Genomic DNA, 57,671 nt, shown 5'->3' with positions numbered 1-57,671 from the left:
GGCGGATTAACCGGAGGTGGTGTCACGGGCGGATTAACCGGCGGTGGTGTCACGGGCGGATTAACCGGTGGTGGTGCCACGGGGGGATTTACCGGAGGAACAGGCGCGGGGTATTTTATTCTCCAGAGAGTGGCGTGAGTTTCTCCTGCATCAGTGTCAGCACTGCCTGCAATAAGGGTTCCATCGTGATTAACAACCCGCGCCACAGAACTGCCGCTGTTGTCCCGGCGTAAAGTCCCGAGTCCCGTCATCTTCGCGTTTCCCTGACGGTACAGGTATGCCTGGGAATCGCCTGAATCGGTATGCGCGCTACCGACAACAACCTGACCATCAGCAGAAATGGCATAAGCGTAGGAAGGACCGTTATTATCTGTTTGCAGCGATCCAAGATTGGTCATGCGCCGATCGCCTGCATTATACAAAAATGCTTGTATCCCGCCACTGTCGCTGGCGGCGTTCCCGACAATAACGTTACCATCGGCCGAAGTGGCCAGGGCCAGCGAAGAACCGCTATTATCAGCGCGCAGCGACCCTAATCCTGTCATCTGTAATTCATCGATAGAATAGCGGAATGCCTGGCTGACACCTCTGTCGGTTTGTGCGGAGCCGACGATGATTTTTCCATCGGCAGAAATGGCTGTCGCCTGTGAACTGCCCTTATTGTCACTGCGTAGCGTCCCTATCCCTGTCAGGTGAGTACTTCCATCACGATAGAAAAAGGCCTGACTGCTACCGTAGTCGGTATCTGAATTTCCAGTAAGAATGCTGCCATCATCTGAAACCGCGGTGGCCGAAGAATAACCCTGATTTTTAGCGCGAAGTGTGCCCAGATCGCTCAGGCTGCCACTGCTCACCAGATAACGAAAAGCGTGAGAATAACGAGCGTCGACATCAGCCTCTCCAACAACCACCTGACCGTCACCCGATAAGGCATGAGCGCTGGAATAACCGATATTATTCGCCCTGAAAGTACCGATTGGCGTCAGATGCGTATCGCCAATGCGGAAAACAAAGGCCTGGCTTCTGCTGGTATTGGTATCCGCCCAACCTGCAATAACGCTCCCGTCATTGGAAATGGAGGTTGCTTCTGAATACCCTTGGTTATCACTTTGCAACGTACCTAAATCATGCGCAATAAGATTATCCAGATTGATAATAAACGCCTGGCTGTTTTGCTTGATGGTGACCGTTCCCACCGCATGAGAACCATTTTTGGCAATGGCGGTAATTTTGGAGGTGGCGTTATCGGGAAAATTGCCAGCAATATCTTGGGGGTCAATAGTCAAAGGCTGCGCTGACGCGCCTGAGTTGATTAACAGCCAGGAATATAACAATGTTTTTACTTTCATAACTAACTATATACCGTGAAAATTTTTGTCTGTGTTATATGAATTCGGAGGGAGTTGATGAGATTTATCAACTAAATAATGATTGTGGTATTAATGGCTAAATAAAATTATCTTATTTTGTGATAATTGAGATAACAATTGGATATCCATTACTAAAAGTGCAGTTGTACGCTGAAAATAACAATCCCAGGTAATATCACCCCACCTTCAACACTGGCAGATTTATTAATGTTATATTGCAAAGCATGATAGATGTAAGGTGCAAATCCTATGCCGGTAACATCCTTAATGTTTTTATAGACTCCTTCATCGCCACAATGGCTAAAGGTGTTGAGGAAAAACTCCCCGGCATAGGCATATCCACCTTTAAAGATCCAGCGTCCCTCGGTAATCCAGTCTTTGCGTACGCCTAGCAGTAAACATCTGTCAGCAAAACTATTTTTCAGTGAACCGATGGCCAAACTATAGTCAGAATCCGGGCTAAGCCTTCTCTCAAAAGCAACATACTGATTCTGAAAATATTGGGTATAGCTTTTGGCTGGATTATAGGCATGATAAACGAATGCGGTCGGATTGATCGCATACAACGTTTTCTCGCTACACATCGCAAATGTTGAATAAGAAAGGATTAACACTGCTACTAAATACTTCATGGACAACCTTGTTCATTAGCTGGAAATTATACTGGATGGTGAGTCACCAGATTAGCGATCCTGATTTATAAATCAGGTTGTGTAAACTGGCAGGAGTATAATTAAATCTTAGGTGTAGCATAAACCTGCATGGTTTTAGGAAAATAATATTTAAATACGGTATGGCTTGCAGCAATCAAAAATAAACCGGAGACAGTCCATCGCTCCCTCCGGTTTCAGGATTATTTCAGCCGGGGCTCAAGCCAGACCAGCGCCAGTGTGGAGATCGCGCACATCAGCAGAATGCCGACAAACCAAAATAGATACCACATCGTACACTCCTCCCTAATAAAGTTCGTGGTTGTCGCGGCGGATCGTTTCTACATTTATGCGCCCCAGCATCTTGTAATAACTCCACACGGTATAAAGCAGAACGATCGGTAAAAAAATCAGCACAATAACCAGCATGATGCTGAGCGTCATCTGGCTGGAGGTACTGTCCCACACCGTCAGGCTGGAGAGCGGATACGCGCTTGAAGGCATCACAAATGGAAACAGGGTAATGCCGGCGGTGAAGATCACGCAGGCTTGAGTCAACGAAGCAAACAAAAATCCCCACACGGCCCGATGCTGGTCGCAGGTATAGAGTGTCAGCATCGGGAAAATCATGCCCAATAGCGGGATCAACAGCAGTGAAGGTGAGTTTTCAAAGTGCCCCATCCACGCGCCCGGTGCGATCGTTACGACTTTTAATAGCGGGTTGGAAGGACCATTAGGATCCTGGTTAAGCAGCACAAAGCCGTCAATCCCCGTCCACAGCCAGTATCCGGCTAGCAGGAAACAGAGCACTACCAGCATCGCGCTGCGGCGGGTGGCAGATAACGCACGCTGGCGAAGTATGCCGTCGGTTTTCAACTGTAACCACACGCCTCCCTGCAGAATAACCAGCATCAGGCTTAATGCGCCGCACAGCAGGGCAAAAGGAGAAAGTAGCTGCCAGAAGGTACCCAGATAGTGCACATGAAGCTGTGGCGTGAAGAGAAAAGGTACCCCTAAAAACAGATTACCGAACGCCACGCCGAAGATAACCGGCGGCACCAGACTGCCGATCACAAACCCTGTGTCCCACATGGCGCGCCAGCGTGCATTGGCTATTTTTCCACGGTAATCAAAGGCCAGCGGGCGAAAAAAGAGCGCGCACAACACCAGAATCATCGCCACATAAAACCCCGAAAATGCGGCGGCATAGACCCGCGGCCAGGCTGCGAATAATGCGCCGCCCGCCAGAATGAGCCACACCTGATTACCTTCCCAGTGCGCCCCGACGCTATTGATTAGTACCCGACGTTCCTCGTCGTTGCGCGCGATCAGCGGCAACAGGCAACCAACCCCCATATCAAACCCGTCGGTGACCATAAATGCCACCAGGATGATGCCAATCAGCAGCCACCAGATGAGCCGCAACGTTTCATAATCCAACATGATTATCTCCTTTATCCCTGTTGTTGCGCCGGTTGCTGACGTTGCATCGTATCCGGGCCCAGACGCGCGTATTTCTGCATCAGGTAGACCTCTGCAATTAAGAACAAAGTGTAAAGCGTCAGGATTAGCCCCATGGAGAAGGCCAACTGGCCTGCGGTCAGCGCGGAGTGGGCGTACCAGGTTGGCAAAATATCCTGAATCGCCCACGGCTGACGGCCAAACTCCGTCATAAACCAGCCAGCTTCAATGGCAATCCACGGTAGCGGCAAGCTCCACAGCGTCATGCGCAGCACCCAGCGATGCTGGTCGATGCGCCTGCGTAAGGTTTGTATTAGCGCAATCGCCATTACCAGCAACAGCAGCGAACCGCATGCAATCATGATGCGAAAGCTCCAGAATACCGGCGCAACTTGCGGGATTGCGCCGCGTTGCGCTGCCTGATATTGCTCAGGAGTGACATGGTTCATATCAGGCGCGTAGTTTGCCAGCAGAATGCCGTAACCCAGATCTTTTTCCACGTCGTAAAACGCCTTGAGCACCTGTGGCGTACGGTTACCTTTGGCGATTTCCTGCATCAGCAGCCACGCTTCCCGACCTCGTTGCAGGCGGGGGAGAGCATCCGCCATCAGGTTTTTCAGCCCGGGAACAGGCGTGTCTAAAGAGTGCGTCGCCAGGATGCCCAGCAGAGCCGGTATCTTCACGGCAAAGGCGTTACGTTCTTGTTCTTGCTGCGGCCAGGCGATCAGATGAAAGGGGGCTGGTGCTGGCTCGGTCTGCCATTCACCTTCCATTGCTGCCAGTTTTACCGGCTGGCGTTGTGCCACCTCATAGGCTGAGCTGTCACCCAGTTGCAGGGTGCCGAGAATCGCCAACGTGCCAAAGACGGAGCCCACTGCGAAGGAGCGTTGGGCGAACTCGCGATTGCGACCCCGCAATAGATACCAGGCGCTGATGGACATCACAAACATAGCGCCTGTGACATAACCGGACATCACGGTATGTACAAATTTCACCTGGCTGATGGGGTTAAAGACCAGCTCGCTAAAGCTGCTCATCTCCATACGCAAGGTATCAATATTAAAGTGAGCGCCGGTGGGATATTGCATCCAGCCGTTGGCGTTGAGGATCCACAGGGCCGAGATATTAGAACCAAACGCGACCAGCCAGGTGACCATCAGGTGTTGGTATTTGGTTAAGCGTTGCCAGCCGAAGAAGAACAGACCAACGAACGTCGATTCGAGGAAGAAGGCCAGCAGGGCTTCCATTGCCAGAGGCGCGCCGAAAATATCACCCACGTAGTTGGAATACAGCGACCAGTTAGTACCGAACTGAAACTCCATGGTCAGGCCGGTCGCCACGCCGAGCGCAAAGTTAATCCCAAATAACTTACCCCAGAAACGTGTCATGTCGCGGTAGACTGTTTTGCCGGTCACCACATAAATGGTTTCCATGATGGCCAGCATAAAAATCAGCCCCAACGTCAGGGGAACAAACAGAAAATGGTATAGCGCGGTCAGCGCAAACTGCCAACGCGATAAGTCAATGACGTCCCACATGCGAACTCCATCAGGCATTAGAGAGAGAATAGGTAAGGAAGAAAACGTCAGACCCGCTGCAAAAAATACGCGGGTCCGAAGAGAATGTTCAGGCCGGTGGGCCGGATGCCAGCCAGCCGCAGACTTCATCCAGGCGCTGGAGCGAGTCGCGAAGATCTTCCGGCGCAGCCTGCACCAGCTCTGGTAATGGGCAGATCTCATAACTTTCGAGCAGAAGCCCTTTCAGGGTATCCAGACAGCGCACATGCCAGACATGGCGCAGCGCCGTGGCATCGATTTGGCTCTCGCCGTAACCGATAGTGCGGATCTGGATGCGTCCTTCGCCACATAATCGAGCAAGAAACAGGCGATCCGCATCGCTAATCGGAAGTTGGGTGAGGTTAATGCTATGGGGTTGCAAGGCCGGATCGCGCACGTGCGCCAGCAGTTCCTGTGCCAGCGTCAGGCCATTCATTAGCCCGTCCACCGGCGGGGGCAACAAGCTGTCGTCCGGCAGTGTATTGAATGTTGCCGCCAGCCACAGCGCCCGCGGCGCGCTACCTGCTTCCAGATGCTCCTCCCACTGTCCCTTGTCATTCTGACTACGTACCCGCCAGATACCGCAGAAAATCGACTCCTGAATTTCGCTCGTTCTGCCGTCAGCATGCTGGATGCGCACTGAAACTTCGCCTTCGCCGAGTAGCGTATTTAAAAACGCGAGATCGTCTGCGTTGAGCGCGGATAATTCCCACCCCAGCACGTCCTGTTTGGCCGGAATACGCCTCCTGAGCTGGTGGCGCACATCGGCTAACAATCCCATTACCGCCGGACTGTGCGGGCAGTTTTCCAGGGACGCCATGCTGGGGTCGCTGTTAACCTGGCAGGTAAGGGGCAAAGGATTCATGCTGAAGCTGTCATCGTTTGGCTGCGTCCCCGGCCCCAGAAGATGAAAAAAAGTGTCGCTCATCGTACGGACTCCGGCGGCATGTGTGGTTCAACTAACGGGCGCATCAGGTTAAGCAGATCGGCCCACGGGTGGATACCGCTGAGAATGCCGCGCAGTTCGCCGTGGATAAACACCAGTGTGGCTGGAAAGCGGAATACGCCAAAACGATCGCCAATCGCCTCACTGTGCTCAAGATCCGTCATGGCGATATGCCAGTCAAACTGGGGAAACTCGCGGAGCAACTCAGCAATCATCACCGGGTTATCGCTGACTTCGGGGGTCCGGCGGGGATCGCTACTGAGCAGCACCACACCGTCGCGAACGTGGGTTACCCAGTCATCCAGTTCGGAGGCGTTTAGCGGCTGCCAGCCTCGCGCTATCATACGTTGCCATAGAGTAGAAAACGGGTTGTCATTCAACATCTTGCTTATCTCTCCAGCGTTACGCGATACTGGCGAATACGCACGCCTTCATAGTTTTCCATCGACAGACATTCATAGTTCAGGCAACGCGTGTCATCGTTGGTCTGTGGCACAATCCCCCACGCAGCCAGTTGCGTAAGTGCGGCCTGCTCCGCCGCCGGAAGCTGAGCGCGGGCGATGTCGGTCAGGCTGCCGCCATAGTCGTCCAGCTGTACCGGTTGAAGTCCTACAAGGGCGATGTGCGGGGGCAAATGACCGCGAATGTCCGCCAGCGCCAGCACTTCGGAGAAACTGTTCTGGTGCAGACTCATTTTTTTGGCGCTGAGGTAACTGGGGACTTTTTCACCGGCGTAGGTTTGCAGGGTACCCGGCATGAGTCCGTAGTCGATGGCGTCCAACAGTAGCAAATGACTGGCCTGCTCAACGTAGCCCAGCAGATTCAGTCCCTGCGTGCCGCCGTCGACGATTTCAACGTATTCCGGCCAGTGATAATGGGCGTACAGGCGCTCGGCGACGCGAATGCCAAATCCTTCGTCTGCCCACAGCAGGTTGCCTAGACCCATCACGATGACGTGTGGTTCACTCATAACGCCTCCTTGTCGTGCTGACGACGGTTAAATTTGTGGCTACGGTAGCCGTTGACCATGGTGGAGATGACGGTATCGTCAGACATGATGTCCTCGCGAATCGCCATGTAGACATGACCAACAATGAAGGCCGCAATGAACCACATCCCCAGCCGATGCCAGCTGTGGATGTCGAGAGAGTTGCCGCCGGTCCAGTAGAAAAACTCCGTCACATAGCGAAAAGGGGTAAAAATGGCGTACTGGCTGTGCTCGCTGTATAAGGCGAAGCCGGTGAGGATCATAAAAACGGAGAGCAGGAAATAGCCGAACATTGCCGCCTGTGCGACGGGGTTATGGCCGATATCATTTCCCGGTTTTTTCTCCAGAAACAGATACCAGCGCACCACCGAATACGCGCCCTGCCACCAGCTACGACGCCAGACCGGCACGATAAACAGCTCGCGCGAATAACGGTTCCCGACGAAGGCCCAGTAAATGCGACCCAGCAGGATCACCGTGAACACCATGGCGGCGGCGAAATGCACCAACCGGATGTCGCCCATATAGAACAGATATGTGGCCTCGCCGCTGACCGACGGCAGTGGTCGGCCAATGAAGTAGCCGGTCACCATCAACACCAACATGCAGCCGACCGTCAGCCAATGCCACAGGCGCACAGGTGCTTCAAACACATAGTGGCTGATAGCGGTATCACGCGCCTCCCCGGCGCGGGGGGATGTCTTTCCAGTCATCGTTCCTTTCCTCAGCGATTAGCGAACCTGGACGGCGATGAGTTCGCTGCCGTCGTCGCCGAGCACGTGTGTTGAACATGCCAGGCAGGGGTCGAAGCTGTGCAAAGTGCGCAGGATCTCTAATGGCTGATCGGGAATCGCCATTTGAGTACCCATCAATGCCGCCTCGTAAGCGCCAATTTGTCCTTTTGGATCGCGTGGGCTGGCATTCCAGGTGGTCGGCACCACGCACTGATAGAGATCGATTTTCCCGTCGCGAATCGATGCCCAGTGACCTAACGCGCCGCGCGGTGCTTCGGTAAAACCGATCCCGCGGCACTGCTGCGGCCAGCTCTCTGGCTCCCATTTTTCGGTGTTTGCGGTTGCCAGATTGCCGTTTTTCAGGTTAGTCATCAGCTTGTCGAAGAAATATTGCAGTTTGCTCACGGCCCACTGGGCTTCGTGTGCGCGACACAGAATACGCCCCAGCGTTGACTGCATACCTGACAGCGGCAGCTTGAGGGCAGACATCATGCGATCGACGGATTCAATCGTGGCGGCATCCCCTTTGTGATAGGCAATCAGCGTGCGCGCCAGTGGGCCAACTTCCATGGCATGTCCGCGCCAGCGCGGAGCTTTAATCCACGAATAGCGTTCCTGTTCGTTGAGCTGCTGAATATCAATATCGCTGCCTTTGACATCACCCGGGTTATACCAGGGTTCAGTGATCCCTTCGAACGGGTGACGGCCTAATTGATCGTCCGGATAACGGTACCAGGCATGATCGACAAACTCCTGAATTTGCTGTTGATCGGCCAGATCCACTGGCAGCACGTTTTTAAAATCACCGTTAATCACCGCACCGCCCGGCATTAGCAGACTCTTTTGGCTGAAGTCGTTAGCGATATCCGGGAACGCGCCATAGCTCAAAACGCACTTATCAGAAAGCCCGGTGCCAATCTGGCTCCAGGACTTATTGAACTGGCCAATAGCCAGTGCGTCCGGAACCATGACGTTGTTGATGAAGTCGGCGGTGCGGGTGATTATCGACTGCACCAGGTTCAGGCGTTCCATATCAACCGCACCTACCGCGCCGCGCTGATCGATATTAATCGCGCACGGCATACCGCCGACAATCCAGTTAGGATGCGGGTTCTTACCGCCGAACACCGTATGGATTTTTATGATCTCGCGCTGAAAATCGAGTGCCTCCAGATAATGGGCAAAACCCATCAGGTTAGCCTCAGGCGACAGTTTGTACTGCGGGTGACCCCAATAACCGTTGCGGAAAATCCCCAACTGACCGCCGTCGACAAATTTCTTCAGGCGATTTTGGACGTCAAAGAAGTAGCCTGGGGAGGACTTTGGCCAGGCGGAAAGGCTTTGGGCAAGTTGTGATGTGGCGCGCGGGTCTGCGTTCAGGGCATTCAGAACGTCAATCCAGTCCATTCCGGCTAACTGGTAAAAGTGTACCAGGTGATCGTGGCACCAGAGTGTGGCCAGCATAATATTGCGAATGATGTTGGCGTTGTCGGGTACCTTGATGCCAATAGCATCTTCAATGGCATACACCGATGCCAGGGCATGTACGCCGGTGCATACTCCGCAAATACGTTCGACAAACGCCCAGGCGTCACGTGGGTCGCGCCCCTGCAGAATGATTTCCAGTCCGCGGAACATGGTGCCGCAGGAAACCGCGTTGGTGATGATGTTCTGCTCATCAATGTTCACTTCACAACGCATGTGTCCTTCAATGCGGGTTATTGGGTCCACAACCAGACGGCGACCCGCATTGTTTAACGTGTATCCCTGGGTTTGATACGAATTGCTCATGCCTGGTTATCCTCTTTGTCCGGCTGCGGTTGTTCGGCTTCAGTTAATTGCTGTTTGTGGCGGTTATGTTGATTGACGGCGCTGGCAACCGCATGGACGCCGACGCTGGCCGCCACCACGCCGAGCGCGGTGAGGCCCACTGTGTCGGCGGTTGAATGGGTGCCCATCTGTGGAATATCGACCACACGGCTGTAGAACGAACCGCGATCCCAGAAGCCGTTCTCCGAACACCCCAGACAACCGTGACCGGACTGGATGGGGAAAGAAACACCGCCATTCCAGCGGGTAGTGGAGCAGGCGTTATAGGTGGTTGGCCCTTTGCAGCCCATTTTGTACAGGCAATAGCCTTTGCGGGCAGCGTCATCGTCCCAACTTTCAACGAACTCTCCAGCGTCAAAGTGGGCGCGGCGATAACATTTGTCGTGAATACGCTGACCGTAGAACATCAGCGGACGCCCCAGACGGTCGAGTTCAGGCAGTCTGTCAAACGTCACCATGTAGGTGATTATGGCGCTCATGACGTCCGGAATCGGCGGGCAGCCGGGCACTTTCACGATCGGCTTATCGGTAATCACTTTATCGATCGGAGTGGCCTGGGTTGGGTTAGGCCTCGCAGCCTGCACGCAGCCCCAGGAGGCGCAGGTGCCCCAGGCGATGATCGCGCTGGCTCCGGCGGCGGCTCTTTTCAGTTTTTCAATAAACGGTCGCCCGCCGCTAATGCAGAACATCCCTTGTTCTCCCAGAGGAGGATTACCTTCGACTGCCAGAATGTATCGGCCGTGGTAGCGGCTTAGAATGTCTTCAAAAACCTCTTCGGCCTGTGTTCCGGCGGCTGCCATCAGGGTGTCGTCGTAATCAAGGGAAATCAGAGAGAGGATGACGTCTTTGGCGAGTGGGTGAGAGGAGCGGATAAATGATTCGGTACAGCAGGTGCATTCCAGACCGTGGATCCAGACGACCGGGATCCGGGGTTTGTTTTCCAGCGCCCAGGCGATTCTGGGCGTCATTCCGGCTCCCAACCCTAGCGATGTTGCCGCGAGACTACAATATTTAAGAAAACTGCGTCTGCTCACGCCCTTGCGGCGCATCGCCTGATAAAAGGTCTCCTCGTTATTCGTATTCATAACACGCGTTTCTTCCCCCGTTGAGTTCTGGCGTACGCCGCCAGCGATAATCTAAAAAAGCCTATCCGATTAGCGGGGAGAAACAATGCAAAGCATGTGGTTATGTCCTATTGCGATATTTTCGTGCCTGTTATCTGTTTTTCGCTTTTTGGCAATAAAAAAACGCACAGGGGGGACCACCCTGTGCGTCGGGTTTATCGCGGAAGAACTTAAACCCCAAGGCGATCGCGTAAGCTGTAATATGCCGCTCCCATGGCGGTAAACGGAATGCGCAGGCTGCGGCCTCCCGGGAACGGGTAGTGCGGCAGTTTGGCGAACGCGTCAAAACGCTCGGCATCCCCGCGCAGTAGTTCGGAAATCAGGCGTCCGGCCAGGTGAGTACAGGTCACGCCGTGGCCGCTGTAGCCCTGCATATAGTAAATGTTGCTATCAAGACGACCGAACTGCGGCATGCGCGACAGGGTTAACAGAAAATTACCGGTCCAGCGGTAATCAATCTTTACCCCCTGCAATTGCGGGAAGGTCTTCAGCAGTTTCGGCATCACCAGACGCTCAATATCGTCCGGATCGCGGGCGCCGTAGACTACGCCACCGCCGTACAGCAGGCGGTTATCGCCGGTCAGACGGTAGTAATCCAGCAGGTAGTTACAATCTTCCACACAGTAGTTTTTCGGGATCAGCGAGCGCGCCATCTCCGCCGACAGCGGTTCGGTGGTTAACACCTGCGTGCCGCATGGCATGCTGCTTTTTGCCAGCGCAGGTTCCAGTTTGTCGCCGAGGTAGGCGTTGCCCGCGACAATCACAAAACGTGCCGTAACCTGACCTTTTTCGGTGCTAACTACCGCCGGGGTGGTGTGCTGAATACGCGTCACAGGCGATTGTTCGAAGACGCGCCCACCGTTCAGACGAATGGCGTTAGCCTCGCCAATCGCCAGGTTGAGCGGATGAATATGACCACCGCTGTGGTCGAGCAGTGCCCCGACATAACGATCGCTGCTGACTTCGCGGCGAATTTCGCTGCTGTCTAACAGTTCAAGCTGCGTATTGCCGTAGCGTTCCCAGTTCGATTTCTGCTCCTCCAGCGTTTCCATCTGCTTGTGGTTCAGAGCCACAAACAGCCCGCCAGGACGATAGTCGCAGTCGATCTGATAACGTTTGATACGTTCGCGAATGATATTGCCGCCTTCAAACATCATACTGCCAAGCATTTTAGCGGCGTCCGGGCTGTAGGTGCGTTCAATGACGTCGATATCGCGACTGTAGGAGTTTACCAACTGGCCGCCGTTGCGCCCGCTGGCCCCGAAGCCAATTCGTGCGGATTCCAGTAGCACTACGTCGTAACCCATCTCTGATAAATGTAGGGCAGAGGAGAGTCCGGTATAACCGCCGCCGACGACGCAAACATCACAGCTCACCGATTCGCTAAGGGTAGGAAACGGTTCGTACTGATTGGCGCTTGCGGCGTAATAACTGCTGGTATGTTCAGTCATGATTAAGACTCCAGGGAGATCCAGATGGTTTTTAATTCGCTAAATTTTTCCAGCGCATGCAGGGATTTATCGCGTCCGTTACCGCTTTGTTTATAGCCGCCGAATGGCACGGTCATATCACCGTCGTTATAGTTGTTCACGAAGACGGAACCGGCCTTCAGGCGCCGACTCATGCGGTGCGCGCGCGACAAATCACGGGTCCAGACTGCGGCGCCCAGACCGTAGTCGCTGTCGTTGGCCAGCGCCAGAGCTTCGGCTTCACTGCTAAAACGGGTGATGACCAGTACCGGCCCGAAGATCTCATCGCGACTGACGTGGGCTTGCGGCGCGGTGTCGACAAAAATAGTCGGGCCGATGGCCGCCGGGTGTACGTGGCTGCGGCCATCCAGCGCCAGCGTGCCTTGCGCTTCACCGTCGCGAATAAAACTGTGTACGGTGTCGGCATGCGTGTTGTCGATAAGCGTGCCCATCGTGGTTTCCGGATCCAGCGGGTTGCCCGGCTGCCAGTTTTTCGCCTGTTCTTTTAAAAGCGCGATGAACTCGTCGGCAATACTCTCTTCCAGCAGCAGACGCGTACCGGCAATACAAACCTGGCCCTGGTTATAGAAAATACCTGCCGCGGCATTGGCGGCGGCTTTCGGCAGATCCGGGCAGTCAGCGAACACGATGTTGGCGCTTTTACCGCCGGCTTCCAGCCAGACGCGTTTCATATTGCTGTCGCCAGCGTCCTTGAGTAGTTGTTTGCCGGTGCGAGTCGATCCGGTAAAAGTGATCACATCGACATCCGGGTGCTGAGACAGCGCCTGGCCTGCTTCATGACCGTATCCGCTCACAACGCTGAGCACGCCATCGGGCAAACCTGCTTTTTTAGCCAGTGCGGCCAGGCGAATCGCGGTCAGCGGTGATTTCTCCGAAGGCTTGAGGATCACGCTGTTGCCCGCAGCCAATGCCGGACCTAGCTTCCAGCAGGCCAGCAGCAGGGGAAAATTCCACGGCACGATAGCCGCAATTACGCCCACCGGCTCGCGCACAATCAGCGCCAGATCGTTTACCGAGGTGGTGGCTACTTCGCCATAGACTTTATCTATCGCTTCGGCGTACCAACGGATGGCGCGCGCTGCGCCTGGAATATCATCACGCAGGCTATGGCGGATAGGTTTACCGGTGTCGAGTGTTTCCAGTAGCGCCAGCTCCTCGTGATGCTGCTCCATTAAATCCGCGAGCGTGTGCAGTACTGCTTTGCGCTCTGCGGGTGATGCTTGCGACCAGTCCCCACGTTCAAAGACGCTGCGGGCTGCGGTGACCGCGCGGTCTACATCCGCTTTTTTGCCGCGGGCGACTTTCGCCAGTGGGCGCTGTCCTGCTGGATCCTGCGTAATAAAGGTTTCGTTATCGGCGGCTGCGCAATATTCGCCGTTGATAAATAAACGGGTTTCTGGCGAATAATGGCTGGCTTTCTCACGCCAATATTTAAGATTCTGAAAGTTCATAGCTACCCCTTTTATATCAATAAGATAAAGTTCGTTGCTGATCTATTCAGGCAAAATCAGGCTGCACGATGCCCCAGGGATGTACCCTGTTAATGCGCGTTATTTAAGAAGGCCTGAGAAACTCAGGCCGGTACTAATTAGAATGTGGTGGGAGTGTGGGCACTGATGATGCGGCAGATCCCTGCCGAGGTGTTGCTGAAGCTATGGGGTATGCCGGTGTTAATGGCATAACTTTGTCCTGCAACAAGATGATACGTTTGACCGTTGATGGTCAGTATCACTTCACCTTCCAGTATTGTGCCAATCTCTTCACCCTGATGTTTAATTCTCTCCCCGGTTGTCGTGCCTGGCTGATAGGTCTCAAACATCATTGCCAGCGTACGATTCGGATTGCCGTTGTGTACCAGCTTCATGGATACTCCCTGACTTCCGATCTCAATCAAATCCTCCTGATTGATAACCACCTGCGGTTCGTCAGGCTTTTCCGGTTCCGCGAAGAACTCGGAGAGCGACAGCCCATAGACTTTCAATAGCTTTTGCAGCGTACTGATGGCAGGACTAACTTTATCCTGCTCTATGGTGCTGATGGCGCTATGCGTTAACCCAGACAGTTCGGCGGCACGACGCTGCGAAAGACCCAATTGCTGGCGGATCTCTGACAAACGTTTACCCGGCGCCAGGCCGTCATCGCTCATAATTGCATTTCCTTAACTGTAGTAGTCAGAGTCGCTGTTTTTCAGCGAGGTGGTTCTGACAAGCGGTGATAAAACCTTCAAGTAACATACGCGACAGGGCGTATTCGCTACTGTTCCATTCCGGGTGCCACTGCACGCCGAGCGCGAAAGGATGGTCTTGAACGCTGGCTGCTTCCACTAATCCGTCCTGCGAGCGTGCTTCCACGCGCAACTGCGGGCCAAGGGTTTTTGCACCCTGACCATGCAAGGAGTTAACCCAAAACGTGCTGCAACCTGGTATTAGCTGAGATAGCAATCCTCCCTGTTGAACCTGAACTTCATGAGATGGCGCATATTGCTGCTCCACCGGGAGTTCCGCATCTTCACGATGTTCCAGAAACTGTGAGTGATCGCACAGGCGACGATACAGAGTCCCGCCAGTGGCGACAACTAATTCCTGTAAGCCCCGGCAGATGGCGAAAATGGGAATGCGCCTTTCGAGCCCGGCGGTAATTAGCGCCATGCTCAGAAGATCACGCCCGGGATCGGCGTCAGACTCATCGCCATTTTCACCATAGAGGTGCGGCTGCACGTTGCTTGGGCTTCCTGGCAGGAAGATACCATCCAGTTTTGGTAACAGTGCGTTCAGTAATTCGGGTTCCGCGAGTGCATGAGGCAGCGCTATCGGTAATCCACCGGCATGTAATACCGCATTCAGGTACTTTTCTTGCAGAGTCTGGGTCTCATGACCCTTAAGCCTGTTTCTACACATCACTACACCAATAACTGGCTTGTCAAATATATTGCCCATGATCGACCTCACGTTTTGGAATAAATTATTGCCAAACGGTTCCATGTTGTGCCATTCCGTTCATTATTTTCTCAATCTAGCAGTGTAATAACCTTCTAGCAAACTTAATTTAACATTTGACAAACAATTTATTTGCATCCAGAGTCGAAGGGTGGACATTATATTTAACAGTCAAATCACAGAACAGCTTACAGGCCAACGGCGGTGAATCATGGAAACCAATATCGTAGAAGTTGAGAATTTTGTGCAGCATTCTGAAGAGAGACGAAGTAGCGCGTTTGCGCGTGAGGTTAAGCAGTATCTGGAACGCTATCCCAATACGCAGTATGTGGATGTGCTGTTAACCGATCTTAATGGGTGTTTTCGCGGTAAGCGCCTTCCGGTTGCGGGATTACATAAGTTAGAGAAAGGCTGCTATTTTCCGGCATCCGTTTTCGCGATGGATATTCTCGGCAATGTGGTCGAAGAGGCGGGATTAGGTCAGGAGCTTGGCGAGCCGGATCGGACCTGTGTACCGGTACCAGGCACATTAACCCCTTCGGCTGCCGATCCGGAATTTATTGCGCAGATGATGCTGACGATGCTGGATGAAGATGGCGCTCCCTTTGACGTTGAGCCGCGGAACGTTCTGAACCGACTCTGGCAGAAACTTCGCCAGCGCGGTCTGTTCCCCGTCGTAGCGGTAGAGCTGGAGTTCTATTTACTCGATCGTAAGCGCGATCCTGAAGGTTATCTGCAGCCGCCGTGCGCGCCGGGTACGGACGATCGTAATACTCAAAGCCAGGTTTACTCCGTTGATAACCTGAACCACTTTGCAGATGTCCTGAACGATATTGATGAACTGGCCCGTTTACAATTGATCCCGGCTGACGGTGCAGTGGCTGAAGCCTCTCCCGGGCAGTTTGAAATCAACCTCTACCATACCGATAACGTGCTCGACGCCTGCGACGATGCGCTGGCACTGAAACGCCTGGTACGGCTGGTGGCGGAGAAACACAAGATGCATGCCACGTTTATGGCAAAACCTTATGAGGAGCATGCAGGGAGCGGGATGCATATCCACATCAGCATTATGAATAATAAAGGCGAGAACGTACTGGCCGATGCGAATGGCGATGATTCTGCGTTACTTAAGCGTGCGCTTGCCGGGATGATTGATCTGATGCCCGCGTCAATGGCGCTGTTGGCGCCGAATGTGAACTCTTATCGCCGCTTCCAGCCGGGGATGTATGTTCCAACTCAGGCTTCCTGGGGGCATAACAATCGTACGGTGGCGCTGCGCATTCCTTGCGGCGATCGTGATAACCATCGGGTTGAATATCGCGTGGCGGGGGCGGATGCCAATCCGTATCTGGTAATGTCGACCATTCTGGCCGGGATCCTTCACGGTCTGGATAACGATCTGCCGTTGCAGGAAGAGGTGGAAGGTAACGGCCTGGAACAGGAAGGGTTACCGTTTCCTATCCGTCAGAGCGATGCGCTGTGGGAGTTTATGCAAAACGATCGTTTGCGCGAATTACTTGGTGAACGTTTTAGCCACGTATACCACGCCTGTAAAAACGATGAGCTGATCCAGTTTGAACGCCTGATTACCGACACGGAAATTGAGTGGATGTTGAAAAACGCCTGACTACCCTGCAGGCCATTTAAAAAGAAGTCGCATCATGCGGGCTGAGCGGAGCCAGCCCGTCAAAATTGCAGGACTACCTGCCATTTCCCGGATGTCGCGTAATGGAGCGCGGGCGACAACGGGTCTTCAGATAACCGACAGAGTTTGTGACGAGGAAATGTGATGATGCCAATGTTTAAAAACCCGCCCCGCGTGAGCATCCATGGCTCCCGCAGTAATTACGGACCACTTTTGTACCGTATGACATTAACATCTTATTTTTGGCGGTTCGCCCCGACACGACCCCGATCTGCTGTACCCACGTTTCGAACGCAGATCTGGGCGCGTAGCGGGGAGGAAAGCTATGTCGACTAATTCTTCTGCGGATCTCGCAGCCCAGCCAGGCAAAGCACAGCTGCGCAAATCTCTCAAGCTGTGGCAGGTGGTGGTGATGGGGCTGGCTTACCTCACGCCGATGACGGTGTTTGATACCTTTGGCATTGTTTCAGGTATCAGTAATGGTCATGTTCCGGCGTCCTACCTGCTGGCTCTGGCGGGTGTACTGTTTACCGCCATCAGTTACGGCAAGCTGGTACGCCAGTTTCCACAAGCCGGTTCGGCTTACACCTATGCGCAAAAAGCGATCAACCCGCATGTAGGGTTTATGGTTGGCTGGTCGTCACTGCTTGATTATCTTTTCCTGCCGATGATTAACGTTCTGCTGGCGAAAATTTACCTTTCCGCGCTGTTCCCGGGGGTTGCGCCATGGATTTGGGTGGTGGTGTTCGTGGCGATCCTCACCGCGGCAAATTTGAAAAGCGTTAATTTGGTGGCGAACTTTAATGCACTGTTTGTACTGGTGCAGGTCGCGATAATAGTGGTATTCATTTTCCTTGTGGTGCAGGGGCTGCATAAAGGCGAAGGGGTCGGCACCGTCTGGTCGCTGCAACCGTTTGTCAGTCAGAATGCGCATCTGATCCCGATTATTACCGGGGCGACCATCGTCTGCTTTTCGTTTCTCGGTTTTGATGCGGTGACGACGCTTTCAGAAGAGACGCCAGATGCCGCACGTACTATCCCGAAAGCCATTTTTCTCACCGCGCTGTACGGCGGACTGATCTTCATTGCCGCCTCGTTCTTTATGCAGTTGTTCTTCCCGGACATTAGTCGATTTAAAGATCCGGATGCAGCGCTGCCGGAGATTGCGTTGTACGTCGGCGGCAAACTGTTCCAGTCTATTTTTCTGTGTACCACCTTTGTGAATACGCTGGCATCCGGTCTGGCGTCGCATGCCAGCGTTTCGCGTCTGCTGTACGTGATGGGCCGCGATAATGTCTTTCCGGAGAAGTACTTCGGTTATGTCCATCCGAAATGGCGCACGCCTGCGCTGAACGTCATTATGGTCGGGATTGTGGCACTCTCGGCGCTGTTTTTTGACCTGGTGACCGCCACGGCGTTGATTAACTTTGGCGCGCTGGTGGCCTTTACGTTCGTTAATCTTTCCGTGTTTAACCACTTCTGGCGTCGTGAAGGACGTAAGCATACCTGGCAGGAAAAGTTGCACTATCTGGTACTGCCGATGGTCGGCGCTGCTACCGTTGCCGTACTGTGGGTGAACCTGGAGGTGACATCGCTGACGCTTGGGCTGGTGTGGGCCGGGCTAGGGCTGATTTATCTCGCGTACCTGACCGGACGCTTTCGCAAACCGCCGCCGCAGTTTGACGCTGCGAAATCTGAGCGCGCCTGGGAGTGATAGAAATAACATTCAGCTAAATGTCCCTTCGGGCGTAAACCACAGGGCGTGCCGTCAGGGACGCCCTCAGCTGTAAAAAGAGTTCGGGCCTCGTAAATTCTTCGTAGAGAGATATGGCACCAGGTTGGATAAGCTTTTAATGCCACCCTTTTTCTCTTCGAGGTTCATATGCCAAAGCATATTGATTTAGCACAAGTCAAAGCGATGAAAGTGGTTAATTATGCCACGTTGCGTGAAACGCTAAAATCAGGTGACCTTTTTTTCGCCTCCGGAGACTACCTGGTATCAAAAGCAATTGAAAAGGTGACGGATTCGCCATGGAGCCATGTGGGGATTGTTTTTGTTTTACCGCAAATAGATCGCGTGTTGCTCCTGGAAAGCGTGGAAGATATGGGGGTACGACTCGCTCCATTATCAAAATATCTATCTGATTATGATGATATTGGAAAACCTTATAAAGGCCGGGTTGTTCTTGCTCGATATGATACGTTGGCTAAATCTGCCGTTGAGCAAATAGCCGCTTTTGGTCTTAATGAGCTAACCCGCCCATATGATAAAGAAGAAATAGCACGCATCCTTGCGAGGATCGCACTTGGGAAAGGAAAAGCGAAAAAGGACAGGGAGTACATTTGCTCTGAACTCGTCTACGCTTGCTTCAACAATGCCGGAGTTAACATTGCATATAATCCGAAAGGATTTATTAGCCCTGAGGATGTATGGCAGGATTCTCATATTTCTTTGATAAATAGAATATTGTAAAGGCCGCCATTATTCAGAATAGTATCTAATAGTGGTGCAATCACGGCATCATTACAGAGATTAAAATGGGTTCAGCCGGCGGTGAATCATCACATGCCTATATCGGAGGGACAAGGATAACTACTTTCAGACGTCGGGTGACGGTGTTTTCTGCTGTATTTATTAATGCCGTGAGACGTGTGGGCTATAGTAAAGGAGGCCGTTATTTCTCATCATTAATAACCGGGAGTAGGGGATACGAATGAAGAAGATACTGATGCTGGTCGGGGATTATGTCGAAGATTATGAAACGATGGTGCCTTTTCAGGCGTTGCAAATGCTGGGCCATCGTGTTGATGCCGTCTGTCCGGATAAAAGTCAGGGTGATTACGTTCAAACTGCTATTCATGATTTTGATGGGGCGCAGACCTACAGTGAAAAGCCCGGGCATCGTTTCACGTTGAACGCGAATTTCTCTGACGCGCGGGCGGTAGATTACGACGCGCTGCTAATCCCCGGTGGGCGAGCACCAGAATATCTCCGACTCAATCCGGATGTCATTAAACTGGTGCAAGATTTCAATGCTGCTGATAAACCCATCGCTGCAGTTTGTCATGGACCTCAGCTGTTAGCTGCTGCGGGGGTGTTAGAAAATCGGACCTGTAGCGCCTATCCGGCTTGTGCGCCAGAAGTTCGTTTGAGCGGCGGACATTACGCAGATATTGGCATTGATCAGGCCCACGTTGATGGCAATCTGATTACCGCGCCTGCATGGCCAGCGCATCCGCAATGGCTGGCTAAATTTGTGGAAGTATTAATGAAGTAAGCGATGAGAAAGTCGGTATAACCCGTCCGGCTATACCGACTGCGCATATTACCTCTGCATGAGGGCGAACACGCCCCAACCAATGTATTCCCGGGTGAAGGCAACGTGGCGTTCTGGTGAACTTCTCAGTTGCTCTGTAACTTCTGGGGCAAATTCATCGTCCGGGTTTGCCTCCAGCCACCGGCGCATCGTCAGCCACTTTGCCGCCTCGTATCTGTCCCAACCTTCCTGGTCAGCCAGTACCATTTCAACCATGTCGTAACCGAGCAGGCCGAAAGACGAAACGAGTTCAGGCAGAGAAAGAAAATCAGTCATCGCAGTAGCGCCGCAGGCCTGGGCAATCTTCTCCGTTGCGGGGATCTGACGCCAGTACGGTTCGCCGATGAGCATGATCCCGCCTGGTTTGAGGCTCTGCTTCAATTGTTGGACCGTTCCGGCGACGCCACCGCCAATCCAGGTCGCGCCAATGCAGGCGGCGATATCAAATTTTTCTTCGGCAATATACCCCGTTGCATCGGCATGAATAAAACGCACGTGCTCAGTGACGCCCAACTCCCTGGAGCGCAGGGTAGCTTGCTCACTGAACAGCAGACTCATGTCGATACCCAAGCCGGAAATACCGTGATCGCGTGCCCAGGTGCACAACATCTCACCCGAACCGCTACCGAGATCCAGAATGCGGGTGCCCGGGGGCATCCGTAAAACCCGACCTAACGTAGCGTATTTCTGCGCGGTGAACGGGTTATGGATGCGATGTGCGCTTTCGCTGATAGTAAAAATCTTCGGGATATCCATTTCTCTCTCCTTAGCGATTATCCAGTTGGGCGCGAACGTTGTTCAGCCCGGTAGTATTGATACGGTAGGGCTGACCATTGACGGATTTGATCAGTTTTTTGGTTCTGAGCTTTTTGAATACGTCAAGGGTACAGTCGCAGAGCAGCAGCCCTTCGCGGCTATAGCATTCGACAGAAGTTACGCGGCCTGAGGCATCACGGACGTGAACAATACGGCCCCCTTTGGCGAGAACGTGTAAAGTACGTTGTTCCTGACGGGATAAATTCATACTGGAAAACCTGTTTAATCATCATGTGCAAAACGTGCAAACACACAACGGTGTCCGCATTCGAATTCGGCGCATTGATAACCAGTCCGGCCTGAAAAGGTCGGGAAGCTGATTATCAGATGATTACATTCTCCAGCATCAAAGCCTCGGGTTGAGTTGAAAGGTATTTACCTGCTGAATCATACCAGCAAGGAACTTCAGGGGAAAACCCCTTTTGGAGTAAGTGTGATCTGTAACGAGAAATTGTATTTCTTTTATTTACTAACTTTTTAATTCTCGTTAAGTGAAAACGCATTGATTCATTAAAGTAATTTAATGTTCCATTATCACCAGTAACGTTATCGGTAGCCATGCAGCATTGTTGCTTTTATCCGTATTACATCATTGATTAGTTTGATTTAATCTTCTTGTTGGTTGTTTAAACACTTTGATAAATACTCCTGTATTATAATTGTAGCTTTAAATCAAATTTTCAATTTGATGGTTTTGGGAATTTTCTTAACGTGGCTAAGTGTGTATACTCGATCCTGCAAGAAGCTCTTCTGTTATCATTAAAACTATAAGTATGTCCTTGACACCCGTATTGCCTCTGCCCTGAATCTCTTCTCGGGGGAGAGGTTTTTTTTGCCTGGGTGTTATTTGGTTAATTACCATAAATAGAAACCTAAATATTAATGTTATTAATATTTAAGTTTTGTTTTCTTAATTATGACGATGCTGTTTTGTCGAAGTCTACGGCTGTGTTGTAATCGTATTACTCTGAAGCTATTTCGTACTGAAATAGTATAAATGTAACTATGTTTGTATGGGTATTATATAGTTTTTCTTATAACTGCCTTTTTTTCAGTGCGATAGAAGTTTTTTGCTTTTGAGGTAATTGTGATTTTGTTCACGGATTTTAGTGTGCTAAGTGGCTATTTGTAGAGAGGTGCAAACGGTTGCATGTAGCTGATACAGTATTTGTTCATTAAAAAAATATAGCGATAGTATGTCTTGTGCCAATACAGAACACAGGAATCTAAATGATTTCTATTATCTCTTAGGTTAGGCATACTGTTTATGACTTCTGTTAGCTTAACGCCATGGGAAATAGCAGTAAAAACAGACAGGGAATATGATTTTATCAATCAGAAAGGAGTTTTATAATCACAGGTATAATTACTGGCCTTTTTTATCTTCCTTTACATAAATCGTTGTCGTAATGCCCATAAAATCAGCGTTCCAGGATGAACGCTGATTTTATTTGGTTTCAGATAATTCAACCCGCGCTGCATGCCGAACACCTCTCGCAGTACCTCGTAAATGACAAATTAAAGGATCTCCAGGAATGGATATTGTTGAACGTTTTATTAACTACACGAAAATCAATACCACGACGTCACGGGAAAACGGCGCTAATGGGATAATGCCTTCTTCTCCCGGTCAAATGGAACTGGCAAAACTGCTTGCAGCAGAACTTGAAGCATTAGGAATGGAAAACATTAAGGTCAGGGATACCGCTATTGTGACGGCAACCCTACCAGCAAATACCGACGACACAATTCCGGTCGTCTCCTTTTTTGGTCATCTGGATACCAGTGCGGAACAAACCGCAGACACCAAAGCACAGCGCCTGCATTATCTCGGTGGGGATTTATGCCTGAACAAAGCGCTGAATATTTACCTGCGCGAAAGTGAATTCCCGGAACTGAAAAATTATATCGGTGATGACCTGCTGGTGACCGACGGGACCAGTCTGTTAGGTGCTGATGATAAAGCCGCCATCGCTGCGATCATGAATGCTCTTGCGTATCTGGTCGCTCACCCGGAGATTAAACATGGGCCGGTAAAAGTGGGGTTTGTCCCGGATGAGGAGCAGGGCTTGCGTGGCGCAAAAGCGTTTGATGTTGCCACGTTTGGCGCTGATTTTGGCTATACCCTGGACTGCTGCGGTATCGGTGAGTTTGTTTACGAGAACTGGAATGCGGGTGATGCGGAAATCATCTTTACCGGCCAGTCCGCACACCCAATGTCGGCCAAAGGTAAGCTGAAGAACTCGCTGCTGATGGCGCATAAGTTTATTTCCATGCTACCCGGGGGAGAAGCGCCTGAGTATACGGAAGGGCGCGAAGGTTATTACTGGGTAAAACAGCTGCAGGGGAACAGTGCCCGCACGGTACTTAAGCTGGATATCCGCGATTTCAGTGAAGAAGGTTATAAGGCACGGATGGCGTTTATCCGCCAGCTTGCCGTCAGCACCTGTGCGCTGTGGGGAGAAAACAGCGTGGTCTGTCATTTAGCCGATCGCTATCAGAATGTGTTTAATAGCCTACAAGGTGATGCGCGTTATCCGATTGATATTGCATTACGCGCTTATCAGAAATGCGGCATAACGCCAACCCCTGTCGCCATGCGTGGCGGATATGATGGTGCCGTGTTGTCGCAGAAAGGGTTGCCATGCCCAAATATTTTCACCGGTGCTCATAACTTCCATTCAATTTATGAGTATTTGCCGGTGCGTTCCCTTCGGGCTGCCAGTGATGTTGTGGTGGCTGTCATTGAGGAAACTTATGCTGAGTTCGCGCAGCGGGGAACCCAGCCATGATTCAGGTGTTAATAGCGCTACTGGTTATCGTGGTGGTCGCGCGTCTGATTCTGAAAGGTTATCGCGCTGAGCCCGTACTATTCATTGCAGGCTTAGTCCTGATGATTTGCACCGCGTTAACCGGATGGGGTTCCGTATTACCGAAGGGCGTTGCCAGTACGGGAATTTCATTTCTCGATCCTTTTGAGGTGATGCGCGATCTCTTCAGCACGCGCGCCGCCGATCTCGGTCTGATGATCATGGCGTTAATGGGATTTGCGCATTACATGGATCATATCGGCGCAAATGAAGCGGTCGTGCGTGTCGTCACGAAACCCTTACGGGCGCTGCGTTCACCCTATGTGCTGCTCTTTTTCTCCTACCTGCTCGCCAGCCTTCTGCAACTGGCCATTCCTTCAGCAACCGGGCTTGCCGTATTGCTGATGGGGACGATGTTCCCCATTATGCTGGGATTAGGCCTCTCAGCAGCCTCAGCTGCCGGGGTCATTGCGACTTCGCTTGGCGTGGCATACACCCCGACGGCAATCGATGCTATCAGGGGGTCTAAAGCGGTGAACATGGATGTGGTGGAATATGTTGTCTACCACCAGGGACCCGCCGCGCTGGCTACGGTTCTGGTCGTCGGGGTATGTCATTTTTTCTGGCAGCGGCATTGCGACCGTAAAGCAGGGACGTTACCGCGGGAAATAGGGAGCGCTGAGGTGACTGACTCAGGAAAAGCCCCTGCTTTTTACGCACTGCTCCCCATGCTTCCGATACTGATGGCTGTGGGATCATCCGAAATGTTCGTCAGGGGGATTAACCTGAATATCATCACTATTGTCCTTATTTCAATGACCATTTGTATGCTGATTGAATGGATTCGAGTGCGTGATTTAAAGTCGGTATGCGAAGGGTTCAGCCATTTCCTCAAAGGAATGGGGACCGCGTTTACCGGTGTGGTTGGACTGCTAGTTGCTGCAGGGGTTTTTGCTCACGGCATCAAAGTAATCGGTGCGATCGATCAACTCATTCTGATGGCAGAACACGTGGGATTACCGCCGTTTGCTATGGCGGTGGTGTTTGCGCTGGTGACGCTGGCCGCGGCTATCATTATGGGCTCGGGGAATGCACCATTCCTCGCCTTTGTTGAGCTCATTCCGCAAATCGCCGCCAGCATGGGCGCTAACGCCGTTGCTATGATCCTGCCGATGCAGCAGGCGTCGCATATGGGCCGGGCAATTTCGCCGGTTTCCGGCGTGGTGATTGCCGTTTCCAGTGGGGCGAAAATAACCCCATTCGATGTGGTAAAGCGTACTGCCGTACCGTTGATTGTGGGGTTTGTGACTCACACCCTGATCATCGGTATTTTCTATTAACGGTATCTGAGACAAGCCAACCTCCTGTGCATCGACTCGGGGGGGGCTTTTTTGTATTGGACGAAATTAAAAGCGTTAATATTACTGATACCTCTTTAAAAAAAACGGCCTGTGGCCGCGAGGCTATCCGTTGCGTTGCGTAGGCAAAAATGTGATTTCATCAGGATATTTAAAGTCTGTTTTGTGTTGAAAGGGGGGATTTCCTGGAATGTCAGGCGGAACATGCCAGGATATTTCCTCAAATCAGCAATTTTTGAAATTTTATGATAATCATATTGCTAACGAAAGGCGGAGTTGATAACTGGTAAGTATTATTAGTTTTTGTCTTTATTATATAATTCTTATTATTTATTGCTGAACCACACTGTCATCAATGATTAATAAGAATAATGTATTGAAATTGCATTTTTATTACATAGTGATAATTTAATCTGGATCATATTTTGATGTTTTTAGTTGTAGTAATTTTTCAAATGGAATAATGCAATGTTTACATGTATCAATGATTTATTTGGGCAGGTTTAAGTGGTAAGGGATTCAGGAAAAGTTAGTACGTTACGACACCATTATCAGGATGATCTTGAAGCATTTACCTGGAGTGCATTAGTCGCAATTGGTATCGCAATACAGGACCGCAAGATTCACTCTAAAATGTCAGAGCATCTTTTTATTATGCAATGGCTGGCGATCGCTAAAAAAAGAAAGCTCTTCTCAAGGAACGTCGTCAATGAACTTCAATGGTTAATTGATGAAGGAAAGAAAAAAAGTCTCAATGCGCAACTTAAATTTAAAATAGAATATCTATACTCAACGTCGAGTGGTGATGTATCGATGCAAAATGACTACTTTAAGTTTACTCATTCGATTGAGGTATTGAGAAATAATGGCTGGGAAAGCTTTCTGCTTACGCCAGAGAAGTGGCGTGATCTGCATGAAAAGATTAAAGTAAGAGCAGGTGATTTTATTTTTATGGATGACACACGGCTTCAGGAGTGTTTTGGCGTACAGGGTGAGATTGTCAAACCATTCTGTATCCGGGTATATGGTGATGTTGAGTTTGCCAAGTTAACTTTCATTAAACATAACCTTCCGGCTGAGTTTGTAAAGCACATTTCAAATGAATTTTATCACTTCCATTTTCTTTTGGTAAGTAATGCTTAACTGAAGAAATGAGCAGTGTGCTGTTAATTAAAACATTGTGTTGATCAACATGTGAGATTATCGGATATAAACCACGTTCCAGGGATAGCGAATGTTTACTCGAAAGTTAGTGATTACCAGCGAATGGATAAGGTTATCTGATATTCCAGACAGCGTGTCCATTTCTTTTCGCGGAGTTCTCGAGATAGCTGAAAGCACAGGCGCGCCAGAAGCCAGTACACCTTTGTTACGTTTAGAAAATGAAATGGCGCAGATCGTTGTTGATTCGTTGTCCTGGGTGCGGGCGCCCGTCGATTATCAGGAAGAGGTTACCGTTCATATCTATAAGTAATATTAATGTTGAATGGTTTTGGCCTTATTATTGCCGATACAAAAGGGTGGCTGTTAATCGCAGTATGTACACCTGTGTAATTAATTTATTACGTGAGAATGAATGCGGAAACTTTCTAATAATTAACCATTTTACAGGTTAAGATATTGCGTGATGTGTCGATAACTATTAAGTCGCAGATGACTTTATTGTTATGGAGATGTTTAAATGTTAAAGGATATGAGAATTAAAACCAGCCTGTTATTATTGCTGTTGCTATTTACTTTCATGCAGTTTTTTTCCAATGGATTTGAGTTGGTAGATCTCAAAGGAAATCAAAAAAACACCTTGTTACTACATAATATCATTAAGGAGCAGGATACACTGCATAATGTCGTTGAGGCTGTTTATAAAGTAAGAAGCGTGCTTGATAATATTCAACAACATAATCCGACTGATGTCCAACAGACATTACAACAGGTGCAAGATCAGCTGGCGTATGCCAGAAAACAGTTCGATGTTTTCTGGGGGATTCCTGGCTTGACTGCTGACGATCCGCAAATCGGTAAAATTATCAGAACGGCTTTTGAGCAACAAATGGATGCTGAACAAAAGTCTGTTGATAAATTAAACGTGACGCTTTCCAGCAATAGTGTGATTAATACACAAGAAAATGCTAATGCAGAACTGCTCGCGGCCCGCAAAAATTTTGATAACGAAGTGACGAATTATTACCAGTCAACAATGCTGATTGGTGAGAAGATCGTTGCACAAACACACGTTCAGTTTAATAACTCAATCCTGAAGGTATCGGTGATCCTGGTCATTACGGTGCTTATCTTCTTTATTTGTAACTTCTGGTTGAACCGGACCATCATTCAGCCTTTAAAAATCGTATCTGAGCATTTTGAGCGGATTGGTAAAGGTGATTTAAGCCATCCTGTCAAGGTGTCGGGTAACAATGAAATCGGGGTATTGTGCTTAAATTTGCATAATATGCAAAACGGCCTGCGGGAGACTGTCAGCACTATTCGTGATGGTGTTGAATCGATTAATGTCGGTATGCAGGAAATTGCTTCCGGTAATTCCGATTTATCAACCCGTACGGAACAACAGGCTGCGGCAGTGGTGGAAACGGCAGCCAGTATGGAGCAGATTTCAGTTACCACAAAAAATAATACGGATAAGTCACATCAGGCATCCGTCATGACCAGTGAAAGTACGGAAATGGCATTGCGTGGTGAGCGTTTAATGAGCGATATGGTTGAGAAAATTCACCTGATCAGCCGAAATGCGCAAGGCGTGAACGAAATATCCAATGTTATTGATAGTATTGCTTTTCAAACCAATATCCTGGCATTAAACGCGGCGGTGGAAGCTGCACGCGCGGGTGAGTCCGGGCGTGGGTTTGCCGTAGTGGCGAGTGAAGTCCGAACCCTTGCGCAGCGCAGCGCCTCCTCGGCGAAAGAGATCAGTGAACTGGTTGCCAAAGCGGCAATTAGCGTCAAAGAAGGGGTGGAAATAGCCGAAAATAGTGGCGCCATGATGGCGGATATTGCGAAGGCAATACGCAACATTAATGTACTAATGGAAGATATATCCGGAGCATCAGGGGAACAAAGTCGCGGCATAGAGCAGATCCGTGTTGCCGTGACTCAAATGGAGCAGGTGACCCAGCAAAATGCCTCGTTAGTGGAAGAAATTGCTGCGACGACTGGCAGCGTGGAAGAACAATCGGCAATGTTATCTGAGGCGGTGGCTGTGTTCCAGGTGGAAGAAAAATCGTAGCATAGTATTCAAGACGTTAACCAGGCACTGCTCATCTCATCAGTGGGTTATTCAGCCTGATGAGATGGCTGGCTACTGAGAAACTTTTTATCACTTAATTGATAATGGTTCTCATTATTATTGTTGTGTTCTGCGCGGAATGGTAATGTTGCTATCAGTCATAAACCATTAATCCCATTTTCTGTGCAGAAGAGAGCATGAACAACACCACCGGCCAAAATACATCCGCACGCCTGACACGTACCTACTCCGTCAGTGAATTTATGGATTTTGGTGAGCGCTACGGAATTGATTACCGCTTTCCGCAACTGTCACAAAAGCCAGCTTTACTTCACTCTAGTCCCGTACTGCAGGGGAATGTCGAAGAGATGACATTACCCTGCGGAATGTGCGTCACCCACTCTGATGTCCAGGTGCTGCAACCCTACGAAACCACCTCCCGTCATAGTAGCCCTCTGTATATGCTGGTGGTGCTGGAAGGCTGTGTGATCCTGACGATCAACGGGCTGGAACACGTGGTGCGCTCCGGGATGGCGTTTAGCTCGCGCCTTAGCGAACACCAGACCATGAATGCCCGTCACGCTGCGCACTGCAAACTGCGTACGTTATCGCTGGGGCTGTATCCTGATGGCGCGTGGCGTACGGGATTGCTGGAGGCGTTGATGCGCGAGTGGGAAAGATGCCTGACGCCGACGCTTATCTGGCAGGTGCCGGGTTTTTTGCTTAGCGGATTACAGTATGCCCAGCAAAGTACGCTCAGCTATGTTTCTCGCCAACTGATGCTGGAAGGGCTAATTCTGCAGTTGTTTGGCCACGGCCTCAGCATTTGTCAGCTGGAGAGCGGTAAGCGCCAGGCCGCCAGCAGCGAACAGCAGCGCCTCGAGATCGTGCGCCGACTGCTGGAGCTGAGTCCCGAGAATGACTACACCCTCAGCGCACTGGCCCAACGCGCAGCGATGAGTCCCAGCAGCCTGCGCAGCAAGTTCCGTGCGGCGTATGGCTGTTCCGTCTTTGACCACCTGCGCGATTGCCGTCTGGAACGTGCGCGCGGATATTTATTGGAAGGATACAGCGTACAGCAGGCGGCCTGGATGTCGGGTTATCAGCACGCGACTAACTTCTCTACCGCTTTTCGTCGTCGTTACGGCTTTTCGCCGGGCGATATGCTCAAACTTTGCTAATCCATTTTTGCGTTTTGCGCACGTTTCTGCCTGACAATTTGGCACTGCGCATAGGCAACCTGGCATCCGGCATAGCTATCTCTGCCAGCAAAAAGGTAATAATTCTCACTTACAATTAGACATGCCTTGGGAGATATTCATGTTCGCGAAGACTCGGTTGGCGCTGATGGTGGGATGGGTGACCGGTAGCGTAGCTTTTCCTCTGCTGGCGCAGGAAACAACAAAAAACGATACAGTGGTGGTTACCTCGCAAATGCAGAGCGGAGCCACCAAACTTGCCACGCCGGATATTGAAACCCCACAGTCGGTGTCAATTATTACTCGCGAACAGTTTGAAGAGCAGGGCGCTACCAGCGTGCGTCAGGCCGTCAGCTACACGCCAGGGGTGTACAGCAACCAAATTGGCGCCTCTAACCGTTTTGATTACATCGTACTGCGCGGTTTCTCCGACGGTAGCCTGGACAACGTTTATCTCGACGGCCTCAAGATGATGGGCGACACCAATTCGCACAGCTCGTTGGTGGTCGATCCGTGGTTCCTTGAAGATATCGAAGTGGTACGCGGCCCGGCTTCCGTACTGTATGGCCGTTCCTCTCCGGGCGGTATTGTGGCGCTGACATCACGTAAGCCGTCGTTTGATGCGGGCGGAGAAGTGAAGCTGTTTGCCGGCAACAACAACCAGCGCGGCGCGGCGTTTGACGTTACCGGGGCGCTGGATGATAACGATCGCGTCGCCGCACGAGTGAGTGGAATGACGCGTTATGCGGACTCGCAGTTTGGTCCCTTGAAGGAAGAACGTTACGCGCTGATGCCGAGCCTCACCTGGCGCATCACCGATCAAACGCGTCTGGATCTGATGGCCTATCTGCACCGTGACCCCGAAGGTGGTAGCCACTCCGGTTTGCCGTATGACGGTACCGTGGTTCCACATTACGGCCAAAAGATCTCCAACACCTTTTATGAAGGCGAGGATGATTACGATAAATACGATCGTCGCGAAAACATGGTGGGCTACAACATTGAGCACTTGTTCGACAGCGGCTGGTCGGTACGGCAAAAGCTGCGCTATCTGCATACCGACGTTGAACTGAACCAGGTGTATGCGGCAGGCTGGCTGAATGAAGCCGAGCTTAATCGCGGCTACTCCGGTTCTGATGAAAAAATGTCGGCGATTACGCTGGATAACCAGCTCGATGGCAGCTTTGATACCTGGCAGGTTAACCACCGTCTGCTGGTGGGGATCGACTATCAGGATCGCAGTAACAATACCACCGGCTACTACGGGGCGTTTCCGCCGATTGATGCCTTTAATCCGGTGTATGGTGCAAAGCCTGAGTACATCAACATGTATGCGCGTGAGAAGCACAAACTACGTCAGACGGGCTACTATTTGCAGGATCAGATGTCATGGGATCGCTGGCGTATTACGCTCGGTGGTCGTTACGATCAAGTCAGCGTATCTAACATTGATAAGCAAAACGATACCCGCAGCGACCTGGATAAAAACAACTTCAGCACCCGCGCCGCGCTGCTTTATCTGTTCGATAATGGTTTTGCACCGTACGTGAGTTATTCCACTGCCTTTACGCCAACCAGCTTTGCTGATGAGAACGGGAATCTGCTGGACCCGATGAAAGGTAAGCAGTGGGAAGCCGGCCTGAAATATGAGCCGGAGGGACTCAACAGCCAGTTTAGCGCGTCGGTGTTCCGTATCAATCAAACCAATATCGCCACCAAAGAAGAACCGACCGATCCGTATCGCTCGATTGGGGAAATTGAGTCTGAAGGGATAGAACTGGAGGCGATTAGCCAACTGACGGAGAGTTTCCGTCTGCAGGCGGCATATACCTATACCGATATTCGTTATAAGAAAAGCAGCCCGGCAGAGCAGGGCAAGCGCGCGGTATACGCGCCGCGTAATCAGGCCAGTACCTGGCTGAGTTACGATGTAAAAAGCGGCCCGCTGAACGGTTTGACGCTGGGCACAGGTGTGCGTTACGTCAACGGTATTACCAGCGACCGCCTGAATACTCACACCCTGCCTTCCTACACGCTGGTGGATATGGCGGTTGGCTACGACTTAACGAGTATTGGTATTAAAGGTTGGAGCGCGCAGTTGAACGTCAACAATCTGACCGACAAGCGTTACGTTGCGGCCTGTAATTCGCTCTCATACTGTTATTTCGGCGCCGAGCGTAGCATTGTCGGTAGCGTGTCCTGGAAATTCTGATGCTTCAGCCGGATGGCGGCGCTGACACGTTATCCGGCCTAAGGGGGGCACACTTATCCAGGCCGGATAAGCGAAGCGCCATCCGGCTGGGTGGTGCGGTTATTGCGTAAAACCGTTTTGCATACAAATCTGCGCGCTGGTTCTCAGAGTAAAGGCGACTTTATCTGGGTACTGGCTGTAATAGTTATGTTCTTCTTCCAACCCTTTCGCCTGCGCCAGACGTACCGTTTCCAGCGAGCAAGTACGGTAGATAAGGTCTTTATTCATATTGCTTTGCTTCTCGCGCTGTTTATCTGCAGACAGCGCCAGCCAGCTCTCGGACAGCGAGTAATCGTAGACCACTCGATTTCCTTTTGCCTGCACGTTCTCAATGGTAATGAATTCGTCGATCTTTAGTCTTGGCTGCCCACGCATTTTTTTCTTATCTTCTGCGGCGGCATATTGCGCCAGCGCATTAATATCCATCCCGGCTATTTTCTGCTTATAGATATCGACATACGCGGCGGGTTGCTGATAATGCTGAGTATAAGCATTTCTTAATTCTCCGTCGCTCATCGTACAACCCGCCAGAAACAGAGGTAATAGCAGCGCCAGTTTTAGTTTAGTCATGATGTTGTCCCGTTCATTATTGTGGTCCCGGTCACCCATAACAGCTATTACGGGCGATATTTAAGGTTGTATAAACGGGGAGGCGGGGGGACAAGTTCAAAAGTCTTAAAATGGCGTATCAGGCGGCAAACCCTGCCAGAATTGGCAGGGTTTTTGAGCATACGGTGAAGAATTAATGGCCGATCATTTTGGCCTTCGGGATCAACTGGAAATACATATGATCCGGCACCGGCGTCTGCCAGACATTGGCATACATCGCATAGCCTACGGCGGCAAACAGAATACCGAGCAGCAGTAGCGTCATTGTCCACCCTGATAACCTACCTTGTCGCCACCATGGTTTAGACGCTGCACTGTGCCCTGATTGCGCGCCAGGTGGTGTTTTCAGTGACATGGTCAGTGTCGAGGCCACCGGGCAGGATTCAACACAGGTCATGCATCCCGTGCATTCCACGGTACGCACCTGAATCAGCTTGTCGACCGGGATATTCGACGGGCAGTTTTTCGCGCATTTCCCGCAGTCGATGCAACTGTCAGCGTTGCGGCGGATTTTAAACGGCGAGAGCAGCGAAAACAGACCAAGCAGCGCGCCGTAAGGGCACAGATAACGACACCAGGCGTTGCGAATAAATAGGCTCAGGACGCTGATACCTCCTACGAAGATGAGCGTGGCGGAGCCAATATGGCGAAAGAAATCGAGCATCTTCACATCGATAATGATGCCATAGGCCGACGTCAGAAAATATTGGATCCCCTGAGCAGGCATCGACAGGGCGATATACAGGAAGAAACTCAGCAGCAGATACTTCAGGCTGAGCAGCGGGATATCCAGCCAGCGCGGTAGCGTGAATTGACGACCAAATACTTTTTTTCCCAGATTCCCGAGCAATTCGGAAAGCGTGCCCACTGGGCACAACCACGAACAAAAAGCTTTTTTTAACAACAGGCTAATCAGGATAAACGCAACTAACAGCAGCATAGAGGCGGCATGGATGGGCGGAAGAAAACCAGTCTCCAGCGTGTAACGGATATTCATCAAGCCCGCTATCGGCAGCCATCCCTCAATACCGCCGGGTCTTGATATATAGACGCTGTTACCGGCGGTTTCAAAATAGCGAACCCAGTACCAGAACGTTACACCTATATAAATATTGATAGCCAGCAGCAGAAACTGGGTGGCTTTTCGCCAGCTGCTGGCGTTGCGCCAGTCATTCCACGGCAGTTTGCCCCCGCTTGTGCCTGGACGGCGCTGCCAGCGCATTCTCTTCTTCCCGTTCATGGTCTTCTACATTCCCTCATATTTTCCCACTTACATTCAGCGGGGTTAGCTCAGGGATATGCTAACGCGACTCAGATATGATGTATTTGATTTGCATCTTATTAAGCGAATGATAACGGTCATTCATGGTAAACCTCAACGCGGTCGCGGCCATTGCTTTTTGCCAGATATAGTGCGCGATCGGCTTTATCAACCAACTGTTTATAGTCGGGATGATAGTCATATTCGGCAATACCAATACTGACGGTAATAGAAAATGACTCTGTTGCTGAGGTTGTCATGCGCATCTCGGCAATCTTCATGCGCAGTGTTTCCAGAATAATACTGGCCTGCGATTTGTCAGACTCGACGAGCAGAATCATAAATTCTTCGCCACCGTAGCGGAATACGTAATCGCTGCTGCGGATATGATCATATATGATCGCTGCAACGTTTTTGAGCGTCTGATCGCCGGTGTTATGTCCGTAGCTGTCGTTGATTTGCTTAAAGTAGTCAATATCCAGCATTGCCAGGGTAAAAGGCTTACGCGTATGCAACGCCAGCGAAATCTCACGGCGCATAATCGTTGGAATAAAACGCCGGTTAAGCAACTGAGTCAGTGAGTCCTTACCATTTTCCTGCTTAACCAGCGCGTCAAACATTGAGGCGAGCAGGAAATGGATTTGTGCCGATAGCTGGCGAATATCCTGCAATAAGCTCATCCGCTCAGATTCTGTCGGCTGATGCTGATGCGACAGGGTGGTTGTCAGACGGCTGTCGATCTCTGTAATCAGTGATTCCATCTTTTTCAACAGATTGCTGCTGCCGAGAATGTGTTTTCCCTTGTGTGAGAACCACATACCGAAATCAGAATTCGCCAGAAGCACCATCTCACCGAAAGGCATTCCGGTGGCGATGTTATAGATAAACTGGTTTTCCCAGTCGGTAAATGAACGGATTTGCCGCTCGCGCTCGACGTTAACGTCATCGTAAATAGTCTGCAGGCGGTACTGCTCCTGCGTATGCATTGAGTTTTGAAAACTGGGGGAATAGGAGACCGTCATGGCCTCCAGCGCCGTGTCCATTGCCAGGCTGCTGAAACAGATGGCATCGCTCAGCAGGGCGGATGAGTCATGCGCTTTGTTTTTCAGGACCCGATACAATTCATCTTTCAGTTTACGCGCGCCGCGGTTCACCAGATCGATGGGCAGACCAATACGGGCATGCACCACGCCAATTTTGCGCTGTTTGGCCAGGAGTTGTGAGAGATCTTCATGTGCGCTACCAAGGACACTGCGCAGCCAGTCAAACATGCTGCCGCTGAGGCGGGTGCTGACCTGCTCTGTATTGAGGAACAATGCGCTCTCCGCGTGGGAGAGCATATAGTCATAAAAAACGGTTACTAAATGACGAATCTCCTCATCGCTTAATGACATCAGGAGCGAATGAACTTCAGGAGATGTTTGACGTAACAGCGCCTGCCATTCTGTAAGGAGTAATGTGTCGTTTACCGGATCAACTTGTTCCATCTCACAACCACTCAAAATACGATTAAAAAATTCAGGCGGTATTACGGACAATTACCTCACGATGGTCAAGTTAAACTCTCTTATCGATGGCTAATACCTTCATAAATAAGCCTGAGCGCGAAGATACCAATAATTGCGCCAATCACCCGACTGGCAACGCGTTGGATTCGGCCATATGCACGGCGTACAGCGGGTAACGAAAATGCCTGGCTGAGAAAAATACGCCAGATAATGGAAGACAACACAATACCAGCCCAGGCCATCAGCCTGGCCCACGTTGGCGTGTCTGCGCTTAAGGTGACCGAGAAGATACTAATAAAAAACAGTACGGTTTGCGGATTAGATAAATCCGTTAATAACCCACGGCGGAAAAACACATACCACGGGGCGGAAAGCGGCTGCTGTAACGTTGGCATTTGCGGTGTCGCCTGATGGCGAATGCTATTCCAGGCAAACCACAGCAGATAGGCGCCGCCAACAATCTTAATCAATGAAAATATCTCTTCACACTGGGTGATGAGCGTCGCCATACCAAACAGGCCAAGGCCGGAGTAGAACGCATCGCCCAGGGCCACACCCATACCGGTCATCACCCCCGCACGCCGCCCTGACGCCAGGCTGGTTTGCACCACCACAAACAGGTTCGCGCCGGGATTAAAAAAGGTTAAAACAAACAGGCTGATGGTGAGCACGACGGCATGTAGCGGTTCCATAGACAACCATTCCTCAAATATTCATAAAGTTAACACTATAATTTCAGCGAGCGGGCTGTTCTGAGGATCAACTCACACTGGCTATTGAAACTTTGAACAAGTTGATGTGCTGATACTCGATGGCGCAGTTTTATCTGCGCCACAAAATTTCTATATATTTCTGCTGAGTGTGGATTTTTTATCCAGTTTGGACTAGTTATTAATCATCCTTGAATCGCGTTACCTCATGTTCAGGGATGGATGATGGCATCATAACAAAACCTGGAGCTCGTCTATGAAAACTGGAATTAAAGTACTTATTGGTGCATTAGCTTTTGTCGTGACCAACGCATATGCCGCAGAATTTATGACAAAACTTGAGTTTGAAAAGGTTGAGTCGCAGTACACAAAAATCGGTGATATCTCAACGAGTAATGAAGTTTCTGTCGCAGATGCCAAAGAAGAACTGCTGAAGAAAGCCGAACAGAAAGGTGCCGATGTTGTGGTATTAACTTCCGGTCAAACGGATAATAAAATCCATGGCACAGCCAATATCTACAAGAAAAAATAATACGCTGCTGTAAAAATCACGACTCCCGTCGGTCATTGTGCTGGCGGGTTTTCTTTTAATCTACGCCAGAATGTGGTTCGGCTTACCCCGAGATATCGCGCGGCCGCAGTTTTATCACCATTAAATTGCGCCAGTACCTGCTGCGGCGTTAGCGCTGAGGATACCTGTGGCGTGTCAGCCGCAGCGGCCAGTTCTGGTAATAGCTGCTGCAAAAATTGTATGTTTAGTTCCGGCTGTGGCTCGACGCTTAAGAACAACGCAAGGCGCTCCATCATATTACGCAGTTCGCGGATATTTCCCGGCCAGCCATAATTCAGTAACGTCGGCTGACTCAGACTCAGCCCCTTGCGCACAGACTCAGAAAACGGCACGTCCAGATCCGCCAGCGACTGTTTTAAAAAACCTTCCGCCAACGGCAGGATATCGGGTAAGCGCTCGCGTAGCGGCGGCAGCGTGAGGCGTAATATGCTCAGGCGATAAAACAGATCGGTGCGAAACTCACCCTGTTTCATCTCCTGCTCCAGGTTGCAGTGCGTGGCGCTGATCACCCGTACATCGACCGGAATCGGCTGATGTCCCCCGACCCGGGTAACCTCTTTTTCTTCCAACACGCGCAGCAGCCGGGTTTGTAACGGCAGCGGCATTTCGCCTATCTCATCAAGAAACAGCGTTCCGCCGTGGGCGATTTCAAACAGGCCCGCGCGTCCTCCCCGACGGGAGCCGGTAAAGGCGCCATCCTCATAGCCGAACAGTTCCGCTTCCAGTAGTGATTCGGTGATGGCCCCGCAGTTGACGGCGACAAACGGCGGCGAAGGTTTACCGCGCCGATTCTCCTGACGGGTGAAAAACTCACGATGAATGGCCTGCGCCGCCAGCTCTTTACCGGTGCCGGTTTCGCCCTGAATCAGCACCGGGGCGCGGGAGCGGGCGTAAAGCATAATAGTGTGCCGCACCTGTTCCATTTGCGCAGAGTGGCCGCGCATATCCCCCAGCGCATAGCGGGTACGTAGCGTATCGCCGGACGCGTACTGACCGTTTCTGTGCAGCGTCAGACGCGTCATATCGAGTGCATCAACAAAGGCCTGGCGCACGGTGGCCGCCGAATAGATAAAGATGCCGGTCATGCCTGCTTCTTCAGCCAGGTCAGTAATCAACCCCGCGCCGACTACCGCTTGTGTACCGCTGGCCTTCAGTTCGTTGATTTGTCCACGAGCATCTTCTTCGGTGATATAGCTGCGCTGTTCAAGTTGCAAATTGAAGGTCTTTTGAAAGGCGAGAAGCGCAGGGATAGTTTCCTGATAGGTAATGACACCAATCGACGAGGTGAGCTTACCTGCTTTTGCCAGCGCCTGTAGCACGTCAAACCCGCTGGGTTTAATCAGAATAACCGGGATCGATAGACGGCTTTTCAGATACGCCCCGTTGGAGCCTGCCGCAATGATGGCATCGCAACGCTCGGTGGCCAGCTTCTTTCGGATATACGTCACCGCTTTTTCAAAACCCAACTGAATAGGGGTGATGGTTGCCAGGTGGTCGAACTCCAGGCTGATGTCGCGAAACAGTTCGAACAGACGGGTGACAGAAACCGTCCAGATAACCGGTTTGTCGTCGTTCACCCGCGGCGGAAGATGCCTATCAGCCATAACCAACCCAAAAAAGTAAGGAACCGAATAATGGGTTTAGTCGTGTTTCATAAATGTTGCAATGAAACGTTAAGGTCGGTTTCATGAAACGATAGCTGACACGCTTTTGTACAACAAAGATACAGGAATTTATTGTAATCTATTGTTTTTGAAGGTGAATATATAAATTGATTAAAAATTAAGGTCTTTGGCATATCCCTTGCTTTAGGTAAATCAACGAATGCTAACAAGTTGATAACAAGAGGACGGGATATGTCTCAACACTCCCCAGGGCTGGCGTTTCGCGCTGCGCTCACTAAAGAAAATCCATTACAAATCGTTGGCACCATCAACGCCAATCACGCTCTGCTGGCCCAACGCGCCGGGTATCAGGCGATTTATCTCTCCGGCGGCGGTGTGGCGGCAGGGTCGTTAGGGCTGCCGGATCTCGGTATTTCTACCCTTGATGATGTGCTGACCGATATTCGTCGCATTACTGATGTTTGCCCGCTGCCCTTGCTGGTGGATGCGGATATCGGGTTTGGATCGTCAGCGTTCAATGTGGCGCGTACCGTGAAGTCGATTTCCAAAGCTGGGGCTGCCGCGCTGCATATTGAAGATCAGATCGGCGCCAAGCGCTGCGGCCATCGCCCGAACAAAGCGATCGTCTCTAAAGAAGAGATGGTCGACAGGATCCGCGCTGCGGTGGATGCACGTACTGACCCCAACTTTGTCATCATGGCGCGGACCGATGCGTTGGCAGTGGAAGGGTTAGAGGCGGCCATCGATCGTGCCCAGGCGTACGTCGAAGCCGGCGCGGACATGCTGTTTCCGGAAGCCATCACCGAGCTTGCGATGTACCGCCAGTTTGCCGACGCGGTGCAGGTGCCGATCCTCGCCAACATTACCGAATTTGGTGCTACGCCGCTGTTCACCACCGATGAATTGCGTAGCGCGAACGTTGCGATGGCGTTGTATCCGTTATCGGCCTTTCGCGCCATGAACCGCGCTGCGGAAAAAGTGTACAACGTGCTGCGCCAGGAAGGAACGCAGAAGAGCGTGATCGACATTATGCAGACGCGCAACGAACTGTACGAAAGCATCAATTACTACCAGTTCGAAGAGAAACTCGACGCGTTGTATAGCAAAAAGTAACCGTCGTAGGCCGGATAAGGCACAGCCGCCATCCGGCAATAAATTTGTACCCTACATATTATAAAAATGACGAGGACAACATGAGCGACACAACGATCCTGCAAAATAGTACCCATGTCATTAAACCTAAAAAATCGGTTGCGCTGTCAGGCGTTGCCGCCGGAAATACCGCGCTGTGTACCGTAGGCAAAAGCGGTAACGACCTGCACTATCGCGGTTACGATATTCTCGACCTGGCGCAGCAGTGCGAATTTGAAGAAGTCGCACATCTGCTGATCCACGGGAAATTACCCACCCGCGATGAACTCACCGCCTATAAAAGCAAACTCAAAGCGCTGCGCGGACTGCCGGCTAACGTGCGCACCGTGCTGGAAGCGCTGCCTGCCGCCTCGCATCCGATGGATGTGATGCGCACCGGCGTCTCCGCGCTGGGCTGTACGCTGCCGGAAAAAGAAGGTCATACCGTCTCCGGTGCGCGCGATATCGCCGACAAGCTACTGGCGTCGCTCAGTTCAATCCTTTTGTACTGGTATCACTACAGCCATAACGGCGAGCGTATTCAGCCAGAAACTGACGATGATTCTATTGGCGGTCACTTCTTGCACCTGCTGCATGGCGAAAAGCCGTCGCGAAGCTGGGAAAAAGCGATGCATATTTCGCTGGTGCTGTACGCCGAGCACGAATTTAACGCCTCCACCTTTACCAGCCGCGTGATTGCCGGGACCGGCTCCGATATGTATTCCGCGATTATCGGCGCGATTGGCGCACTGCGTGGTCCGAAACACGGCGGAGCGAATGAAGTGTCGCTGGAGATCCAACAGCGCTACGAAACGCCGGACGAAGCCGAAGCGGATATCCGTAAACGCGTGGAAAACAAAGAAGTGGTGATTGGTTTTGGTCATCCGGTTTACACCATCGCTGACCCGCGCCATCAGGTGATCAAGCGCGTGGCGAAACAGCTTTCTCAGGAAGGCGGTTCGCTGAAAATGTACAACATTGCCGACCGTCTGGAAGACGTGATGTGGGAAACGAAAAAGATGTTCCCCAACCTCGACTGGTTCTCGGCGGTCTCCTACAACATGATGGGCGTCCCCACTGAAATGTTCACCCCGCTGTTTGTCATCGCCCGCGTCACCGGCTGGGCGGCGCACATCATCGAACAGCGTCAGGACAACAAAATTATCCGTCCTTCCGCCAATTACACCGGCCCGGAAGATCGCGAATTTGTCCCGATTGAAAAACGTTGCTAATTCAAAAACCTCTAAAGATAAAAAACAGGAAATGTACCCTATGTCCGCACATATTTCGAACGTCCGCCCGGAATTTGACCGTGAAATCGTTGATATCGTTGATTACGTCATGAACTACGAGATCACCTCGAAGGTGGCGTATGACACCGCGCATTATTGCCTGCTTGATACATTAGGCTGCGGCCTGGAAGCGCTGGAATATCCGGCCTGTAAAAAACTGCTGGGACCGGTCGTCCCTGGTACAGTGGTGCCGAACGGCGTACGCGTACCTGGCACCCAGTTCCAGCTCGACCCGGTGCAGGCGGCGTTTAACATCGGCGCGATGATCCGCTGGCTGGATTTTAACGATACCTGGCTTGCCGCTGAGTGGGGTCATCCTTCCGATAACCTCGGCGGTATTTTGGCCACGGCTGACTGGCTGTCACGCAATGCGGTGGCGGTGGGGAAAGCGCCGTTGACCATGAAAAAAGTGCTGACCGGCATGATCAAAGCTCATGAGATTCAGGGCTGTATCGCGCTGGAAAACTCGTTTAATCGCGTTGGTCTCGATCACGTCCTGCTGGTAAAAGTGGCCTCCACGGCGGTGGTCGCTGAGATGCTCGGGCTGAACCGGGATGAAATTCTCAACGCCGTGTCGCTGGCGTGGGTCGACGGGCAGTCGCTGCGTACTTATCGCCATGCGCCAAATACCGGTACGCGTAAATCCTGGGCAGCAGGCGATGCGACCTCACGCGCGGTACGTCTGGCATTGATGGCGAAAACCGGTGAGATGGGGTATCCGTCCGCGCTGACGGCGAAAACCTGGGGCTTTTACGATGTCTCTTTCAAAGGCGAATCGTTCCGCTTCCAGCGCCCGTACGGCTCTTATGTGATGGAAAACGTGCTGTTTAAAATCTCCTTCCCGGCAGAGTTCCACTCGCAGACCGCGGTAGAAGCGGCAATGACGTTGTACGAGCAGCTACAGGCCGCAGGTAAAACGGCGGCGGATATCGAAAAAGTCACTATTCGCACGCATGAAGCCTGTATCCGCATCATCGACAAAAAAGGCCCGCTGAATAATCCGGCGGACAGGGATCACTGTATCCAGTATATGGTTGCCATTCCGCTGCTGTTCGGGCGCTTAACGGCGGCAGATTACGAAGATGGCGTGGCGCAGGACAAACGCATTGATGCCCTGCGCGAGAAGATCAACTGCTTCGAAGATCCGGCTTTTACCGCTGATTACCACGATCCGGAAAAACGCGCCATCGCCAACGCCATCACTCTGGAGTTCACCGACGGTTCACGCTTTGAAGAAGTGGTGGTGGAGTACCCAATCGGCCACGCGCGTCGTCGTACTGACGGCATACCGAAGCTGGTCGAGAAGTTCAAAATCAACCTGGCGCGTCAGTTCCCGACCCGACAGCAGCAGCGCATTCTGGATGTCTCCCTGGACAGAACTCGCCTGGAGCAGATGCCGGTCAATGAGTATATGGATCTCTTCATTATTTAAACCAGCGTGCAGCAAGGCGTAAGTTCAACAGGAGAGCATTATGTCTTATAGCGAGTTTTATCAACGTTCTATAACGCAACCGGAGTCGTTCTGGGCCGAGCAGGCCCAGCGTATTGACTGGCAGCAGCCGTATACGCAGGTACTGGATCACAGCAACCCGCCGTTTGCCCGCTGGTTTTGCGGCGGCACGACCAATCTGTGCCATAACGCCATCGACCGTTGGCTGGAGAAACAGCCCGAGGCGCTGGCGCTGATTGCGGTGTCATCCGAAACCGAAGAAGAGCGCACGTTTACCTTTCGTCAGCTGTATGACGAAGTGAACGTCGCGGCGGCAATGCTGCTGTCGCTGGGCGTACAGCGTGGCGATCGGGTGCTGGTGTATATGCCGATGATCGCCGAGGCGCACATTACGCTGCTGGCCTGCGCGCGCATTGGGGCAATTCATTCGGTAGTGTTCGGTGGGTTTGCTTCACACAGCGTGGCAGCGCGCATCGACGACGCCCGGCCGGTGGTTATCGTCTCGGCGGATGCCGGGGCGCGTGGGGGCAAGATCCTGCCGTATAAAAAGCTGCTTGATGATGCGATCGCACAGGCGCATCACCAGCCGCGTCATGTGGTGCTGGTCGATCGTGGTCTGGCGAAAATGGCGCGGGTCGAGGGGCGTGACCTCGACTTTGCTACCCTGCATCAACAGCATCTCGGGGCGCGGGTGCCGGTGACCTGGCTGGAATCGAACGAAACTTCCTGCATTCTCTATACCTCCGGGACAACCGGTAAACCGAAAGGCGTGCAACGCGATGTTGGCGGTTACGCGGTGGCGCTGGCGACCTCGATGGATACCATTTTCGGTGGTAAAGCGGGCGGCGTGTTCTTTTGCGCGTCGGATATCGGTTGGGTAGTTGGACATTCCTATATCGTGTATGCCCCGCTGCTGGCGGGGATGGCGACGGTAGTTTATGAAGGGCTGCCAACGTACCCGGACTGCGGCGTGTGGTGGAAAATTGTTGAGAAGTATCAGGTCAGTAGGATGTTCTCGGCCCCGACAGCTATCCGCGTGCTGAAGAAATTCCCGACCGCGCAAATCCGCAATCACGATCTCTCCTCGCTGGAGGTGCTGTATCTGGCGGGGGAACCGCTGGACGAACCAACTGCCAGTTGGGTAACGGAAACGCTGGGTGTCCCGGTTATCGACAACTACTGGCAGACCGAATCCGGCTGGCCAATTATGGCGATTGCCCGCGGGCTGGACGACAGGCCGTCGCGTCTGGGCAGTCCCGGGGTGCCGATGTACGGCTACAACGTACAACTGCTCAATGAAGTCACTGGTGAACCCTGTGCGGCGAACGAAAAGGGCATGTTGGTGATTGAAGGCCCGCTGCCGCCGGGCTGTATCCAGACCATCTGGGGCGATGACGCGCGGTTTGTGAATACCTACTGGTCGCTGTTTTCTCGCCAGGTGTACGCCACCTTTGACTGGGGCATTCGCGACGCCGATGGCTATTACTTCATTCTGGGACGTACGGATGACGTAATAAATGTGGCTGGACACCGACTCGGTACGCGAGAGATCGAGGAGAGTATTTCCAGCTATCCGAACGTTGCGGAAGTGGCGGTGGTCGGCGTGAAGGATGCGCTTAAAGGGCAGGTGGCGGTGGCGTTTGTCATTCCAAAACAGGGCGACAGCCTGGAAGACAGCGACATCGCGCATTCCGAAGAGAAGGCGATTATGGCGCTGGTGGACAGCCAGATTGGCAATTTTGGCCGTCCGGCGCACGTCTGGTTTGTATCGCAACTGCCGAAAACACGTTCCGGTAAAATGCTCAGACGGACGATCCAGGCGATCTGCGAAGGCCGCGATCCCGGCGATCTGACGACCATTGACGATCCCGCGTCGTTGCAGCAAATCCGTCAGGCTATCGAGGAATAGCTGTTTTGACCAGGCCCGGTGGCGCGAAGCTCACCGGGCCTACAAACGGCACAACTGGTAGCCGGATGAGTCGCAATGCGGCACCATTCGGCTCTTATGCCCGGTATCAAAGAGCATGTTCTAATTTATAGTTTTTATAATAATATTGCTTATCTCTGTCATTTATCTCGCGGATAACCCGACAGGGAATCCCCACTGCCACGACATTTGCCGGAATGTCTTTTGTGACGACGCTCCCCGCGCCAATCACGGAATTATCGCCAATCGTTATGCCTGGATTAATGACCACATTACTGCCAATCCATACGTTATTGCCGATGGTGACCGGAAAGGAAAACATCTCTCCGGATTGCCTTAATTCATGATGAACAGGGTGACCTGTTACTGAGATGGTGACGTTTGGCGCAATTAATACGTTATCGCCAATGCTGACCGTGTAATCATCCACAATGGTAAAGTTAAAATTGGCGTAGAAGTTTTTGCCAATGTGAATATTGCTGCCGTAAGAGAAATAAATCGGGGGCTCGATCCACGCATTCTCTCCCACGGTGGCAAACATTTCACGAATCAGTTTTTCCCTCTTTTTAATCTCCGATGGACGCGTGTGGTTAAATTCATACATCAACTCTTTTCCGCGCAATCTCTCTTCCGGCAGCCCTTCGCACATATCGGTATACAATCTGCCTGCTTTTATTCTGTCTCTCATAGACATGCTCATCGCAGCTATTCCTTTATTGTCATTCGTCTTCAGACTTGTTTGCTTGTTTGAGTGAAAACGCGGGAAAACGGCCCGGGCCCGCTAAGGGTAAAGACGGAAATCAGGGTGAAGCTCAGCGCAATTATTCCCAGTACCAGATAAGCCCCCTGGAAACCAATACTCTCATACATTTTTCCAGCCAGGACTGACATGAAAATCATGGCTAACTGCTTGAAGAAGCAGAAACACACCAGATAAATCGTCGCCGAGAAACGCACTTCAAACTGACTGGTGATGTATTTGAAGCAACCGACGATCAGGAACGGTATCTCAAACATATGCAACGTTTTGAGAATAACGACCTCCAGCGCAGAGGTGGCAAAGGAGGAGCCGATGATCCGCACCGACATAATCATCCCCGCCAGCAGCAGAGCGTTCTTACCGCCGATGCGATTCACAATCAGCGGCGCAAAGAACATGATTGAGGCATTGAGTAATTCCCCCATGGTCGTGACGTAGCCAAACACTCGAGTGCCTTGTTCGCCGGTGGCAAAGAACGAGGTAAAGAAGTTGGCGAACTGCTGGTCAAACACGTCATAAGTACAGGACACGCCGACCACGTACAGAGAGAGGAACCAGAGCTTCGGCTGTTTGAATAACTCCAGCGCCAGCTTCAGGCTGAATGCCGAGTTGTTGGCGCCTACCGCATCCGCGACTTTTGCAGAAGAGGGCGCATCGGTTTTTGAAAAGAGCAGCAGCAATGCCAGGATCACCGCGCAGCCAGAACCTAACCAGAAGACAAACTGGTTGTTGATGGTGAACATAATTCCGGCAATCGAGGCGCACAGCGCCCAGCCCACGCAACCGAACATACGCGCGCGACCAAATTCAAAGTTGCTTCGGCGGCTGGCCTTTTCAATATAGGCTTCAATCGCCGGGGCACCGGCATTGTAAATAAAACCAAGGTAAATTCCACCGACAATCGACCCCAGTAAAATATTAACCTGTAACAACGGGCCAAAGACGTAAATAAAGAACGGGGCAAACATCACCAGCATTCCGGTAATCACCCACAGCAGGTGTTTACGCAGACCAAGCTTATCGGAAAGCAGCCCAAAAACCGGCTGGAACAATAATGAAAATAGCGAAATACAGGCGAAAATAATTCCCGTATCCCCTTTACTGATGTGGTTTACATCGTGTAACCAGATAGGGAAGAAGGGGAAATATGCACCCATAATGAAAAAATAAAAGAAGAAAAAAAAGCCAAACATCCAAAAGTTCGTGTTCTTTAAATAATACATAATGGACTTCCTTAGGCAAAATAAGGGCAGGTTGCGACCTACCCTTTATTATGTTTAACCCCAGATAACCTGGTAGTGGTAACGCCCTGCGCTCAGTAGAAATTCCGGTGATACCGAAGGACTCCACGAATCATCGCCACCGACGCCCATATGGAAGCCATCAATATTGAGCCAGCTACCCGCTTCCGGTTGCAGCAGATGGCGGTGGCTGGTTTCCATCAATTGCTGCTGGCTAAAGCGGCTGATGTTGAACAGGAAGTCTCCGCGCCACTGGTGCGCGCCGTAGTGCAGTTCTCGCGTGCCGCAGCGCAGACCGTTTTCACTTGGAAAAACATACGGCGTGTACATTTCATCGAGCGATAAATCCCAACGGTCGAAACAGGCGGCGCTCAGCCTGTCCGGGTAGTTCTCATGCGGGCCAAGACCTAACCAGTTCACCCGCTCAGCGACCTGCGTCAACTGGCAGCTCAGACCGATACGGGCCGGATGCGGCGTGTCGCTGGCGACGTTGACATCCACCGTTATCTGCATTTCACCCTTGCCGTCAATACGGTAGCTTTTTCGGCTGATGAACAGCGTTTCACCCTGATACTGCCACGCATGTTCGGTGGTAATCAGAACCGCATTGCTCAGCGTGTCGGCTGCACAGTGCAGTAACGTTGCCTCGACCTGATAATGACCGGCAGACTTCCAGCGTTCGACCCAGGCGTTAGGGTCGATGCGGGTTGACTCGCTCACGCCGATGTCGTTGTCCAGTGGGGCACGGATGAACTGGTCGGTTAGCGGAGTTAACAGTTGGGCTGTATCGCCAATCCAGTACTGTGCCAGCAGGCCAGACTGACGGTCGAATTGCCAGCGCTTGTTGCCGCTCTCAACAGTAAAGACGTTTTCGCTAGCGTTAAGCTGTGGCGCGATGTGGGCAGTTGGCAGTTGCGGCAGGCTGAGTTTCTCTTGAAGCTTCCATTGCTGCCAGGCGCTGATGTGCCCGGCGTCTGACCACGCAGTTGCCTGAGGTTGTTCTACGCGTACCGTCAGCCACACCTGACCTGCGGTTTTCGGCATCGTGACATCTGGCAGGGTAATCACCTGGCGACCCTGTGGAGCGATATCCAGAACGATTTCTCCGGCGGCTAGCGGGTTGCCATCCTGGGCGATCGACCAGTGCAGAACTTCGTTATCGCTGCGGCGGAACAGATATTCGCTGGTCACTTCAATCTGGCGTTCAGCGCCCGGCAGTAACGTGAACTGGAAAAACTGCTGTTCATGTTTGGCCTCATATAACGCCGGGTGTGGGGTGCGATCGGCGAACACCAGTCCGTTCATGCAAAACTGACGATCGTTAGGTGTGTCGCCAAAATCACCACCGTAGGCGGACCATGCCTTGCCGTTTTCATCATATTTAATCAGCGACTGATCCACCCAGTCCCAGACAAAGCCGCCTTGCAGGCGCGGATATTGACGGAACGCTTGCCAGTATTTGGCGAAGCCGCCAAAACTGTTGCCCATGGCGTGGGCGTATTCGCAAAGGATCAGTGGACGTTGCTCGCCGGGCATCGACAGCCACTTTTTAATCGACCATTTGGGTACGGCGGGGAAGGGCTGATCCTGATCGACGCGGGCATACATCGGGCAAATGATGTCAGTCGCCGTAGTATTTGCGCCGCCGCCTTCATATTGTACCGGGCGTGACGGGTCTTCTGATTTTATCCAGCGGTAGAGCGCGTCGTGATTGACCCCATGACCGGATTCATTGCCCAGAGACCAGATGATAATGCTCGGATGGTTGCGATCGCGCTGTACCATGCGCGTAACGCGCTGGCTCATGGCTGGCAACCACGCGGGATCGTCGGTGAGGCGATTCATCGGCACCATGCCATGGGTTTCAATGTTGGCTTCGTCCACCACGTACAGCCCGTAGCGATCGCACAGCGTGTACCATAACGGATGGTTCGGGTAATGCGAGCAGCGCACGGCGTTAAAGTTGTTCTGCTTCATCAACAGAATATCCTGCACCATCGTTGCTTCGTCCATCACCTGACCATTGACCGGATGGTGCTCATGACGGTTGGTGCCGCGAATCAACAGTGGCTTACCATTGAGTAACAGCAGTCCGTTTTCAATGCAAACCTGACGAAAGCCGACGTCACAGGCTTCCGCTTCAATCAGCGCTCCGTCCGCGGTGCGTAACTGCACAACGGCACGGTACAGATTGGGTGTTTCGGCACTCCACAGCGCCGGGTGTTCGACGTTCAGACGCAGGGTAACCCGGTCATGATAAGCACCGCGTTCATCAATAATCTCGCTGCCGAGTGGAGAAGTCGTTTCGGCTGTGAGCGTTTCTCCCTCCCACAATTGAAGGGCTACGCGTAAATCTTCGCTCGCGTTGCCCGCCACTCTGACTTCCACTGTCAGCGCAGCGCGGCTGAAGTCGTCGTTAAAACGGGTATTAATGCGCAGGTCGCGAATTTGCGTTGTAGGCTTATGTAGTAAAGATACGTCGCGAAAAATACCGCTCATGCGCCACATATCCTGGTCTTCCAGATAGCTGCCGTCGCTCCAGCGCAGCACCATCACTGCCAGACGGTTTTCGCCGTGCAGCAGATAATCGCTAAGATCGAATTCAGATGGCAGGCGGCTGTCCTGTCCGTATCCCACCCAGCGGCCGTTGCACCACAAATGAAATGCGGAGTTCACGCCGTCAAAAATAATGCGCGTCTGACCCTCATCTAACCATGCATCGTCAATATTGAATGTGAGCGAGTAACATCCTGTCGGGTTCTGTGCCGGAACGTACGGGGGGGTAACCGGAATCGGATAGGTGACATTGGTATAAATTGGGGCGTCGTAGCCGTCCATCTGCCAGTTAGAGGGGACGTTGATAATGTCAGCCTGAGGCAGATCGCTTGTCAGCCAGCTTTCCGGCACTGCCTCTGGCGCGGGAAACCAGGCAAATTGCCACTGGCCATTCAGCGAGTGTAACTGAGTCGAGTGCTGATTAGTACGCGCGTCATCTGCTGAACGCCAGCTACAGAACGGTGGGTGCGCCTCCAGGCGGTTGAGCTGCGTAACGCCGGGATTTTCCCAGTCGCGACGTTTCAGAACAGCGGAGAGTGAATCTGTGTTCAGGTTCATAACGGTATCCTGTTTGAATTTGTTATTCGCTCACAATTTCAATCAAAATACGGATAAGCGATCCCAACTGTAAAGGATGGGGCGTTCAATGAGTGAACTGACTCACACAATTGTTACGCGTTCACAATTTTGGTGTGAGCTGAGAAACTTGCCGCGCAAGCTGGATCAGTGAATCGGCCAGCGCCTGGGGCGAGGCGGTCTGTGTATCGGGTGGCAGAACTGTTTGGCGCTTAACCAGGGTGACGGGCAGTAATTGATTGCCAACGGTTGATTCACCACGGGGAAGTTGCAGCAGCCTGTCGACGCTGGTTTCACCCAATAACGGAAAATCCTGCCTGATGGTAGTCAGCGGTGGAATGTAGCAGGCGCTGTCTTCGGTGTCATCGTAGCCTATCACCGAGATATCCACCGCCACCCGCAGACCGAACTCGCTGATTGCTCGCATCGCGCCTAGCGCCATTTGATCATTAGCGACCAGCATGGCGGTGGGGAGGTTGCCGTCATTAAGCATATGCAGCGTTTGCTGAAAACCGGACATCGCGCTCCAGTCGCCTTCCAGCTCCGCGACGGGTTTTAGCTGGTAGTGCGCCAGATATTTATGCCACCCCGTATGGCGAAGCCTTGCCGACACTGAAGTATGCGGCCCGCTCAGCAGAGCAATCCGCTGATGTCCATGCTGTACCAGATGTTCAACGCCGAGGCGTGCGCCGTCGTCATGGGAGAAAATCACGCTGTTAATCGGTGTCTGGTCAGAGACATCGAGAAACAGTACCGGCACCGTACCGCAGGCGGTGGCCACGGCAATGGCATCTTCTTCATCCAGCGGATAGTTGATGATAAGCCCAGTTACGCGTTGAGAAAGCAGGTTGTGGACGGCGGCTTTACATGCCTCAACGCCGCTACGCTCGACCATGGCGATCACCACGCTGGCACCGGACTGGTCGGCGCGGGATTTTATGGCGGCTACGATTTGCGAGGGGGCATGCAGGGCAAGGTTCGCCGTCACGACGCCAATTAGCGGCGTCTGTTTACCTGCCAACTGCTGTGCGACGCGGTTGGGGATGTAATTGAGCTCCGCCATCGCGGCCTCAACTTTCTGTCGGGTTTTTGCGGAAACGTGGCTGGCCTGATTCACGACGCGAGAGACGGTCTGGTAAGAGACACCTGCATGGTCTGCCACATCGTATAGCGTTACCGGTTTCACGTTTATCACCCCTGTCATGACGTTATCTGCGCGCTATGATGCCACAGCGGGAAGGTTTTGGGGTATTTACGCATGGGTTATGCGAGGTGCATTCCAGGGTTGCGGATTGTGTGCTGGAGGATTTATCGTCGTGATGCTGAACGGAATAAAAAGTGAGGACATCGTGAGCGACTCTGCGGCAAATAATATTCTGTCCATCTACCGACGCCATGCGGAGGCTTTTGCCAGCCAGCGCTCTCGCGCCTTGTTTGAGAAAAGCTGGCTGGACAAGTTCATTACCGTAATGGGCGGGCAGGGCTGCATTGTGGATATTGGCTGCGGCAATGGTCAGCCGATTGCGGATTATTTTATCCAGCAAGGCTTTCAGCTGACGGGCGTTGATGGTTCCCCGGAAATGCTGGCGCGGGCGCGGCACTCTTTCCCCGCACAGCGCTGGCTGGAGCAGGATATGCGCGAGTTGGCGCTTAACGAGACATTCGACGGACTGATCGCCTGGGACAGCTTTTTCCATTTAACCCAACCGGATCAGCAAAAGATATTCCCGATTTTTGACCAGCTCAGCCATCCTGGCAGCGCGCTGATGTTTACCAGTGGTACGGAAAACGGCATTGCGATGGGGGAATTTGAGGGCGAACCGCTGTTTCACGCCAGCCTCGCGCCGGATGAATACCGCGCATTGCTGTCAGCACACGGCTTTACGGTGGTCGAGATGGTGATGGAAGATCCGCACTGCGCCGGGCATACCATCTGGTTGGCGCAAAAAAGAAGCTAGTCGCCGCGAAAGGTTTTACGCCATTCTGCCGGGCTAACGCCAAAGTGGGATTTAAAATGCTGGCGCCAGGTGACGGGCGACTGGAAACCAACTTGTTCGGCGATGCGCTCAACGGGTAATGGGCTGGATTCCAGCAACGTCTGGCTACGCCGAAGACGCTCGGTAATCAACCAGTCGGCTACGCTCGACCCGGTGGCCTTCATAAAGTGGCGGGTCAGGGTGCGGCGACTCATCATCACCCGCTGTGCCAGCTCGTCGAGATTATGCGGTTCGTGGAGATGCTGGCGCAAATAGTCGAGCAAGGCGTTGATGCGTTGATCCTGGGTATTTTTCGCTACCGGTTGTTCGATAAACTGCGCCTGACCGCCCTCGCGGTGCGGTGGCACGATCATCCGTCGGGCAATCTGATTCGCCACCGTGCTGCCAAAACGCTGACGGATGACATACAGACAGCAATCCAGCGCCGCAGCGGTGCCTGCCGAGGTAATAATTCCGTCGTCATCCACGTACAGGGCGTTGATATCCAGACGGGCCGCCGGGAAGCGCGCCTGAAAATCCTGCTCGAACTCCCAGTGCGTAGCCGCCCGTTTTCCATCCAGCAGGCCGGCATATCCAAGGACAAACGCTCCCAGACATAGCCCGACAATCTGTGCGCCGTTTTGTCGTGCGCGGTTGAGCGCATCCAGCAAGCTTTGTGGTGGACGATGTGCGGTGGTGCTCCACCAGGGGATCACCACGATGTCGGCGGCCTCTACCGCTCCATAGCCGTAAGCGGCAGTAATTGAGAAGCCATCCTGCGAGGAAATGATGCCCGGTTTTTCGGCGCACAGTTGCACCTCGAAACGCTTTTTCGTTGCCACTTTGTCACTGAAAATAATGCACGGCACCGAGAAGTGAAACGGGCTGAAATCTTCCACGGCAACAATGGCGACGTTGAGCGGCTGCATACGATTCCTCTGTGGATGTTAGAACGTCAGGGTTTCGCCATCTTCCGGCACGTTAATGAATTGCGCAATCTGGTTGTCGCGGGCGTACTCTTTCAGCACCTCTCGGGTCAGCAGACAGTGGTTAATCGCCTCCATATGGGTCGCCACAATGTGTGCTTCGGGTAGCTTGAAGTGGGTTTTCAGCACATCTTCCGCGCCCATAATAATTGGGCCAAACCCGATAACGTGGGCAAAACCTGCATTCAAAATAACCACGTCTGGCTGGAATGTCCGCATGTTAGTTTCCACCTCATCGCGCCAGATGGTGTCACCGACCAGATACAGCGTTTTTTCTGCCGGATGCTGGAATATAACCCCACAGGCATCACCCAGACGCTCCGCCATTTGTGGGATAGCGTAGGCGCGATCTGAGCCGTGCTGGCCGCCGGTTTTACGCAGGGTGATATCGCCGATCACGGTGTTCTGCATCAGGACGGTCAGTTGTGTGAACCCCTGACCCCGCAACACCTGTGCGTCCTGCTCATTTTGCACATAGATCGGTTTATCTTTCGGGACGATGCGAGCCGCAGCTTCATCCCAGTGGTCTTCATGCAGATGGGTGACGATCAGCGCATCAACGTTGAGCAGCGTGTCGATATCGACAGGCAATTCCACGGTCGGGTTGCGGATCTCGGCGCGCGCCGTTCCGGCAAAGCCTGGATAAGCCCCTTTCTTCGCCAGCATCGGATCAATCAGAAAAGTTTTACCGCCGAAGATGATGCGCTGCGTAGCGTTACGGATTTGCGTAATGTTCATGGTGTTTACTCCACGTGTTGGGTCTGTGGTGTCATCGTAGAGTGTTGTCCAGAAGATGAATGTGGGCAAATGGGCGACTAGCGATGAGATTGGGCCAATTGCATTCAGCCTGCAGTAAATGTTATTTACTGCGTTTAATCTCCGTCTCATTGCCTAAATTAATAAACATCTATCTTCCTTTTTTCTGCATTATTTATTCTGCAGGTATTATCAGAGTCTGAATAAAAATGCAGTTATTTTAATAAAAGGAAGATTTATTAAATTCGAAGCGACTCCGGAAAATAGTGTTGATATCTGCTACGCATCACAGACAGGAAACAGATCGCGAACCACGAAATAAGAATGCTATCATTCACATCAGACACGGCAGGAACCTGCTGGCCCACGCATTCACCCCGGAGTACCTGATGAACAACGACATAGCGCTAAAATATTATGATATCGCTGACGAGTACGCGACCGAAGCGGCAAAGCCGGTGAGCGACGCTGAACGCGACGCGCTGGCGCACTACTTCCAGCAGTTGATCACCCGTCTAATGAACAACGAAGAGATCAGCGAAGAAGCACAGCAGGAGATGGCAACCTTGGCCGGCGTCGACGCGCAGCGCATCGATGATATCGCGGAGTTTCTCAATCGTTGGGGTAACGAGTAGCCAAAGGTGTGGCCTGTGTTTTACACTGCGCGCAAATTGAGTAGGTATACTCTACAAGTAATAGGTTTAATCAGGCGGAAACAGCAATGAACGGAACAATCACAACGTGGTTTAAAGATAAAGGCTTTGGATTTATCAAAGATGAAAACGGCGATAACCGCTATTTTCATGTGATTAAGGTTGCGAATCCTGAGCTGATCAAAAAAGACGCGGCGGTGACCTTTGAACCCACCACCAACAACAAAGGCCTGTCTGCCTATGCGGTGAAAGTCATTCCGGACAGCAAATACATCTATATTGCAGGTGAGCGCCTGAAGCTTACCTCTATCAAATCATACCTGGTCTACAGCGAAGACGTTCCTGCCGAGACCCGTATCGATAAAGAGAACGCGGTACTGTCTGTTGGCGTGCTGATGAACAGCATCCGACCGAAATCAGACGTCAAGCCTGGCGAAATGCGCACGCTGAAAAAGCTGGCCATCACCACCTTCCAGGGCACGACGCTGATCTTCTCGGAAGATGAAATCGATATCGACGAGACGGTGAAACTGCTTAAAGTCTGAAGCCCTTCAGAGTGAATGAATGCCGAAACGCTGCTCTTTCTGAGCGGGTTTCGGTTTTTTTGCATCAAATAGTCAACTCAGTAATTTAAGCCTTCTGTAATAAATGCCATCGAGAGCCGCGTGCTCTGGCCATTCTTCTATAAAAATAACATGGCCCGGATCTTTTTCATCAATATAAAGGTTGTAAGCAATACAGCGCGGTTCTTTCCTGGTGGTCGATATTTGCTCACGATACAAAGCAAGACCGGTTTCAATATACTCAAGTTTGATGAAATCATTCGGCAATAATCTTTAACATTCAACCTCCTGGCAAAAAACGTAAGCACACTATGTAATGAAGATATATTGCGGGGAAGACGCCACAGTGATATATCGGTCGGTGAGTGAGTTATTCCAGCGCTCAATCAGATTATCTGCATAACTGTGATCAACTTCACCTCCCGGCAACCAAAATCTCCTGTGACTCGACGCCGTCCTCTATCTGTTTCGCCACCTTTTGTAAGGCTGGAAGATGCTTTTCCGCAGCCTGTTCGATGGTCATGGCGCTGGCCATATACACCAGATTCAGGCAGCCGATGACCCGCTGTTCGCTGCGGATGGGAACGGCGATAGAGGCAATTTTCTCCTCCTGATCCCAGCCGCGATAGTTCTGACCAAAACCGTCTTTTCGCGCACGAGCCAATATGGCGTCGAGCTTTAAGGGTTCTCGCGCCAACTGGAACTCTTCTCCCGGTCGTGAGGCCAGCATTTCAATCAGTTCCTGACGTTCATTTTCCGGGCTAAATGCCAGCCAGGTCAGGCCGGAGGCGGTTTTCAGCAGCGGCAGTCGACGCCCGACCATCGCCCGGTGAAACGACAGGCGGCTGAAGCGGTGGGTGGTTTCACGCACCACCATGGCGTCCACATCCAGCGTGGAAACGTCGGTCGGCCAGATCACCTCGCGTAGTAAATCTCCCAGCAGCGGGGCGGCCAGCGCAGAAATCCACTGCTCGTCACGAAATCCCTCGCTAAGCTGGCGGACTTTAATGGTTAAGCGAAAGCTGTCATCGGACAAGCTGCGTCGGACGTAACCTTCATCCTGCAACGTTTCCAGCAGCCGCCTGACCGTGGTGCGGTGCAGGCCGCTCAGCTCAGCCAGCAGGCCAACACTGGCCCCGCCATCGAGTCGATTTAACATATTTAATAACATTAATCCGCGCGTTAGCCCGCGCACGGTTTTGTATTCGGTGTTGTCATCATTTTTCATATTCGTTGACAAATCTAAAGGTAAAACAACGTTGTGCACCTGGTGCACATCCAGGCATGTTTTGATTGTAGCGCAAAAACTCACTTCTATACTGACCGCACAATAAAAAATAATTTACATCTTTTTAACAAAACGCAATTGCACCTCACCTGGGGTAGTAATTGCGTTTTGACCGAGTCGTGAGGTTCTGAAATGACAACAATAAACCCTGATATCCAACCCGCAGTGCAACACACCGTTCAGGTCGCGATTGCCGGAGCCGGTCCGGTAGGGCTGATGATGGCGAACTATCTTGGCCAGATGGGCATTGAAGTGCTGGTGGTGGAGAAGCTCGACACGCTTATCGACTATCCCCGTGCTATCGGGATTGACGATGAAGCGCTGCGCACCATGCAGTCCGTCGGTCTGGTCGAAAACGTGCTGCCGCATACCACTCCGTGGCACGCGATGCGTTTCCTCACCCCGAAAGGCCGCTGCTTTGCTGATATCCAGCCGATGACCGACGAATTTGGCTGGTCGCGGCGCAACGCGTTTATTCAGCCGCAGGTGGATGCAGTGATGCTGGAAGGGCTGTCGCGTTTTCCCAACGTGCGCTGCCTGTTTTCCCGTGAACTGGAAGCCTTCAGCCAACAGAACGGGGAAGTAACGCTGAATCTGAAAGCGCCGGACGGCCAGCGCGAAACGGTGAAAGCCCAGTGGCTGGTGGCCTGCGACGGCGGGGCCAGTAACGTCAGACGGTCGCTGAATGTGCCATTTGAAGGCAAAACCGCTCCAAATCAGTGGATTGTGGTGGATATCGCCAACGATCCGCTCAGCACGCCGCATGTGTATCTGTGCTGCGATCCAGTGCGCCCGTATGTCTCCGCCGCGCTGCCGCATGCGGTGCGCCGCTTTGAATTTATGGTGATGCCGGGAGAAACCGAAGCACAGCTCAGTGAGCCGCAAAATATGCGCCAGTTGCTGAGCAAAGTATTGCCGAACCCGGACAACGTCGAACTGATCCGCCAGCGTGTGTACACCCATAACGCCCGTCTGGCCGAACGTTTTCGCGTTGACCGCGTGCTGCTGGCGGGCGATGCAGCGCACATTATGCCGGTCTGGCAGGGGCAGGGGTACAACAGCGGCATGCGCGATGCTTTTAATCTGGCGTGGAAACTGGCGCTGGTGATTAAGGGCAAAGCCGGTGATGCGCTGCTGGATACCTACCAGCAGGAACGTCGCGACCACGCCAAAGCGATGATCGATCTCTCCGTGACCGCAGGCAACGTACTGGCGCCGCCGAAACGCTGGCACGGTGCTGTGCGCGACGGGGTTTCCTTGCTGCTGAACTACATTCCGCCGGTCAAACGCTACTTCCTTGAGATGCGTTTTAAACCGATGCCGCAATACCACTCCGGGGCGCTGGTGCGTGAGGGCGACGCGAAAACTTCTCCGGTCGGCAAGATGTTTATCCAGCCGAAGGTGACGCTGGAAACTGGCGACGTGACGCTGCTCGACAATGTCATCGGACCGAATTTCGCTGTGATCGGTTGGGGGTGTAACCCGCTATGGGGCATGAGCGAGGCGCAGATCCAACAGTGGCAGGCGCTGGGCACGCGGTTTATCCAGGTGGTACCCGACACGCAAATCAGCACCGAGCAGGATAACTATGACGGCGTGACCCGCCTTGGCGATACGCAAAACCGCCTGCGCGCGTGGTTTGCCCAACATAACGCCTCGCTGGTGATTATGCGCCCGGACCGTTTCGTCGCTGCTACCGCTATTCCGCAAACCCTGGGCAGTACCCTGAATAAACTGGCGTCGGTGATGACCCTCACCCGAGTAAGCGCCGACATTCCCGTTGAAAAGGTAGCCTGATATGCATGCTTATCTTCACTGTCTCTCCCACTCGCCGCTGGTGGGTTACGTCGACCCGGCTCAGGCCGTGCTCGACGAGGTTAACGGCGTGATCGCCAACGCCCGGGCGCGTATCGCGGCGTTTGACCCTGAACTGGTAGTGCTGTTTGCCCCCGATCACTACAACGGTTTTTTTTACGATGTGATGCCGCCGTTCTGTTTAGGTGTGGGAGCCACGGCGATCGGCGATTTCGGCAGCGCGGCGGGGGAACTGCCAGTGCCGACAGATCTCGCTGAAGCTTGCGCTCACGCGGTGATGAAAAGCGGCATCGATCTCGCCGTGTCCTACAACATGCAAGTCGATCATGGTTTCGCCCAGCCGCTGGAGTTCTTGCTCGGGGGGCTGGATAAGGTCCCTGTGCTGCCAGTGTTTATTAACGGCGTCGCCACGCCGCTGCCGGGCTTTCAGCGTACCCGCATGCTCGGGGAAGCGATTGGCCGTTTCGCCAGCTCATTGAATAAACGCGTACTGTTTTTAGGCTCCGGCGGGCTGTCACATCAGCCGCCGGTACCGGAGCTGGCGAAGGCCGATGCTCATATGCGCGACCGTCTGCTCGGCAGCGGTAAGCAGCTGCCCGAAAACGAGCGCGAGCTGCGCCAGCAGCGGGTGATTAGCGCCGCCGAGAAGTTCGTGGCCGATCAAAACACGCTGCACCCGCTGAACCCTGTCT

At 52.2% G+C, this 57,671-nt stretch carries 51 protein-coding genes and 1 pseudogene (2 of these 52 cut by a window edge); 21 read left to right on the top strand and 31 right to left on the bottom strand.

Translation table 11 applies throughout. From position 1 onward, the window contains the following. The 15 genes from OGX99_RS08595 to puuD all read right to left on the bottom strand — a co-directional run. Positions 1–1,286, bottom strand: partial view of an autotransporter domain-containing protein gene (locus tag OGX99_RS08595; protein ID WP_286543192.1) — the 5' portion only. 1,084 nt of this gene lie to the left of the window's left edge; 1,286 of the gene's 2,370 nt are visible here — the first part of the coding sequence; it begins with the start codon at positions 1,284–1,286; its stop codon lies off the left edge, out of view. Positions 1,287–1,501: 215 nt separating this feature from the next. Then, entirely contained in the window at positions 1,502–2,002 is a 501-nt protein-coding gene (locus tag OGX99_RS08590) for a hypothetical protein (RefSeq protein WP_151218530.1), read from the bottom strand. A gap of 221 nt (positions 2,003–2,223) precedes the next feature. Beyond that, positions 2,224–2,313 carry a cytochrome bd-II oxidase subunit CbdX gene (gene cbdX / locus OGX99_RS08585; protein ID WP_286543190.1) on the bottom strand — a complete coding sequence of 30 codons (90 nt, stop codon included), beginning with the start codon at positions 2,311–2,313 and terminating at the stop codon, positions 2,224–2,226. Between the two features lie 13 nt (positions 2,314–2,326). After that, positions 2,327–3,463 carry a cytochrome d ubiquinol oxidase subunit II gene (gene appB, locus OGX99_RS08580; protein WP_286543188.1) on the bottom strand — a complete coding sequence of 379 codons (1,137 nt, stop codon included), beginning with the start codon at positions 3,461–3,463 and terminating at the stop codon, positions 2,327–2,329. An 11-nt stretch (positions 3,464–3,474) separates the two neighbouring features. Then, positions 3,475–5,019: a cytochrome bd-II oxidase subunit 1 gene (appC, locus tag OGX99_RS08575; RefSeq protein ID WP_187259328.1), complete on the bottom strand. Its 1,545-nt coding sequence runs from the start codon at positions 5,017–5,019 to the stop codon at positions 3,475–3,477. A gap of 88 nt (positions 5,020–5,107) precedes the next feature. After that, positions 5,108–5,965 carry a hydrogenase expression/formation protein gene (locus OGX99_RS08570; protein ID WP_187259329.1) on the bottom strand — a complete coding sequence of 286 codons (858 nt, stop codon included), beginning with the start codon at positions 5,963–5,965 and terminating at the stop codon, positions 5,108–5,110. Then, complete coding sequence (gene hyaE / locus OGX99_RS08565) at positions 5,962–6,366, bottom strand: hydrogenase-1 operon protein HyaE (protein WP_151224810.1); 405 nt, start codon at positions 6,364–6,366, stop codon at positions 5,962–5,964. The genes OGX99_RS08570 and hyaE overlap by 4 nt, the downstream gene beginning before the upstream one ends. Positions 6,367–6,371: 5 nt before the next feature. Further along, positions 6,372–6,953 carry a hydrogenase 1 maturation protease gene (hyaD, locus tag OGX99_RS08560; RefSeq protein ID WP_151218535.1) on the bottom strand — a complete coding sequence of 194 codons (582 nt, stop codon included), beginning with the start codon at positions 6,951–6,953 and terminating at the stop codon, positions 6,372–6,374. Beyond that, a complete protein-coding gene (gene hyaC, locus OGX99_RS08555) occupies positions 6,950–7,684 on the bottom strand; it encodes a Ni/Fe-hydrogenase b-type cytochrome subunit (protein WP_151218536.1) in 735 nt (244 codons plus the stop codon). The genes hyaD and hyaC overlap by 4 nt, the downstream gene beginning before the upstream one ends. An 18-nt stretch (positions 7,685–7,702) precedes the next feature. Then, positions 7,703–9,496 (bottom strand): Ni/Fe-hydrogenase large subunit, encoded by a 1,794-nt coding sequence (gene hyaB, locus OGX99_RS08550; protein WP_151224812.1) that lies wholly within the window; start codon positions 9,494–9,496, stop codon positions 7,703–7,705. Further along, on the bottom strand, positions 9,493–10,620 hold the full coding sequence (hyaA, locus tag OGX99_RS08545; protein WP_151218537.1) for a hydrogenase 1 small subunit: 1,128 nt from the start codon (positions 10,618–10,620) through the stop codon (positions 9,493–9,495). Before hyaA ends, hyaB begins: the two co-directional genes overlap by 4 nt. A 209-nt stretch (positions 10,621–10,829) precedes the next feature. After that, positions 10,830–12,110 (bottom strand): NAD(P)/FAD-dependent oxidoreductase, encoded by a 1,281-nt coding sequence (locus OGX99_RS08540; protein WP_286543184.1) that lies wholly within the window; start codon positions 12,108–12,110, stop codon positions 10,830–10,832. 2 nt (positions 12,111–12,112) lie between these two features. Continuing rightward, a complete protein-coding gene (gene puuC, locus OGX99_RS08535; protein ID WP_210904684.1) occupies positions 12,113–13,600 on the bottom strand; it encodes an aldehyde dehydrogenase PuuC in 1,488 nt (495 codons plus the stop codon). Positions 13,601–13,737: 137 nt separating this feature from the next. After that, complete coding sequence (gene puuR / locus OGX99_RS08530; protein WP_006685847.1) at positions 13,738–14,295, bottom strand: HTH-type transcriptional regulator PuuR; 558 nt, start codon at positions 14,293–14,295, stop codon at positions 13,738–13,740. A 25-nt stretch (positions 14,296–14,320) separates the two neighbouring features. Beyond that, positions 14,321–15,085: a gamma-glutamyl-gamma-aminobutyrate hydrolase gene (gene puuD, locus OGX99_RS08525; protein WP_151218540.1), complete on the bottom strand. Its 765-nt coding sequence runs from the start codon at positions 15,083–15,085 to the stop codon at positions 14,321–14,323. A gap of 211 nt (positions 15,086–15,296) precedes the next feature. Here puuD and OGX99_RS08520 point away from each other — a divergent pair, with 211 nt between their 5' ends. The 4 genes from OGX99_RS08520 (at position 15,297) to OGX99_RS08505 (ending at position 20,011) form a co-directional block, all read left to right on the top strand. Continuing rightward, positions 15,297–16,715: a glutamine synthetase family protein gene (locus tag OGX99_RS08520; protein WP_151218541.1), complete on the top strand. Its 1,419-nt coding sequence runs from the start codon at positions 15,297–15,299 to the stop codon at positions 16,713–16,715. Positions 16,716–17,058: 343 nt separating this feature from the next. Continuing rightward, positions 17,059–18,447, top strand: coding sequence for an APC family permease (locus tag OGX99_RS08515; protein WP_151224814.1), 1,389 nt, complete (start codon positions 17,059–17,061; stop codon positions 18,445–18,447). 168 nt (positions 18,448–18,615) lie between these two features. Further along, positions 18,616–19,206: a YiiX/YebB-like N1pC/P60 family cysteine hydrolase gene (locus tag OGX99_RS08510; RefSeq protein ID WP_187252967.1), complete on the top strand. Its 591-nt coding sequence runs from the start codon at positions 18,616–18,618 to the stop codon at positions 19,204–19,206. 241 nt (positions 19,207–19,447) lie between these two features. Beyond that, complete coding sequence (locus tag OGX99_RS08505; protein ID WP_151218544.1) at positions 19,448–20,011, top strand: DJ-1/PfpI family protein; 564 nt, start codon at positions 19,448–19,450, stop codon at positions 20,009–20,011. A gap of 48 nt (positions 20,012–20,059) precedes the next feature. On the opposite strand, the gene OGX99_RS08500 is transcribed toward OGX99_RS08505, so the two are convergent. The 3 genes from OGX99_RS08500 to OGX99_RS08490 all read right to left on the bottom strand — a co-directional run bounded on the left by OGX99_RS08500 (position 20,060) and on the right by OGX99_RS08490 (position 21,426). Next, positions 20,060–20,806 (bottom strand): SAM-dependent methyltransferase, encoded by a 747-nt coding sequence (locus OGX99_RS08500; RefSeq protein WP_187259331.1) that lies wholly within the window; start codon positions 20,804–20,806, stop codon positions 20,060–20,062. Positions 20,807–20,816: 10 nt separating this feature from the next. Then, entirely contained in the window at positions 20,817–21,074 is a 258-nt protein-coding gene (locus tag OGX99_RS08495; protein WP_149334960.1) for a YjhX family toxin, read from the bottom strand. Positions 21,075–21,189: 115 nt separating this feature from the next. Next, positions 21,190–21,426, bottom strand: coding sequence for a hypothetical protein (locus OGX99_RS08490; protein ID WP_187259332.1), 237 nt, complete (start codon positions 21,424–21,426; stop codon positions 21,190–21,192). 975 nt (positions 21,427–22,401) lie between these two features. Here OGX99_RS08490 and pepT point away from each other — a divergent pair. From pepT to foxA, 7 genes are all read left to right on the top strand, one after another. Next, positions 22,402–23,658, top strand: a complete 1,257-nt coding sequence (gene pepT, locus OGX99_RS08485) for a peptidase T (RefSeq protein ID WP_187252965.1) — start codon at positions 22,402–22,404, stop codon at positions 23,656–23,658. Next, on the top strand, positions 23,655–25,016 hold the full coding sequence (dcuC, locus tag OGX99_RS08480; RefSeq protein ID WP_151218547.1) for a C4-dicarboxylate transporter DcuC: 1,362 nt from the start codon (positions 23,655–23,657) through the stop codon (positions 25,014–25,016). The genes pepT and dcuC overlap by 4 nt, the downstream gene beginning before the upstream one ends. Before the next feature lie 525 nt (positions 25,017–25,541). Beyond that, positions 25,542–26,177 carry a DUF2913 family protein gene (locus OGX99_RS08475; RefSeq protein ID WP_187252964.1) on the top strand — a complete coding sequence of 212 codons (636 nt, stop codon included), beginning with the start codon at positions 25,542–25,544 and terminating at the stop codon, positions 26,175–26,177. Positions 26,178–26,268: 91 nt separating this feature from the next. Continuing rightward, positions 26,269–26,508, top strand: a complete 240-nt coding sequence (locus OGX99_RS08470; RefSeq protein WP_151218548.1) for a hypothetical protein — start codon at positions 26,269–26,271, stop codon at positions 26,506–26,508. A gap of 207 nt (positions 26,509–26,715) precedes the next feature. Next, positions 26,716–28,275 (top strand): methyl-accepting chemotaxis protein, encoded by a 1,560-nt coding sequence (locus tag OGX99_RS08465; RefSeq protein ID WP_151218549.1) that lies wholly within the window; start codon positions 26,716–26,718, stop codon positions 28,273–28,275. A 197-nt stretch (positions 28,276–28,472) separates the two neighbouring features. Continuing rightward, positions 28,473–29,456 (top strand): helix-turn-helix transcriptional regulator, encoded by a 984-nt coding sequence (locus OGX99_RS08460; RefSeq protein ID WP_286543181.1) that lies wholly within the window; start codon positions 28,473–28,475, stop codon positions 29,454–29,456. Positions 29,457–29,577: 121 nt separating this feature from the next. After that, positions 29,578–31,686 carry a ferrioxamine B receptor FoxA gene (gene foxA, locus OGX99_RS08455; protein WP_286543178.1) on the top strand — a complete coding sequence of 703 codons (2,109 nt, stop codon included), beginning with the start codon at positions 29,578–29,580 and terminating at the stop codon, positions 31,684–31,686. A gap of 99 nt (positions 31,687–31,785) precedes the next feature. Here foxA and OGX99_RS08450 read toward each other — a convergent pair whose 3' ends face one another. From OGX99_RS08450 to OGX99_RS08435, 4 genes are all read right to left on the bottom strand, one after another. Next, the gene (locus OGX99_RS08450) at positions 31,786–32,334 is read right to left on the bottom strand and encodes a hypothetical protein (protein ID WP_187252960.1); all 549 of its coding nucleotides are present in this window, start codon (positions 32,332–32,334) and stop codon (positions 31,786–31,788) included. A 133-nt stretch (positions 32,335–32,467) separates the two neighbouring features. Beyond that, positions 32,468–33,574, bottom strand: a complete 1,107-nt coding sequence (locus OGX99_RS08445; protein ID WP_210904690.1) for a 4Fe-4S binding protein — start codon at positions 33,572–33,574, stop codon at positions 32,468–32,470. Between the two features lie 119 nt (positions 33,575–33,693). Continuing rightward, a complete protein-coding gene (locus tag OGX99_RS08440; protein ID WP_187252958.1) occupies positions 33,694–35,082 on the bottom strand; it encodes a diguanylate cyclase in 1,389 nt (462 codons plus the stop codon). Between the two features lie 80 nt (positions 35,083–35,162). Beyond that, positions 35,163–35,795: a LysE family transporter gene (locus OGX99_RS08435; protein WP_286543175.1), complete on the bottom strand. Its 633-nt coding sequence runs from the start codon at positions 35,793–35,795 to the stop codon at positions 35,163–35,165. A 274-nt stretch (positions 35,796–36,069) separates the two neighbouring features. Between OGX99_RS08435 and yahO the strand changes: the two genes are divergently transcribed. Further along, complete coding sequence (yahO, locus tag OGX99_RS08430) at positions 36,070–36,345, top strand: DUF1471 family periplasmic protein YahO (RefSeq protein WP_151218555.1); 276 nt, start codon at positions 36,070–36,072, stop codon at positions 36,343–36,345. 32 nt (positions 36,346–36,377) lie between these two features. Here the strand turns inward: yahO and prpR are convergent, their stop codons facing one another. Beyond that, positions 36,378–37,988, bottom strand: coding sequence for a propionate catabolism operon regulatory protein PrpR (gene prpR, locus OGX99_RS08425; protein WP_151224820.1), 1,611 nt, complete (start codon positions 37,986–37,988; stop codon positions 36,378–36,380). Between the two features lie 252 nt (positions 37,989–38,240). Between prpR and prpB the strand changes: the two genes are divergently transcribed. From prpB to prpE, 4 genes are all read left to right on the top strand, one after another. After that, on the top strand, positions 38,241–39,122 hold the full coding sequence (gene prpB / locus OGX99_RS08420; RefSeq protein WP_151218557.1) for a methylisocitrate lyase: 882 nt from the start codon (positions 38,241–38,243) through the stop codon (positions 39,120–39,122). A gap of 80 nt (positions 39,123–39,202) precedes the next feature. Next, positions 39,203–40,372 carry a bifunctional 2-methylcitrate synthase/citrate synthase gene (gene prpC, locus OGX99_RS08415; protein ID WP_003838667.1) on the top strand — a complete coding sequence of 390 codons (1,170 nt, stop codon included), beginning with the start codon at positions 39,203–39,205 and terminating at the stop codon, positions 40,370–40,372. 40 nt (positions 40,373–40,412) lie between these two features. After that, positions 40,413–41,864 carry a bifunctional 2-methylcitrate dehydratase/aconitate hydratase gene (locus tag OGX99_RS08410; RefSeq protein WP_187259338.1) on the top strand — a complete coding sequence of 484 codons (1,452 nt, stop codon included), beginning with the start codon at positions 40,413–40,415 and terminating at the stop codon, positions 41,862–41,864. A 40-nt stretch (positions 41,865–41,904) separates the two neighbouring features. Further along, positions 41,905–43,791, top strand: a complete 1,887-nt coding sequence (gene prpE / locus OGX99_RS08405; RefSeq protein ID WP_286543173.1) for a propionate--CoA ligase — start codon at positions 41,905–41,907, stop codon at positions 43,789–43,791. Between the two features lie 106 nt (positions 43,792–43,897). Here the strand turns inward: prpE and lacA are convergent, their stop codons facing one another. From lacA to OGX99_RS08385, 4 genes are all read right to left on the bottom strand, one after another. After that, positions 43,898–44,509 carry a galactoside O-acetyltransferase gene (lacA, locus tag OGX99_RS08400; RefSeq protein ID WP_252837913.1) on the bottom strand — a complete coding sequence of 204 codons (612 nt, stop codon included), beginning with the start codon at positions 44,507–44,509 and terminating at the stop codon, positions 43,898–43,900. 29 nt (positions 44,510–44,538) lie between these two features. Further along, positions 44,539–45,792 carry an MFS transporter gene (locus OGX99_RS08395; RefSeq protein ID WP_187252955.1) on the bottom strand — a complete coding sequence of 418 codons (1,254 nt, stop codon included), beginning with the start codon at positions 45,790–45,792 and terminating at the stop codon, positions 44,539–44,541. A 54-nt stretch (positions 45,793–45,846) separates the two neighbouring features. Beyond that, the gene (locus OGX99_RS08390; protein WP_252837914.1) at positions 45,847–48,924 is read right to left on the bottom strand and encodes a beta-galactosidase; all 3,078 of its coding nucleotides are present in this window, start codon (positions 48,922–48,924) and stop codon (positions 45,847–45,849) included. 121 nt (positions 48,925–49,045) lie between these two features. Continuing rightward, positions 49,046–50,128 (bottom strand): LacI family DNA-binding transcriptional regulator, encoded by a 1,083-nt coding sequence (locus tag OGX99_RS08385; RefSeq protein ID WP_187253034.1) that lies wholly within the window; start codon positions 50,126–50,128, stop codon positions 49,046–49,048. Between the two features lie 163 nt (positions 50,129–50,291). Between OGX99_RS08385 and OGX99_RS08380 the strand changes: the two genes are divergently transcribed. Continuing rightward, positions 50,292–50,900: a class I SAM-dependent DNA methyltransferase gene (locus OGX99_RS08380; RefSeq protein WP_370608157.1), complete on the top strand. Its 609-nt coding sequence runs from the start codon at positions 50,292–50,294 to the stop codon at positions 50,898–50,900. On the opposite strand, the gene OGX99_RS08375 is transcribed toward OGX99_RS08380, so the two are convergent. Together OGX99_RS08375 and OGX99_RS08370 are read right to left on the bottom strand one after the other, a co-directional pair. Next, positions 50,897–51,847, bottom strand: coding sequence for a GlxA family transcriptional regulator (locus tag OGX99_RS08375; protein WP_151218772.1), 951 nt, complete (start codon positions 51,845–51,847; stop codon positions 50,897–50,899). The two genes, OGX99_RS08380 and OGX99_RS08375, sit on opposite strands and share 4 nt — an antisense overlap. A gap of 18 nt (positions 51,848–51,865) precedes the next feature. Continuing rightward, positions 51,866–52,642 carry an MBL fold metallo-hydrolase gene (locus tag OGX99_RS08370; RefSeq protein ID WP_286543171.1) on the bottom strand — a complete coding sequence of 259 codons (777 nt, stop codon included), beginning with the start codon at positions 52,640–52,642 and terminating at the stop codon, positions 51,866–51,868. Between the two features lie 407 nt (positions 52,643–53,049). On the opposite strand from OGX99_RS08370, the gene OGX99_RS08365 reads away from it, so the two are divergent. Continuing rightward, positions 53,050–53,295, top strand: coding sequence for a DUF2543 family protein (locus OGX99_RS08365; protein ID WP_151218563.1), 246 nt, complete (start codon positions 53,050–53,052; stop codon positions 53,293–53,295). A gap of 86 nt (positions 53,296–53,381) precedes the next feature. Then, entirely contained in the window at positions 53,382–53,858 is a 477-nt protein-coding gene (locus tag OGX99_RS08360) for a cold-shock protein (protein ID WP_187252951.1), read from the top strand. A gap of 108 nt (positions 53,859–53,966) precedes the next feature. Here the strand turns inward: OGX99_RS08360 and OGX99_RS08355 are convergent. Together OGX99_RS08355 and OGX99_RS08350 are read right to left on the bottom strand one after the other, a co-directional pair. Beyond that, positions 53,967–54,156, bottom strand: a pseudogene (locus tag OGX99_RS08355) (putative quinol monooxygenase); the annotation flags it as partial. 135 nt (positions 54,157–54,291) lie between these two features. After that, positions 54,292–55,104: a DNA-binding transcriptional regulator gene (locus OGX99_RS08350; RefSeq protein WP_219608506.1), complete on the bottom strand. Its 813-nt coding sequence runs from the start codon at positions 55,102–55,104 to the stop codon at positions 54,292–54,294. A 192-nt stretch (positions 55,105–55,296) separates the two neighbouring features. Between OGX99_RS08350 and OGX99_RS08345 the strand changes: the two genes are divergently transcribed. Both OGX99_RS08345 and mhpB read left to right on the top strand, forming a co-directional pair. After that, the gene (locus OGX99_RS08345; RefSeq protein ID WP_210904698.1) at positions 55,297–56,961 is read left to right on the top strand and encodes a bifunctional 3-(3-hydroxy-phenyl)propionate/3-hydroxycinnamic acid hydroxylase; all 1,665 of its coding nucleotides are present in this window, start codon (positions 55,297–55,299) and stop codon (positions 56,959–56,961) included. Position 56,962: 1 nt separating this feature from the next. Further along, on the top strand, positions 56,963–57,671 hold the 5' portion of the coding sequence (mhpB, locus tag OGX99_RS08340) for a 2,3-dihydroxyphenylpropionate/2,3-dihydroxicinnamic acid 1,2-dioxygenase (protein WP_151218566.1). The gene runs 236 nt beyond the window's last position; 709 of the gene's 945 nt are visible here — the first part of the coding sequence; the start codon lies at positions 56,963–56,965; the stop codon falls past the right edge of the window.

It is taken from the genome of Citrobacter sp. Cu096 (assembly GCF_030332285.1).
In the GTDB taxonomy this organism is placed as follows: Bacteria; Pseudomonadota; Gammaproteobacteria; order Enterobacterales; family Enterobacteriaceae; genus Citrobacter; species Citrobacter meridianamericanus.
This window is presented reverse-complemented; position numbering and strand designations above follow the sequence as displayed.

Excerpts from the sequence above, each read along its gene's own strand:
- OGX99_RS08410 (WP_187259338.1), top strand. The coding sequence starts at position 40,413 with ATGTCCGCACATATTTCGAACGTCCGCCCGGAATTTGACCGTGAAATC.
- OGX99_RS08510 (WP_187252967.1), top strand. The coding sequence starts at position 18,616 with ATGCCAAAGCATATTGATTTAGCACAAGTCAAAGCGATGAAAGTGGTT.
- hyaE (WP_151224810.1), bottom strand. The coding sequence starts at position 6,366 with ATGTTGAATGACAACCCGTTTTCTACTCTATGGCAACGTATGATAGCG.
- dcuC (WP_151218547.1), top strand. The coding sequence starts at position 23,655 with ATGATTCAGGTGTTAATAGCGCTACTGGTTATCGTGGTGGTCGCGCGT.
- OGX99_RS08505 (WP_151218544.1), top strand. The coding sequence starts at position 19,448 with ATGAAGAAGATACTGATGCTGGTCGGGGATTATGTCGAAGATTATGAA.
- OGX99_RS08365 (WP_151218563.1), top strand. The coding sequence starts at position 53,050 with ATGAACAACGACATAGCGCTAAAATATTATGATATCGCTGACGAGTAC.
- hyaB (WP_151224812.1), bottom strand. The coding sequence starts at position 9,496 with ATGAGCAATTCGTATCAAACCCAGGGATACACGTTAAACAATGCGGGT.
- OGX99_RS08360 (WP_187252951.1), top strand. The coding sequence starts at position 53,382 with ATGAACGGAACAATCACAACGTGGTTTAAAGATAAAGGCTTTGGATTT.
- hyaD (WP_151218535.1), bottom strand. The coding sequence starts at position 6,953 with ATGAGTGAACCACACGTCATCGTGATGGGTCTAGGCAACCTGCTGTGG.
- prpE (WP_286543173.1), top strand. The coding sequence starts at position 41,905 with ATGTCTTATAGCGAGTTTTATCAACGTTCTATAACGCAACCGGAGTCG.
- yahO (WP_151218555.1), top strand. The coding sequence starts at position 36,070 with ATGAAAACTGGAATTAAAGTACTTATTGGTGCATTAGCTTTTGTCGTG.
- OGX99_RS08590 (WP_151218530.1), bottom strand. The coding sequence starts at position 2,002 with ATGAAGTATTTAGTAGCAGTGTTAATCCTTTCTTATTCAACATTTGCG.
- pepT (WP_187252965.1), top strand. The coding sequence starts at position 22,402 with ATGGATATTGTTGAACGTTTTATTAACTACACGAAAATCAATACCACG.
- OGX99_RS08570 (WP_187259329.1), bottom strand. The coding sequence starts at position 5,965 with ATGAGCGACACTTTTTTTCATCTTCTGGGGCCGGGGACGCAGCCAAAC.
- prpB (WP_151218557.1), top strand. The coding sequence starts at position 38,241 with ATGTCTCAACACTCCCCAGGGCTGGCGTTTCGCGCTGCGCTCACTAAA.
- OGX99_RS08375 (WP_151218772.1), bottom strand. The coding sequence starts at position 51,847 with ATGCAGCCGCTCAACGTCGCCATTGTTGCCGTGGAAGATTTCAGCCCG.
- OGX99_RS08520 (WP_151218541.1), top strand. The coding sequence starts at position 15,297 with ATGGAAACCAATATCGTAGAAGTTGAGAATTTTGTGCAGCATTCTGAA.
- puuR (WP_006685847.1), bottom strand. The coding sequence starts at position 14,295 with ATGAGCGATGACGGCCTGGCGCCGGGTAAACGTTTGTCAGAGATCCGC.
- OGX99_RS08450 (WP_187252960.1), bottom strand. The coding sequence starts at position 32,334 with ATGGGTGACCGGGACCACAATAATGAACGGGACAACATCATGACTAAA.
- OGX99_RS08460 (WP_286543181.1), top strand. The coding sequence starts at position 28,473 with ATGAACAACACCACCGGCCAAAATACATCCGCACGCCTGACACGTACC.
- OGX99_RS08540 (WP_286543184.1), bottom strand. The coding sequence starts at position 12,110 with ATGACTGAACATACCAGCAGTTATTACGCCGCAAGCGCCAATCAGTAC.
- OGX99_RS08515 (WP_151224814.1), top strand. The coding sequence starts at position 17,059 with ATGTCGACTAATTCTTCTGCGGATCTCGCAGCCCAGCCAGGCAAAGCA.
- prpC (WP_003838667.1), top strand. The coding sequence starts at position 39,203 with ATGAGCGACACAACGATCCTGCAAAATAGTACCCATGTCATTAAACCT.
- OGX99_RS08350 (WP_219608506.1), bottom strand. The coding sequence starts at position 55,104 with ATGAAAAATGATGACAACACCGAATACAAAACCGTGCGCGGGCTAACG.
- OGX99_RS08495 (WP_149334960.1), bottom strand. The coding sequence starts at position 21,074 with ATGAATTTATCCCGTCAGGAACAACGTACTTTACACGTTCTCGCCAAA.
- hyaA (WP_151218537.1), bottom strand. The coding sequence starts at position 10,620 with ATGAATACGAATAACGAGGAGACCTTTTATCAGGCGATGCGCCGCAAG.
- OGX99_RS08440 (WP_187252958.1), bottom strand. The coding sequence starts at position 35,082 with ATGGAACAAGTTGATCCGGTAAACGACACATTACTCCTTACAGAATGG.
- OGX99_RS08490 (WP_187259332.1), bottom strand. The coding sequence starts at position 21,426 with ATGGCTACCGATAACGTTACTGGTGATAATGGAACATTAAATTACTTT.
- puuC (WP_210904684.1), bottom strand. The coding sequence starts at position 13,600 with ATGAACTTTCAGAATCTTAAATATTGGCGTGAGAAAGCCAGCCATTAT.
- OGX99_RS08500 (WP_187259331.1), bottom strand. The coding sequence starts at position 20,806 with ATGGATATCCCGAAGATTTTTACTATCAGCGAAAGCGCACATCGCATC.
- OGX99_RS08395 (WP_187252955.1), bottom strand. The coding sequence starts at position 45,792 with ATGTATTATTTAAAGAACACGAACTTTTGGATGTTTGGCTTTTTTTTC.
- cbdX (WP_286543190.1), bottom strand. The coding sequence starts at position 2,313 with ATGTGGTATCTATTTTGGTTTGTCGGCATTCTGCTGATGTGCGCGATC.
- OGX99_RS08470 (WP_151218548.1), top strand. The coding sequence starts at position 26,269 with ATGTTTACTCGAAAGTTAGTGATTACCAGCGAATGGATAAGGTTATCT.
- hyaC (WP_151218536.1), bottom strand. The coding sequence starts at position 7,684 with ATGACTGGAAAGACATCCCCCCGCGCCGGGGAGGCGCGTGATACCGCT.
- OGX99_RS08435 (WP_286543175.1), bottom strand. The coding sequence starts at position 35,795 with ATGGAACCGCTACATGCCGTCGTGCTCACCATCAGCCTGTTTGTTTTA.
- OGX99_RS08465 (WP_151218549.1), top strand. The coding sequence starts at position 26,716 with ATGTTAAAGGATATGAGAATTAAAACCAGCCTGTTATTATTGCTGTTG.
- OGX99_RS08345 (WP_210904698.1), top strand. The coding sequence starts at position 55,297 with ATGACAACAATAAACCCTGATATCCAACCCGCAGTGCAACACACCGTT.
- foxA (WP_286543178.1), top strand. The coding sequence starts at position 29,578 with ATGCCTTGGGAGATATTCATGTTCGCGAAGACTCGGTTGGCGCTGATG.
- OGX99_RS08390 (WP_252837914.1), bottom strand. The coding sequence starts at position 48,924 with ATGAACCTGAACACAGATTCACTCTCCGCTGTTCTGAAACGTCGCGAC.
- OGX99_RS08445 (WP_210904690.1), bottom strand. The coding sequence starts at position 33,574 with ATGAACGGGAAGAAGAGAATGCGCTGGCAGCGCCGTCCAGGCACAAGC.
- lacA (WP_252837913.1), bottom strand. The coding sequence starts at position 44,509 with ATGAGCATGTCTATGAGAGACAGAATAAAAGCAGGCAGATTGTATACC.
- puuD (WP_151218540.1), bottom strand. The coding sequence starts at position 15,085 with ATGGGCAATATATTTGACAAGCCAGTTATTGGTGTAGTGATGTGTAGA.
- OGX99_RS08370 (WP_286543171.1), bottom strand. The coding sequence starts at position 52,642 with ATGAACATTACGCAAATCCGTAACGCTACGCAGCGCATCATCTTCGGC.
- appB (WP_286543188.1), bottom strand. The coding sequence starts at position 3,463 with ATGTTGGATTATGAAACGTTGCGGCTCATCTGGTGGCTGCTGATTGGC.
- appC (WP_187259328.1), bottom strand. The coding sequence starts at position 5,019 with ATGTGGGACGTCATTGACTTATCGCGTTGGCAGTTTGCGCTGACCGCG.
- prpR (WP_151224820.1), bottom strand. The coding sequence starts at position 37,988 with ATGGCTGATAGGCATCTTCCGCCGCGGGTGAACGACGACAAACCGGTT.